Annotated in this window: 48 protein-coding genes, 8 tRNA genes and 2 pseudogenes (2 of these 58 cut by a window edge); 36 read left to right on the top strand and 22 right to left on the bottom strand. The window is 25.1% G+C overall.

The features are described from left to right. Positions 1 to 482 carry the beginning of a leucine--tRNA ligase gene (gene leuS, locus H0H51_RS02500; RefSeq protein WP_185876742.1) on the bottom strand. Its footprint begins 2311 nt before the window's first position, so only the first 482 of its 2793 coding nucleotides appear in the window; its start codon is at positions 480 to 482; its stop codon lies beyond the left edge, outside the window. A gap of 195 nt (positions 483 to 677) precedes the next feature. Here leuS and mgtE point away from each other — a divergent pair, with 195 nt between their 5' ends. Next, the gene (gene mgtE / locus H0H51_RS02495; protein WP_185876741.1) at positions 678 to 2012 is read left to right on the top strand and encodes a magnesium transporter; all 1335 of its coding nucleotides are present in this window, start codon (positions 678 to 680) and stop codon (positions 2010 to 2012) included. On the opposite strand, the gene H0H51_RS02490 is transcribed toward mgtE, so the two are convergent. Both H0H51_RS02490 and H0H51_RS02485 read right to left on the bottom strand, forming a co-directional pair. Further along, a complete protein-coding gene (locus H0H51_RS02490; RefSeq protein ID WP_185876740.1) occupies positions 2007 to 3029 on the bottom strand; it encodes an RluA family pseudouridine synthase in 1023 nt (340 codons plus the stop codon). The genes mgtE and H0H51_RS02490 overlap by 6 nt on opposite strands. Beyond that, positions 3022 to 3864, bottom strand: coding sequence for a PASTA domain-containing protein (locus H0H51_RS02485; protein ID WP_185876739.1), 843 nt, complete (start codon positions 3862 to 3864; stop codon positions 3022 to 3024). Before H0H51_RS02485 ends, H0H51_RS02490 begins: the two co-directional genes overlap by 8 nt. 81 nt (positions 3865 to 3945) lie before the next feature. Between H0H51_RS02485 and H0H51_RS02480 the strand changes: the two genes are divergently transcribed. Then, entirely contained in the window at positions 3946 to 4932 is a 987-nt protein-coding gene (locus tag H0H51_RS02480; protein ID WP_185876738.1) for a D-alanine--D-alanine ligase, read from the top strand. 155 nt (positions 4933 to 5087) lie between these two features. Here H0H51_RS02480 and feoB read toward each other — a convergent pair whose 3' ends face one another. Together feoB and H0H51_RS02470 are read right to left on the bottom strand one after the other, a co-directional pair. Next, positions 5088 to 7142: a ferrous iron transport protein B gene (gene feoB / locus H0H51_RS02475; RefSeq protein ID WP_185876737.1), complete on the bottom strand. Its 2055-nt coding sequence runs from the start codon at positions 7140 to 7142 to the stop codon at positions 5088 to 5090. A gap of 3 nt (positions 7143 to 7145) precedes the next feature. After that, a complete protein-coding gene (locus H0H51_RS02470; protein ID WP_185876736.1) occupies positions 7146 to 7373 on the bottom strand; it encodes a FeoA family protein in 228 nt (75 codons plus the stop codon). 99 nt (positions 7374 to 7472) lie between these two features. On the opposite strand from H0H51_RS02470, the gene rseP reads away from it, so the two are divergent. After that, entirely contained in the window at positions 7473 to 8804 is a 1332-nt protein-coding gene (rseP, locus tag H0H51_RS02465; protein WP_185876735.1) for an RIP metalloprotease RseP, read from the top strand. Here rseP and H0H51_RS02460 read toward each other — a convergent pair. Together H0H51_RS02460 and H0H51_RS02455 are read right to left on the bottom strand one after the other, a co-directional pair. Then, positions 8801 to 9391, bottom strand: coding sequence for a 5-formyltetrahydrofolate cyclo-ligase (locus H0H51_RS02460; protein WP_185876734.1), 591 nt, complete (start codon positions 9389 to 9391; stop codon positions 8801 to 8803). The two genes, rseP and H0H51_RS02460, sit on opposite strands and share 4 nt — an antisense overlap. 9 nt (positions 9392 to 9400) lie before the next feature. Beyond that, positions 9401 to 10201 carry an alpha/beta fold hydrolase gene (locus H0H51_RS02455; protein ID WP_185876733.1) on the bottom strand — a complete coding sequence of 267 codons (801 nt, stop codon included), beginning with the start codon at positions 10199 to 10201 and terminating at the stop codon, positions 9401 to 9403. Between the two features lie 141 nt (positions 10202 to 10342). On the opposite strand from H0H51_RS02455, the gene H0H51_RS02450 reads away from it, so the two are divergent. After that, complete coding sequence (locus H0H51_RS02450) at positions 10343 to 11119, top strand: type III pantothenate kinase (protein ID WP_185877131.1); 777 nt, start codon at positions 10343 to 10345, stop codon at positions 11117 to 11119. On the opposite strand, the gene H0H51_RS02445 is transcribed toward H0H51_RS02450, so the two are convergent. From H0H51_RS02445 to recG, 7 genes are all read right to left on the bottom strand, one after another. Next, on the bottom strand, positions 11116 to 11532 hold the full coding sequence (locus H0H51_RS02445; RefSeq protein ID WP_185876732.1) for an HIT family protein: 417 nt from the start codon (positions 11530 to 11532) through the stop codon (positions 11116 to 11118). The two genes, H0H51_RS02450 and H0H51_RS02445, sit on opposite strands and share 4 nt — an antisense overlap. Then, positions 11525 to 12010 carry a transcription elongation factor GreA gene (greA, locus tag H0H51_RS02440; protein ID WP_185877130.1) on the bottom strand — a complete coding sequence of 162 codons (486 nt, stop codon included), beginning with the start codon at positions 12008 to 12010 and terminating at the stop codon, positions 11525 to 11527. Before greA ends, H0H51_RS02445 begins: the two co-directional genes overlap by 8 nt. Positions 12011 to 12299: 289 nt before the next feature. Next, complete coding sequence (gene murA, locus H0H51_RS02435; protein ID WP_185876731.1) at positions 12300 to 13619, bottom strand: UDP-N-acetylglucosamine 1-carboxyvinyltransferase; 1320 nt, start codon at positions 13617 to 13619, stop codon at positions 12300 to 12302. Positions 13620 to 13644: 25 nt separating this feature from the next. Further along, on the bottom strand, positions 13645 to 14256 hold the full coding sequence (locus H0H51_RS02430) for a DUF4290 domain-containing protein (RefSeq protein WP_185876730.1): 612 nt from the start codon (positions 14254 to 14256) through the stop codon (positions 13645 to 13647). Between the two features lie 75 nt (positions 14257 to 14331). After that, positions 14332 to 14664 carry a hypothetical protein gene (locus H0H51_RS02425; RefSeq protein WP_185876729.1) on the bottom strand — a complete coding sequence of 111 codons (333 nt, stop codon included), beginning with the start codon at positions 14662 to 14664 and terminating at the stop codon, positions 14332 to 14334. Between the two features lie 710 nt (positions 14665 to 15374). Beyond that, positions 15375 to 17531, bottom strand: a complete 2157-nt coding sequence (locus H0H51_RS02420; RefSeq protein ID WP_185876728.1) for an ATP-dependent helicase — start codon at positions 17529 to 17531, stop codon at positions 15375 to 15377. A gap of 4 nt (positions 17532 to 17535) precedes the next feature. After that, positions 17536 to 19614 (bottom strand): ATP-dependent DNA helicase RecG, encoded by a 2079-nt coding sequence (recG, locus tag H0H51_RS02415; protein ID WP_185876727.1) that lies wholly within the window; start codon positions 19612 to 19614, stop codon positions 17536 to 17538. Between the two features lie 66 nt (positions 19615 to 19680). Between recG and H0H51_RS02410 the strand changes: the two genes are divergently transcribed. The 4 genes and pseudogenes from H0H51_RS02410 to ribD all read left to right on the top strand — a co-directional run bounded on the left by H0H51_RS02410 (position 19681) and on the right by ribD (position 21957). Further along, positions 19681 to 19755: transfer RNA gene (locus H0H51_RS02410), tRNA-Val, on the top strand. A 52-nt stretch (positions 19756 to 19807) separates the two neighbouring features. Then, entirely contained in the window at positions 19808 to 20005 is a 198-nt protein-coding gene (gene rpsU, locus H0H51_RS02405) for a 30S ribosomal protein S21 (protein WP_185876726.1), read from the top strand. Positions 20006 to 20164: 159 nt separating this feature from the next. Then, on the top strand, positions 20165 to 20923 hold the full coding sequence (locus H0H51_RS02400) for a shikimate dehydrogenase family protein (protein ID WP_185876725.1): 759 nt from the start codon (positions 20165 to 20167) through the stop codon (positions 20921 to 20923). A 6-nt stretch (positions 20924 to 20929) separates the two neighbouring features. Next, positions 20930 to 21957, top strand: a pseudogene (gene ribD, locus H0H51_RS02395) (bifunctional diaminohydroxyphosphoribosylaminopyrimidine deaminase/5-amino-6-(5-phosphoribosylamino)uracil reductase RibD). 10 nt (positions 21958 to 21967) lie between these two features. On the opposite strand, the gene H0H51_RS02390 reads toward ribD, so the two are convergent. Next, positions 21968 to 23020, bottom strand: coding sequence for an acyl-CoA reductase (locus tag H0H51_RS02390; protein WP_185876724.1), 1053 nt, complete (start codon positions 23018 to 23020; stop codon positions 21968 to 21970). A 17-nt stretch (positions 23021 to 23037) separates the two neighbouring features. Between H0H51_RS02390 and H0H51_RS02385 the strand changes: the two genes are divergently transcribed. Both H0H51_RS02385 and H0H51_RS02380 read left to right on the top strand, forming a co-directional pair. Further along, positions 23038 to 23388 carry a 4Fe-4S dicluster domain-containing protein gene (locus H0H51_RS02385; RefSeq protein WP_185876723.1) on the top strand — a complete coding sequence of 117 codons (351 nt, stop codon included), beginning with the start codon at positions 23038 to 23040 and terminating at the stop codon, positions 23386 to 23388. 75 nt (positions 23389 to 23463) lie between these two features. Beyond that, positions 23464 to 24122, top strand: a pseudogene (locus H0H51_RS02380) (uracil-DNA glycosylase). 15 nt (positions 24123 to 24137) lie between these two features. On the opposite strand, the gene lpdA reads toward H0H51_RS02380, so the two are convergent. The 3 genes from lpdA to rny form a co-directional block, all read right to left on the bottom strand. Beyond that, positions 24138 to 25562, bottom strand: a complete 1425-nt coding sequence (gene lpdA, locus H0H51_RS02375; RefSeq protein WP_185876722.1) for a dihydrolipoyl dehydrogenase — start codon at positions 25560 to 25562, stop codon at positions 24138 to 24140. Between the two features lie 88 nt (positions 25563 to 25650). Continuing rightward, the gene (locus H0H51_RS02370) at positions 25651 to 26625 is read right to left on the bottom strand and encodes a deoxyhypusine synthase family protein (protein ID WP_185876721.1); all 975 of its coding nucleotides are present in this window, start codon (positions 26623 to 26625) and stop codon (positions 25651 to 25653) included. A 13-nt stretch (positions 26626 to 26638) separates the two neighbouring features. Then, positions 26639 to 28210 (bottom strand): ribonuclease Y, encoded by a 1572-nt coding sequence (gene rny / locus H0H51_RS02365; protein WP_185876720.1) that lies wholly within the window; start codon positions 28208 to 28210, stop codon positions 26639 to 26641. 265 nt (positions 28211 to 28475) lie between these two features. Here rny and H0H51_RS02360 point away from each other — a divergent pair, with 265 nt between their 5' ends. The 9 genes from H0H51_RS02360 to rplS all read left to right on the top strand — a co-directional run bounded on the left by H0H51_RS02360 (position 28476) and on the right by rplS (position 38947). Further along, the gene (locus H0H51_RS02360) at positions 28476 to 29648 is read left to right on the top strand and encodes a cysteine desulfurase family protein (RefSeq protein ID WP_185876719.1); all 1173 of its coding nucleotides are present in this window, start codon (positions 28476 to 28478) and stop codon (positions 29646 to 29648) included. 139 nt (positions 29649 to 29787) lie between these two features. Then, positions 29788 to 30369 carry a succinate dehydrogenase cytochrome b subunit gene (locus tag H0H51_RS02355; protein ID WP_238784222.1) on the top strand — a complete coding sequence of 194 codons (582 nt, stop codon included), beginning with the start codon at positions 29788 to 29790 and terminating at the stop codon, positions 30367 to 30369. A gap of 11 nt (positions 30370 to 30380) precedes the next feature. Next, the gene (locus tag H0H51_RS02350; RefSeq protein WP_185876717.1) at positions 30381 to 32414 is read left to right on the top strand and encodes a fumarate reductase/succinate dehydrogenase flavoprotein subunit; all 2034 of its coding nucleotides are present in this window, start codon (positions 30381 to 30383) and stop codon (positions 32412 to 32414) included. Between the two features lie 16 nt (positions 32415 to 32430). Continuing rightward, positions 32431 to 33198 carry a succinate dehydrogenase/fumarate reductase iron-sulfur subunit gene (locus H0H51_RS02345; RefSeq protein WP_185876716.1) on the top strand — a complete coding sequence of 256 codons (768 nt, stop codon included), beginning with the start codon at positions 32431 to 32433 and terminating at the stop codon, positions 33196 to 33198. A gap of 24 nt (positions 33199 to 33222) precedes the next feature. Beyond that, positions 33223 to 34182: an acetyl-CoA carboxylase carboxyltransferase subunit alpha gene (locus tag H0H51_RS02340; RefSeq protein WP_185876715.1), complete on the top strand. Its 960-nt coding sequence runs from the start codon at positions 33223 to 33225 to the stop codon at positions 34180 to 34182. A gap of 174 nt (positions 34183 to 34356) precedes the next feature. Then, a complete protein-coding gene (dnaB, locus tag H0H51_RS02335) occupies positions 34357 to 35901 on the top strand; it encodes a replicative DNA helicase (RefSeq protein ID WP_185876714.1) in 1545 nt (514 codons plus the stop codon). Positions 35902 to 35910: 9 nt separating this feature from the next. Then, positions 35911 to 37143, top strand: a complete 1233-nt coding sequence (locus H0H51_RS02330) for an ABC transporter permease (RefSeq protein WP_185876713.1) — start codon at positions 35911 to 35913, stop codon at positions 37141 to 37143. Positions 37144 to 37201: 58 nt separating this feature from the next. Further along, complete coding sequence (glmM, locus tag H0H51_RS02325) at positions 37202 to 38590, top strand: phosphoglucosamine mutase (RefSeq protein ID WP_185876712.1); 1389 nt, start codon at positions 37202 to 37204, stop codon at positions 38588 to 38590. Between the two features lie 9 nt (positions 38591 to 38599). Then, on the top strand, positions 38600 to 38947 hold the full coding sequence (rplS, locus tag H0H51_RS02320; RefSeq protein WP_185876711.1) for a 50S ribosomal protein L19: 348 nt from the start codon (positions 38600 to 38602) through the stop codon (positions 38945 to 38947). A 105-nt stretch (positions 38948 to 39052) separates the two neighbouring features. Here the strand turns inward: rplS and H0H51_RS02315 are convergent, their stop codons facing one another. Then, positions 39053 to 39343 (bottom strand): hypothetical protein, encoded by a 291-nt coding sequence (locus H0H51_RS02315; protein WP_185876710.1) that lies wholly within the window; start codon positions 39341 to 39343, stop codon positions 39053 to 39055. Positions 39344 to 39562: 219 nt separating this feature from the next. Here H0H51_RS02315 and guaB point away from each other — a divergent pair, with 219 nt between their 5' ends. Then, positions 39563 to 41044 carry an IMP dehydrogenase gene (gene guaB / locus H0H51_RS02310; protein WP_185876709.1) on the top strand — a complete coding sequence of 494 codons (1482 nt, stop codon included), beginning with the start codon at positions 39563 to 39565 and terminating at the stop codon, positions 41042 to 41044. Here guaB and H0H51_RS02305 read toward each other — a convergent pair. From H0H51_RS02305 to mutS, 3 genes are all read right to left on the bottom strand, one after another. Continuing rightward, positions 41026 to 41110: transfer RNA gene (locus tag H0H51_RS02305), tRNA-Leu, on the bottom strand. The genes guaB and H0H51_RS02305 overlap by 19 nt on opposite strands. Positions 41111 to 41126: 16 nt before the next feature. Beyond that, positions 41127 to 41199 (bottom strand) — tRNA-Gly (locus H0H51_RS02300). Between the two features lie 51 nt (positions 41200 to 41250). Further along, entirely contained in the window at positions 41251 to 43689 is a 2439-nt protein-coding gene (gene mutS, locus H0H51_RS02295; protein ID WP_185876708.1) for a DNA mismatch repair protein MutS, read from the bottom strand. Positions 43690 to 43762: 73 nt separating this feature from the next. Here mutS and ileS point away from each other — a divergent pair, with 73 nt between their 5' ends. From ileS to rpoC, 16 genes are all read left to right on the top strand, one after another. Further along, positions 43763 to 47245: an isoleucine--tRNA ligase gene (gene ileS, locus H0H51_RS02290; RefSeq protein WP_185876707.1), complete on the top strand. Its 3483-nt coding sequence runs from the start codon at positions 43763 to 43765 to the stop codon at positions 47243 to 47245. Between the two features lie 482 nt (positions 47246 to 47727). Beyond that, complete coding sequence (locus H0H51_RS02285; RefSeq protein ID WP_185876706.1) at positions 47728 to 48381, top strand: lipoprotein signal peptidase; 654 nt, start codon at positions 47728 to 47730, stop codon at positions 48379 to 48381. Between the two features lie 85 nt (positions 48382 to 48466). Next, positions 48467 to 48540 (top strand) — tRNA-Thr (locus H0H51_RS02280). A 38-nt stretch (positions 48541 to 48578) separates the two neighbouring features. Continuing rightward, positions 48579 to 48662: transfer RNA gene (locus H0H51_RS02275), tRNA-Tyr, on the top strand. Positions 48663 to 48695: 33 nt separating this feature from the next. Beyond that, positions 48696 to 48768: transfer RNA gene (locus H0H51_RS02270), tRNA-Gly, on the top strand. Positions 48769 to 48811: 43 nt separating this feature from the next. Beyond that, positions 48812 to 48884, top strand: a tRNA-Thr gene (locus H0H51_RS02265). Positions 48885 to 48917: 33 nt separating this feature from the next. Continuing rightward, complete coding sequence (tuf, locus tag H0H51_RS02260) at positions 48918 to 50105, top strand: elongation factor Tu (RefSeq protein ID WP_185876705.1); 1188 nt, start codon at positions 48918 to 48920, stop codon at positions 50103 to 50105. Positions 50106 to 50147: 42 nt separating this feature from the next. Then, a tRNA-Trp gene (locus H0H51_RS02255) sits at positions 50148 to 50220 on the top strand. A 28-nt stretch (positions 50221 to 50248) separates the two neighbouring features. Continuing rightward, a complete protein-coding gene (locus H0H51_RS02250; protein WP_185876704.1) occupies positions 50249 to 50434 on the top strand; it encodes a preprotein translocase subunit SecE in 186 nt (61 codons plus the stop codon). 8 nt (positions 50435 to 50442) lie between these two features. After that, positions 50443 to 51003 (top strand): transcription termination/antitermination protein NusG, encoded by a 561-nt coding sequence (nusG, locus tag H0H51_RS02245; RefSeq protein WP_185876703.1) that lies wholly within the window; start codon positions 50443 to 50445, stop codon positions 51001 to 51003. Between the two features lie 2 nt (positions 51004 to 51005). Continuing rightward, entirely contained in the window at positions 51006 to 51452 is a 447-nt protein-coding gene (gene rplK / locus H0H51_RS02240) for a 50S ribosomal protein L11 (RefSeq protein WP_185876702.1), read from the top strand. Between the two features lie 37 nt (positions 51453 to 51489). After that, positions 51490 to 52182: a 50S ribosomal protein L1 gene (gene rplA / locus H0H51_RS02235; protein WP_185876701.1), complete on the top strand. Its 693-nt coding sequence runs from the start codon at positions 51490 to 51492 to the stop codon at positions 52180 to 52182. Between the two features lie 5 nt (positions 52183 to 52187). Next, a complete protein-coding gene (gene rplJ / locus H0H51_RS02230; RefSeq protein ID WP_238784221.1) occupies positions 52188 to 52775 on the top strand; it encodes a 50S ribosomal protein L10 in 588 nt (195 codons plus the stop codon). A 59-nt stretch (positions 52776 to 52834) separates the two neighbouring features. After that, complete coding sequence (rplL, locus tag H0H51_RS02225; RefSeq protein WP_185876700.1) at positions 52835 to 53206, top strand: 50S ribosomal protein L7/L12; 372 nt, start codon at positions 52835 to 52837, stop codon at positions 53204 to 53206. Between the two features lie 69 nt (positions 53207 to 53275). Next, on the top strand, positions 53276 to 57088 hold the full coding sequence (gene rpoB / locus H0H51_RS02220) for a DNA-directed RNA polymerase subunit beta (RefSeq protein ID WP_185876699.1): 3813 nt from the start codon (positions 53276 to 53278) through the stop codon (positions 57086 to 57088). A gap of 15 nt (positions 57089 to 57103) precedes the next feature. Further along, on the top strand, positions 57104 to 57671 hold the 5' portion of the coding sequence (rpoC, locus tag H0H51_RS02215; RefSeq protein WP_185876698.1) for a DNA-directed RNA polymerase subunit beta'. 3689 nt of this gene lie beyond the right edge of the window; 568 of the gene's 4257 nt are visible here — the first part of the coding sequence; it begins with the start codon at positions 57104 to 57106; the stop codon falls past the right edge of the window.

Here is a 57671-nt window from a genome sequence, read left to right as displayed (position 1 = left end):
ACTAGAATTTCTATAGGTTTAGCTTTTTTACAATTTTTATCATACCAAGAATTAAAAATTTGAATAAACATCCATTGAGTCCAATGATAATAATTGGGGGAACTAGTATATAGTTTACGATTCCAATCAAAAGAAATCCCTATTTTATTCATTTGAATTTGATACTTTTGAGAATTTTTTAAAGTAGTATCTGAAGGATGGTTTCCTGTTTGAATTGCATATTGTTCTGCGGGTAATCCAAAAGAATCAAATCCCATTGGATTTAAAACGTTATATCCTTCTACACGTTTATATCTTGCATAAATATCTGAAGCAATATAACCTAAACAATGTCCTACATGAAGCCCTTCTCCAGAAGGATAAGGAAACATATTTAAAATATAAAATTTTTTCTTTTTTTCATTTTCTTTTACATAAAAAATATTATGTTTTTTCCAATATTTTTGCCAACGTTTTTCTATTTCTTTAAAATTATATTCCATTTTTATTTAAATTTTATTTATAGAATGAATAATGAATAGAATAATTGCAATGGTTACGTAACTTCTATATATACGTTTTACAACACAACTTCTAAAAGTAATCCATCGCACGTAATTATATATAATCACTATAATCACATCAAATTGAAATGCTATTATAATAAATAGTTAAAAAAGGTACAAACAAAGAATAAAATGTTTAATGAACACCAAGATTATTTAAATAATGATGAATTTATCAATAGTCAAACTATTAGTAGTTTAATAAAAATTATCCATAACCATCCAAATGATGTTATCAAAATATTTAATTTATTAAAATTATGCAAGGCAATTTCTGTTTTTAATGAATTAAATTTTTCTGTAAAAAAAAAAATTATAGAAAAATTACCTTCAGTTAAAAAAATGAAACTTTTGAATAAATTACCAATAGATGATCGTCTTTCTTTTTTAAAGAAACTTCCTGAGAGAATATTAAAAAATTTAATCAAGTATTTAAATCCAGAAGAAAGATACAAAATACTAATTTCATTAGGATATCCAAAAAATAGTATAGGACGTTTTATTATTCCATATTATATTTCTGTTCCAAAAAATTGGAAAATACAAAAAGTTTTAGATTATATACAAAGAAAAGAAATAAAAAATGAAAATATAATAGAAGTTTTGTACGTAGTTGATCAAAAAGGAAAATTGATAAATGACATAAAAATTGGAGAACTATTTTTAGTAAATCCAAAAATAGAAATATCTAATTTGATAAATAATAAATCTACCATTTTTTTAAATCTTAAAGATACAGAAAAAAAAGCCGTTAAATTTTTTACTATTAATAATAGAATTTCAATACCAGTTGTTGATAATCAAAAATTTTTACTTGGAATAGTAACAGTGAATGATATTTTACTTTTTTTGAATGAAAATTATTACATGAAGAAAAAAGAATCAAATAAATCATATTTAAATGAATCATTATATAGGTTGATTAAAAAAAGGGCAGTTTGGTTAATTTTACTATTTATAGGAGAAATGTTAACCACAACAGTTATGCAAAATTTTTCAAATACACTTGAAAAAGCAGTAGTTCTTGTTTTATTTATACCATTAGTCGTTTCTAGTGGAGGTAATAGTGGTTCGCAAGCTGCTAGTTTAGTTATTCAAGCAATGGCTTTGAGAGAAGTGAAAATAAAAGACTGGTGGATAGTTATGCGAAGAGAGATTATTTGTGGTTTTTTTTTAGGAGGAATTTTAGGATTAACTGGATTTATACGAGTAGTAGCTTGGCATAATCTTAATTTATTTAATTATGGACCTCATTGGATATTAGTTGGAGTAACTATTTTTTTTTCTTTAATTGGAGTAGTTTTATGGGGAACTTTGAGTGGTTCTATGTTACCTTTTATAATTAAAAAATTTAGAGGAAATCCCGCTAGTTCTTCTGCACCTTTTGTTGCAACATTAGTTGACGTTATTGGATTAATCATATATTTTTCTATGTCTTATATTTTTTTACGTGGAACTTTATTATGAATGTGGAAAAGTATTTCTACAAATTTCTAGAACTTTTTTAAATTCCTCAGGAATTGGACAGATAAAATGACATTTTATACTTTCTTTCCTAGGATGAATGAAAGAAAGAGAAATAGCATGTAAAGCTTGTCTTTTTAAGATCTTTAAACAATTGTTTAGATATTTTATATTTTTATTTGAACATTTTTTTTTCATAAAAATTTTATTTCCTCCATAAGTTGAATCATGAAATAATGGATGTCCCAAATGTTTAAAATGGACTCTTATTTGATGTGTTTTTCCTGTTTTTATTTTACAAGAGACATATGTTACATATTTAAATCTTTCCAATACTTTATACTCTGTTACAGAATATTTACCTTTATTTTGGTAAATTTCTTCTAAAATTTTCATTTTTTTTCTATTTTTAGGATCTCGTCCAATAAATCCGGTTATAGTTCCTTTATTTTCTAATAAATCTCCCCATGCTAAAGCAATGTACTTTCTTTTAATAGTTCTGGAATAAAATTGTTGAGATAAATGTTTTTGTGAATATTCATTCTTAGCTAAGACTAATAAACCTGATGTATTTTTATCTAATCTATGGACTAAACCACATCTATATAAGTTAAAATCATTTAGCTTTGAGTTTAAGAAATGATATTTAATTCCATGAATTAATGTTCCTGTTTCGTTTCCGAATCCAGGATGAACTACCATTCCTGCAGGTTTATTTATCACAATAATATCTTCATCTTCATGAATAATATTTATTTTTATTTTTTCTGCATTAATATTTTCATATTTTAAGAAATCTAAAATGGGAGGTTTAAAAATTTTTGCTTGAATAAAATCCAATGGTTTTACTTTATAATTTTTTTTTACAATTTTTTTGTTTACTAAAATTTTTCCTGAATTCGTGTGTTTTTGAATTTCGTTTCTACTAATATTTTTAATATGTTCTTTTAAAAATTTATCAATTCGAATTTCTTTTTGGTTATTACCTGCAATAATTGTAATTGATGTAGATTCATTCATTAGATATTATAGTATTTTTTTCTTCTGTTTTTTTGTTAAAACCTTTTTCTTCATCCATCAGATTATCTAACACTTTTTTTGAAGTTAGCCATAATTCAACAGGTTTATTCTTTTCCCGAATTTCTCCAGGAGAAGGATTTTGTCGATATACTTTTGCATTTTTTTCGGGATCTATAATTGGATGGTCATAATAATAATTAATAACATGAAAAAAATTTGTTTTTAAAGTAAAATTTGCATCATGCAATGACATTCCCATCACATTTGGAACGACTAAATTATTTTTTTCATATCCTTTTCCAATTATCAAAGTTATTCCTTCTTCATTAGAAGGAAAAATAAATCCAGATTGGATTAATTTGTTTTTGTAAAAAACTTTTAAAACAATATTTTTAGATATATCATTGATATATTTGATTTCTTTAATAAGAATATGATTAGAATTCAGTAGTTTTATCGCAAAAGATTTATTTTTATTTATAATATTTGGTAATACTGTACGATTTTTTAATTTTGACTTAAAATTAACTTTTAAGTAAACATGTCTACCTTCTTTTACATGATCGCCGGATTCTGGTGAAAAGGAAATTATCCTATTTTTTTCTAAATTAGGATCATAATATGATGTATCTATATCATATTTCAATCCTAGTTTTTTAAGAATAGATGTAGCCTGAGATAAGGTCATATAACGTAAGTTAGGAACTATTACGTAAGAACCATGTTTTGTATAGATATCGGTCCATTTTAATGCAAAATGAGCGATTTTATATAGAATAAATATGGAAATCAAAAAGTTAATAATAAATATTATAAAATATTTTGAATAATTCATGAAAAAATATTTTTTAAATATAAAAATTATGTTTGTAGGTATGAAATTAAAAAACAGTAAAATAAAAATAAAGGTAAAATCATGAAAAATATTGCAATAATCACAGGTGGATATACAAAAGAATCTGAAATTTCAATGAAAAGTGGAAAAATGGTTTATGAAAATTTGTGTAGAAAAGAGTTTAATCCTTATCAAATTTATATTCTTAAAGAGGAATGGTTTTTCATGAAAGAAAAAAAAAAATATCCTGTTGACAGACGTAATTTTTCTATTAAAATAGAAAAACAACGTATACATTTTGATTGTGTTTTCAATGCTATTCATGGATCTCCAGGAGAAGATGGTATGATGTCTGCTTATTTTGAATTATTAAACATTCCTTATACAGGATGTGATTTTCACCATTCTAATATGACTTTTAATAAAAAATATTGCTTAACTTTATTAAAACATTTTGGAATTAATACAGCTAAATCTTATTTTCTAAATAAAAATGAAACTTTTTGTGAAGAAGAAATTATAAAGAAAATAGGACTTCCTTGTTTTGTTAAACCTAATCGATCTGGATCAAGTTTCGGAATTAGTAAAGTTTATAAAAAGAAAGATTTATCTAATGCATTAGAAAAAGCTTTTGAAGAAGATCAAGAAATTATTTTTGAATCTTTTCTTGAAGGTAGAGAAGTGTCAGTAGGAGTTTTTTCATTTGGAGACGAAATTATTGTATTACCTATAACAGAAATAATTAGTCAAAATGATTTTTTTGATTTTGAATCAAAATATTCTGGAAAATCCCAAGAAATAACTCCAGCAAAATTACTACCAATAATTAAAAATAAAATACAAGAAGTTTCAAAAAAGGTATATAGTTGTCTAAACTTATCAGGGATATCTCGAGCTGAATATATTATAGTTAATGAAGAACCTTATTTTTTAGAAATAAATACTATTCCTGGTCTTTCAGAAGAGAGTATTTTTCCAAAACAATTGAAAACAGCTGGAATATCTTTTTCCGATTTACTCAAAAAGTATATTAATTTCTCTATCAAAAAAATGAATGAAGGATTATAAAGATTATTGTAAATTTGCAATTACATTTTTTTTTACAAAAAAATTTTTTTTTATGAAAAAAAATCAACATTTTTTTGATTAAAAAAACAATTGAATATAAGAACGATATTCCTATTACTAAATATTGAAAAAATAAATACATTTTATTATTTTGATTATTTAAATATTTGATATACGAAAAATGAAGTCATATAAGCTAATATGCTCATGAATAAAAATTGTACTATTGGCCATTTCCAAGATTTTGTTTCTTTTTTTATTGTAACTAAAGTGCTCATACACTGCATAGAAAATGCATAGAAAAAAAGTAAGGAAATTCCTGTTGCTAAATTATAAATAGGTTCTCTATTTTTTTTATAAGAAATTTTCTCTTCTAAAGAGTTATTTTTTTTAGACATAGCATCCATTATATATATGGAATCCATTGTACTTATAAAAACTTCTCTAGCTAAAAGAGAAGATAATAATCCTATTCCAATTTTCCAATCATATCCTAATGGATAAATAATAGGTTCTATTGATTTTCCAATTAATCCTAGATACGAGTGAGGTAATTCTTTTTTTTTAATGTATTTCGTTAAAATGAATGATTTTTGATGTGAAATATTTTCCGATGGACCAAAAGTACCTAAAACCCAAATTAACACATTAACTAATATAATTATTCTTCCTGTATTGAAAATAAAGGATTTAATATTTATCCATAAAGAAACAAATATATTTGTGAATATGGGAACTTTATAGGTGGGGATTTCCATAATAAGATGGCTTTTATAATCTTTTCTCAAAAATTTATGTAAAATCATTGATACACTTAACGAAGAAAAAACTCCTAATAAATACATAATCATAAGAACTGCTCCTCTTAATTGAATAAAGCACCATTTATAATTCGGGATTATTATAGATATAATTAAGGTATAAATAGGTAATCTTGCAGAACAAGTCATAAAAGGAGTAGCTAAAATAGTAATTAAACGATCTCTAGGGTTTTCAATATGTCTAGCTGACATAATAGCTGGAATAGCACAAGATATACTAGATATAAAAGGGACAACACTCTTTCCATTTAATCCAAAAGGTCTCATAATTCGATCCATTAAAAAAGTCACTCTACTTATATAACCACTTTCTTCCATAAGAAGAAGAAAAAATAATAAAATAAAAATTTGTGGAATAAAAGAAATAACAGTACTAATCCCAGGTAATATTCCTTTTAATAAAAAATCATTTAAAGGGCCTGGATAAAAATTCTCTAATTTTTTTTGAATTAAAGAAAAAAAAAATTCTATGAATTTTTTAGGTGGATCTGTCCAAAAGAAAACACATTGAAAAATGAAAAAAAGTAGAAAAAAGAAAATAAAATAACCCCAAAAAGGATGAACAATTAAGTTTTTATCTATTTTTTTTGAAAATTCTAAATAATTTTTTTCTTTATCCGATGTTAATCTATAAACTGTTTTAGAAATAATTTTTTCAATTTCTTCATATCTATTTACAATTTCTTTTATTTGCAATCTTTTTGATGAAATATTATATTTTATTTTTACATTATTGATATCATGACGTTTTTTCAAATATTTTCCATCATAAGCTAAATAATACCAAGCTTTATAAGTATTTACTTTATAAATTTTTTTTATTTCATTAACAGCAAAAGAATAACGAAATCCTAAATTAAAAAAATCTAATTTTTTTTGTCTATTTAAATCTTTGACTTTTTTTTTAATCATTTCTAATCCCACACCCTTTCTTGCATTAGTGAAAACAATTTCCGTTTTAAGAAATTTTTTTAATTTTTTTATATTAATAAATAATCCTTTTTTTTTTGCTTCATCTAACATATTTAATACAAATAAAACAGGAAAACCTAAATCTTGAATTTGTCTAAATAAAAGAAGGCTTTTCTTTATATTAGAAGAATCAGCTACAACTATAATTTTATCCGGATAATCTATATCATCTGTATTGTTAAGTAATTTTCTGACTATTTCTTCATCTTCAGATGAAGGATATATGCTATAAACTCCTGGAAGATCTATAATCTGATACAATGTTCTTTCATGAAAAAAATATCCTACTTTTTTTTCTACCGTAACTCCTAAATAATTTCCTATTTTTTGATTAAGTCCAGTTAATTTATTAAATAAAGAAGTTTTTCCTACATTGGGATTTCCAATAAGTGCTAATTTTATTATTTTTTTTTGCATTATTTATTTAATAGGTTTTATTATGATGTTCTCCGCTTCCTTTTTACGTAAAGCCAAGAAAGTTTCATTATAACTTATACATAGTGGATCACAGAAAATAGAAACAAAAATAATTTCAACTTTCACACCAGGTAATATTCCTAATTCTAACAACTTAACAGGAAAATTTTCGTTATATTTATATCCTTTAATAATTCCTTTTTCTCCTCTTTTAAGATTGGATAAATTCAAATTTTATATATTTATTGTAATAAAAAATAATTGTTGTAATAATAAAAAATAAAGAATAAAAATTTAAATTTATCTTTTTTATTTTTAAGTTATCGTATAATGGGATCCATTATTATTAAGCTCATACAATTGCTTCTTAGCATTTCTATATTAATAGTTATTCATGAACTAGGACATTTTATTTTAGCTCAAATATTTAAAGTAAGAGTTGAAAGATTTTTTTTGTTTTTTGACCCTTGGTTCTCTATTTTTAAAAAAAAAATAGGACATACTACTTATGGAATTGGTTGGTTACCATTAGGTGGATATATAAAAATATCCGGAATAATAAAAGATGAAAAAACTTTTTTAAAATCCTCCGAAAAAAATTGGGATTTTCGTTCAAAATCAGCAATAAAAAGATTATTAATTATTTCTGGAGGAATTATTTTCAATATATTATTATCTGTTTTTATTTTTTCTTGTTTCTTATTTAATAATGGAGAAGAATGCCTTCCTACCAAAAATATTAAATATGGGATAGAAGTTGATTCTTTAGGAAGAAAGATAGGATTTAAAAATGGAGATAAAATTATATTTGTAAATAATAAATATGTTCCGTATTTCAATGACCTTCCTAAAGAAATTCTTTTAGGAAATTCCGTAACTGTAAATAGAATGGGAAAAATTATAAAAATATCGTTGAACAATAAAAAAAAATTTTTCTTTGATAGAAAGAAAATCAGTTTTTTTATTAAACCACGTGTTCCTCCTATTATAAATTATGTAGTAAAAAATTCTCAAGCGGAAAAGTACGGATTAAAAAATAATGATGAAATATTAGCAATTAATTCTAAATTAATTGTTTTTTCTGATCAACTCAGGGATTTTTTTTTATCTAAAAATTATAAGAATAAAGATGTAATAGTTTCCGTAAATAGAAATGGAAAGTTTCTTCAAAAAAAAATTTCTTTAGATTCAGAAGGAGTATTAGGAATACTCTTGAAAGATTTTACGGATTTAAATTACATTTTTCCTTTTCAAAAAAAGAAGTATTCTTTTTTTGAAAGTATTTTCCATGGAATGAAGAAGTCTTTAGATGTTTTAAAAAATCAAATTTTTTTTTTAAAAAATATTTTTCATGTAGAAACGAAAGCTTATAAACAAGTAGGAAGTTTTTTTTCTATGGCTAAAGAATTTCCTTCCGAATGGGATTGGAACGTCTTTTTTACTTTGACTGCTACTTTATCTATTTGGTTAGCTTTCTTAAATTTACTTCCAATTCCATCATTGGATGGAGGTTATATATTATTCATTTTGATAGAAATAATTATAGGAAAAAAAATAAACGAAAAAATTATTGATCAATGCACGATTATTGGATTTATAACAATTAGTTTAATTATGATTACTATTATTATTTGGGATATATTTAAGATATTTATTTATTAATAATATGCTTTCTTATTAAAGAAAAAAATATTAGTTGGTGTGATGCCCAAATCTATTGATAAATCATTTTCATGAAGAAATCCAATTTCTTTTACTGGATAAAAAAAACTCAATCCTATTTTAATAACATTTTTTTTACATAAAAGAATAAATCTATCATAAAAACCTTTTCCATAACCAATTCTATAACCTTTTAGATCAAATATTAGTAATGGAATAAATATTACTTCAATAATAGAAGGTGATACAATCCGTTTTTCTGTATAAATAGGTTCAAGAATTCCATATTTACTTTTTTTTAAAAGAGTTTTTTCATCAAAAAAGCAATTATCTATAGATAGGTCATAAAAGTTAGAATAAGGAATAGTTATATATTTTTTTTTTTGTTGTAAAAAATTTATAAAAATAAATGTATTAACCTCTTTATATTTTTTTATAGGTAAAAAAATATGATAATATTTTTTTTTCCATATAAAAAATAATTTTCTAAAATTTAAAAAAATTTGATAACTATAATCAAAAATCTCTTTCTGAGACAAGGACTGTCTGTAATAAAAATATTTTTTACGAAATTCTTCTTTATTCATTTTTAAAATTTAATTGAAAATTATATGATCTATAAAATTTTCTAGTATTTTTTTTATTTTTTTAGGATTTTCTATATGTCCCATATGACCTGTATGAACTTCGAAAAAACAAGTTTTATTTCCACTTTTTGCTTCTTCTCGAATTTCTTTTGCATTAAGAATTAAGTCGTATAAACCAATTATATACATTTTTGGAAAATTTGTTTTTTTTAGCAAAAATCTTCTATCTTTTCTGATAGAAATTCCTTTCAAGAAAGAAATTACACTACTTCTAGATGTGGAAAAAGCTATTTTTTTTACAAAACTAATTTCTTTTTGTAAGAATGGAATTTTTTTATAAGAGAAAAGTTTATTTACACTTTTTTTTACGAAAAAGGAGTAATTACTAATTGCTAGTTTTATAGATTGTAAACGAATTTTTTTTTTATTATCCGAGTCAGATTTTGCTGTAGAATGAAGCAAGCATAATCCTAAAAAAATTTCTGGATATTTTTCAGCTATAGCTAGAGCAATATATCCTCCCATAGAATGTCCTAAAAATACGGCTTTTTCTATATTTTCTTTTTCCAAAATTATTTTCACAATTTCAGCACCTTTTTCCATAGAAAAAACAGTATCATAATTTAATATAAAATCACTTTTTCCATGCCCTGGAAAATCAATTAAAATAAATTTATATTTATGTTTGTTGGAATCGTCAATAATATTATTCCATATTTTCAAGTTTTCCATAAATCCATGCAGTAGAACTATTGGAATAGAACCTTTTCCCTCTACTTTAAAATTTATATTTTTGAAAGTATTATTCATATACATTTATTATATTATTTAATATTAAAAAAATATCAAATATAATACTATAATATTACTATAGATGAATAATAAATAAAAATGAAAAATATAACTTTCTTGAATTAGAATATTTTTTCATGATAAATGAAAAAACGAATTATGCTATTAACAATAAATATTGGAAATTCTAGTATTCGTTTTGGATTATTTAATAATAATTATGATTTAAAATGCAATTTTTCATGGATTATTAATAGTAATCCACATAGGTCTTTAGATGAATATATTTTATTGTTCAGAAATATATATCAGCAATATGGAATTAATCTCCGATCAATACAAAATATTGTTATCGGATCAGTGGTTCCTTCACTTACAAATATTGTAGAACAATCTTTATATGAAATACATAAAATTAATCCTTTAATAGTAAATAGATACTCTTCTTCTCCTGTAAAACACAATTCTCATCAATTAGGAACAGATTTGTATGCTAATTCTATTTCCGCATATACATTATATAATCATCAAAATACTACATCTTTAGTAGTAGATTTTGGAACTGCACTAAGTTTAACTTGTATTAGTAAAAATGGAGTACTCCAAGGTATTATTATTGCCCCCGGAGTTAATAGTTCTTTAATAGGTTTAATTGGAAATACAGCTCAACTATCACAAATAGAATTGAAAAAACCTCCAAGCATATTAGGACAACATACAGAAACATGTATTCAAAGTGGGATTATTTATGGGTATTTAAGTATGGTAGAAGGATTAATTAATAGAGTGAATAAAGAATTAAAAACGAATTGTTTTGTAATTGCAACTGGAGGATTATCTCATATATATACACCTTTAACAAATAAAATTCACGTTAAAGATAAATTACATACAATCAAAGGGTTAAAAATTTTATTTCATTGGAATAAACATTAATTATTGAATTCTATTAAAATAGAATTTTTTATTTTTTTGGATAACATTTTAAATTTTCTATCAGATAAAATAATTTTTTTTTTGGAAAAGTTTCCATCACTTTCTTGGTCCATGGGAATGAGATGAATATGAACATGAGGAATTTCAAATCCCATAACGAATATTCCTATTCTATTACAGGGTATAACTTTTTCTATTCCTAAAGCAACTTTTCTTGTAAAGGTCATAATAGAAATGAATTCTTTTTCAGTAAGGGAAAAAATTTTTTCTTCATTATTTTTTTTTGGAATCACTAATGTATGTCCTATTTTAATAGGATTAATATCTAAAAAAGCTAAATGATCAGAATTTTCTGCTACTTTATAAGAAGGAAGTTCTTGATCAATTATTTTTTGAAAAATGTTTTTATTCACTAAATGCTATTTCTAAAATTTCATAATCAAGTGTCATTTTATTTGGCAATGTAACATGAGCAATTTGCCCTACCTGTTTTCCGAGTAATCCAGTTGATATAGGAGTATTGATGGATATTTTTCCTGATTTTAAATCAGCCTCTCCTTCTGGAACTAGAGTATATATTTGCTCACCTCCATGAGTCAAATTTTTTACTCTAACTGTAGAAAGAATAGACACTCTAGTTTTATTTATTATTTGGGAACCATCTATAATACGAGAATTGGATAATTTTTTTTTTAATTTTGATATATTCATTTCTAAAAATCCTTGTGCTTCCTTTATTGCGTCATACTCAGAATTTTCTGAAATATCCCCTTTATCCCTTGCTTCTGCAATTTGCATAGATATTTTTGGACGTTCTATATTTTCTAATCTTTCTATTTCTTTTTGTAATTTTTCTAATCCTTTTTTGGTTATATATTCAAATTTTCCCATCATTTTTCATTATTATTTTTTCCGGATTTTTTCATTTATTATTTATTTTGATTAGTAGATAATGATATTAGCTAGTATGAATTCATATATTTTATGAATATAAAATTCTTAATACATATATAATTAATTCTCTTTGTAAAAGACAAAGAATTATTGTATACTCAGAGTTTTATATTTTAAAATTACGAATTTTTGTATTTATCTTTACACAAGAAAAAAAAATTAGAGAAAATGATAAAAATTTAACTTTTAGTTAGACTTTTAATAAATTCTAAATTATAGAAAGTAGTTATTCTATTCTTAGAATATTTGCTCCTAAAGTCCGTAATCTTTGATCTATATTTTCATATCCTCTATCAATTTGTTCTATATTTTTAATAATGCTAGTTCCTTTAGCAGAAAGAGCTGCAATTAAAAGAGATATCCCTGCTCTTATATCCGGAGAATTTAATATAGCACCTCTCAAATGAGATTGATGGTTTAATCCAATAATAGTTGCTCTATGAGGATCACATAATATAATTTGTGCACCCATTTCAATAAGTTTATCTACAAAAAATAATCTACTTTCAAACATTTTTTGATGAATTAAAACACTTCCTTTAGCTTGGGTAGCTACCACTGTTAAAATACTTAATAAATCAGGAGTTAACCCTGGCCATGGAGAATCTGATATTGTTAGTATTGCGTTGTTTAATAATTTTTTAATTTGGTAAGAATCTTGAGGTGGTATAAAAATATCATTTTTTTCTTTTTCTAATTTTATTCCCATTTTTTGGAATGTATTTGGAATTATTCCTAAATTTTTCCAATCAACATTTTTAATTCTTATTTCGGAACAAGTGATAGCAGATAAACCAATCCAACTTCCTATTTCTATTATATCAGGTTGTATTGTATGGATACTATATCCTTTTAATTCTTGCACTCCGATTATATGAATTAAATTGGACCCTATTCCTATTATTTTAGCACCCATATTATTTAATAATCTACATAATTGTTGAATATAAGGTTCGCAAGCAGCGTTGTAAATGGTAGTCTTTCCTTTAGCTAAAGTAGCAGCCATTATAATACTGGCGGTTCCAGTTACGGAGGCTTCTTCCATTAAAATATAGCTTCCTACTAAATTTTTTTTATTTTTTGTATATAAATGAAAATATTTTTTATCATGATTATAATATATATTACTTCCCAATAATTTTAATCCCATTAAATGTGGATCTAATCTTCTTCTTCCTATTCTATCTCCTCCGGGTAGAGGAATGCAAACTTTTCCTAATCTAGCAAGTAGTGGCCCTGCTATCATAACAGAACCTCTAATGGATTTTCCGTACTTACGAAATTCATTTGTATTTAAATATTCAAGATTAATATTTTTAGCACAAAATGTGTAATCTCCAATACTATTCTTTTTTATTTTAACTCCTAAATCGTTAAGAATATGCATTAAACATTTAACATCTCCTATTTCTGGAATATTTCTGATTCTTAATTCGTGTGTGGTTAATAATACGGCACATAAAACTTGCAGTGTTTCATTTTTAGCGCCTTGTGGAATTATTTCCCCTTTTAAAGGGGATCCGCCTTCTATTTTAAAAGTTCCCATTATATTAATCTAATAACTTTTTTTTTTATTTTTTAAATATTTTTTTCTTTTTATATCTTAAAATATAAGAACATTGTAGTAAAGGATCTGTATTTATTAAACGTATTTTTCCTTTTGAAATTTCTTTTAAATCTTTAAATATTGTATTATCTTCTACTATATTTCTATTCCATCTTAGATAATTTTTTTTCATCGTGTTAGCTATTGCATAAAATAATCCTTCTTTTTTTTTCTTATTTTTACAATTTATTGCTACATGTATCATGTTTCTGATTATCTTTCCATAATATCTAAAATCAGTTAAATATTTAGGATATATTGTTTCTCTTTTTTTAGAAGAAAAATTATTCTTTTTTTCTTCTAAAAAAAGATTGGATTTAGAAAAGGGAGGATCAACATCTAATTGATATTTAGACATAATAAATAATTGATTCCATAATTTATGTTGAAAATAAGGAATTGTCTTATTATTAAACCTATTAGTATAAGTAGAATCTATCATTAATTTTATGATTCCCCAGGCGCAACGATTTCTTTTTTTTCTATTTTTTATTTTTATTGCATAATCTATCATTTTGTGAATGTTTCTACCATATTCTGGTATTACTAATTTTAAACGATTAGTATTATATTCCATATTTTATAAGTATTTATAATCAATTATTTCAATTTATAGGGATATTTTTTAGTATTATAATATGATGTCTTAGTCTTAATGTCCAAAAATCTTTTTTTTAAAAATTTTTTTAACTTGAAATAAGTAATTGAAATGAAATATACAATGATTATTTTTGCAAGTTTCAAAAAAAAAGAATAATCTACTTTGAGATCTAAATTTATTTTTAATTAATTGAGTTAATTTATTAATTTCCTGATTTGATTTTTTTATATTAAAAAACCATGTAATAGTCAAATAAGAATTAATATGAAGAATGGTTTCATAAATTGTTAAAAAATAATGAATATTATTCCAATGATTATTTCTTTTTTCATTAAAAATGAATGACAATTTTTTTAATAGTTTTTTATTATCAAATTCATCCATAATTCTAGCTATAGCGTTTTTTAGTAATTTATTAATTCAGTATACAAAACTATAAAAGGAGAAATAATAGAAAGAAATGATAGTATCCAATCATATGTATATTTTATATGATTCATTAATAATATAACTAATCCTAAAATAAAACCAAAAGTAGAATAGATAGTAATTTTATAAACATAAAGAATCTTAAATAAAGATAATTAATAGCAAGTAAAAATCATTAAAATAATTATTTTATAATTTGATCTAGATATAAAAATTCCATATTATGATTTGTTACGCAAATAATATAATTTTTAATATAAAAATACTAATTTATTTCTATAAAAAAATTAAATCTTCTCTATTGAGAGAAATTCTATTTATATAATAAATATGTTGTTATATATGGATAACTTTAATCCTTAAAGTAGGGGTAAATAATTAATTAAGAAAAATAGTAATTAGGAATAATAAAATAGTAGGAGGAGGAATTAAGGATATTATATTATTATGATAATCCACCAATTAATCCAATAATTAATTATTTTAGTGAAACTTTTCTACTAATATTATTTTTTTAACAATATGGAAAGTATTGAAATAATATTTCGGATTATATAATTTTATCTTAATAAAAAAAAATGGAAAATGAAAGAAAATTAATTACTGTAAACTACAAATTTATTTTATTTTTTCAAATTTATTCATAATAAAACATTTTTATTTATTTATGAATAAATAATTATTTTATCTAACGCTAGTTCTAATAGTATTCTTTTTTTTCCTAAATTTTGAAATTTAATCAAAGCTATTTTATTTTCATTTTGAAAATCTAAAATTATACCTATTCCAAATTTTTTGTGGAAAATTTTTGATCCTACTTGGAATTTTCTTTGTTCATTGTTATTTTTTTTTTCCAAAAAATTTATTTTTGATTTTTCTAAAAGATTTTGTGAAAAATTTTTTGTATGATTATGAATTTTTATATAATTTTCATTTAATTCGTTAATAAAACGACTAGGATAATTTTTTCTTTTTTCTCCCCATAAAAATCTGTACTTTGTATAAGTAAGAATAGCTTTTTTTTTAGCCCTGGTAAGAGCTACATAGAAAAGTCGTCTCTCTTCTTCTATTTTAGATTGTTTATTTAAACTAGACTTAGAAGGAAATAAATTTTCCTCTAATCCTGTAATAAAAACAATGGGAAATTCCAACCCTTTTGACAAATGTACTGTCATTAATGAAACTTTATTTTTTTCATTATCATCATTATTTGAATTTTCATTTATTTCCAGATAATATTTTTGTAAAAATCCAGATAAACTAACATCTCCATTATTTTTCAATTTTTTTTGTTCGTTAGTATGATACAAAACATTATCAAGTATAGGTTTAAAATCCTCAATTTTATAATTTTTTGGATACTTTTCTAACAGTAAATTGGCGACGTTTTTTACTATTGTGAATGAATCTTTTATTTTTATTTCTGAATGTAACTTTTCTATTGTATAAATAATTTGTTTAAATTTATCTTTTGTTTTTTTCTTTATCATTAGAAGGTGATAATAAGATTCTAAATTTTTTATTATTCCGTAAGTTTTGATTTTTCTTTTTTTGGATAAATCTAATATAATTCTAATAGTTTTTTGACTACTTTCTTTTTTAAGAATACGTAAAAAAGATTCTTCATCATCTAAATTAGAAATTACTCTTAAATAAGCTAGTAAATCTCTAATTTCTTTTCGTTTTTCAAATGAAATGGATCCATGAATTTTGTATGGTATTTTTTTTTCTTTGAAAATATATTCAATAATATGTGATTGTATGTTTGCTCTATAAAGAATAGCAAAATTTTCATAATGAAGTTTTTTATTTTTTTTAATAGAAAGAATAGATGAAGCAATATATTGTGCTTCTTCTTTTTCGGAAAAAGCACAATATATTTCAATTTTTTCTCCTTTTTCATTATCAGTCCATATTTTTTTTATAATTTGATTTTTATTAAAAGAAATGATGTTATTGGAAGCTTTGACTATATGATAAGTAGAACGATAATTTTGTTCAAGACGAAAAATTTTAACATTTTTATAATCTAAATGAAAATTTAAAATGTTGGAAATATTTGCTCCGCGAAAAGAATAAATGCTTTGAGCGTCATCTCCCACAACAAAAACGTTTTGATGTTTGAACGCTAAGTTTTTTATAATTTTATTTTGAGATAAATTTGTATCTTGATATTCATCAATTAATATATATTTGAATTTGTTTCTATATTTATTTAAGACATTAGGAAATTTGTAAAATAAGTGATTAGTTTTTAACAAAATATCATCAAAATCTAATGCATTTGATTGATGACATTTTTGAATATAGAATTTATATATTTTAGATAAACATTCTATTTCTTTTCTATTTAGTTTTCCATTATTTATGGAACATAAATTATTTTTATATTCGGATATTATTCTTCTTATTTCTTTAGGAGAAAAAGAAATATCTAAATTAATGTCTTCTAATATTTTTTTTATTACATTTTCTGAATCTTTTTGATCGTAAATGGTATAATTTTGGTTGTATCCTAACCAATGAGATTCTTTTCTTAGAATAGAAGAAAATATGGAATGAAAAGTTCCTAATGTGATTTTTTCCAAATTTTTTGAATTTATCATATTGGAAATTCTGAATTTCATTTCTCTAGCTGATTTTCTTGTGAAAGTTAAAGCTAAAATATTATAAGGATTAATTCCCATTTTTTGAATCATATAAGCAATACGGTATGTTATGACACGAGTTTTTCCAGAACCTGCTCCAGCAATGACAAGAATAGGTCCATTGATAGTTTCAATAATTTTTTTTTGGGAATTGTTAAGATCGATCCATACCATAAAATTAGTCTAAAATATTTATTTTATTTATCTTTTGTATAATTTTTTTGAAAAAAAATATTTTTTTTTCAAAAAAATTAGGATTCTTAAGAAAGAAATTTTTAGCAATTGGAAAAACATCTTTTATTAATTTATAATCTTTTATAAGGTTCACAATTCGAAAACAATTTTTTCCACTTTGTTGAGTTCCTATTAAGTTTCCTTCACCACGTAACTTTAAATCCTCTTTGGATATTTCTAGTCCTTTATTAGTCTCACACATTTTTTTAATTCGAAAGATTCCATCTATACTGATGTTTGTATCAGTAATAAGAATACAATAACTTTGATGAATCCCTCTTCCCACTCTTCCTCTTAATTGATGTAATTGAGATAACCCAAAAAAATTTGCATTTTCTATTAAAATGACTGATGCATTTGGAACATTAACCCCCACTTCTATAACTGTGGTTGCTATCATAATTTTAGTTTCTCCACGCAAAAATCGGTTCATTTGAATGTTTTTTTCTTGAAAATTCATTTGTCCGTGTAAAATACCAATTTCATTTTTTAAATTTTTAAATTTTTCTTTTACTTCTTTATATCCTTTTATTAAATTCATATTCTCTTCTTTTAAAGAAGTGTTGATAGTGGGATATATAATGTATACTTGTCTCCCATTTGAAATTTGGTTTTTTATTATTTCAAAAGCTTTATCTCTATTTTTATTCCAAAAATGAATAGTTTTAACAGGTTTTCTACCTAAAGGCAATTTTTTTATAATAGAAATATTTAAATCATGATAAATAACTTTAGCTAAAGTCCTAGGAATAGGTGTAGCTGTCATAATTAATATATGAGGAAATTTTTCTTTTTTTTTCCAAATCTTATCTCTTTGTTCAACTCCAAATCTTTGTTCTTCATCTATTATTGCTAATCCCAAATTTTTAAATTTAACTTTTTCTTGAATTAGAGCATGCGTACCTATTAAAATTGAAATTTTTCCTGCGAATATTTTATGATAAATTTCTTTTCGTATAGAATTAGACGTAGAACTTGTTAATAATGCTATCTTAATTCCAATCTCTGAAAACATTTCCTTAATAAAAGAATAATGTTGAATAGCTAAAACTTCAGTAGGAGCCATTAAACAAGATTGGAATCCATTATCCAATGCAATTAGCATTGATAATATAGCTATTATAGTTTTTCCACATCCTACTTCTCCTTGCAACAATCTATTCATTTGAATAGGTTTTTTTAAGTCATTCCATATTTCTTTAAGAACTTTTTTTTGTTCTTCTGTTAAAGTAAAAGGCAAAAAATATTTATAAAATGTATGGAAATTTTTTCCTATTTTTATAAACGGATGACTGTATGTTATTTTTTTTTTCGACAAAAAAAACAACTTTAATAAAAATAATTCTTCAAATTTTAAAGAATATTGTGCTTGAAATAAATTTTCTAAAGATTCTGGAAAATGAATTTGAACTAAAGCTTTTTTTCTAGACATTAATTTTTTTTCAAGAAATTCTTGAAAAAAAAATTCTTTTATAGAATTTTTTGATTCTTCTATCAGATTTTTTAATAGATTAATCATAAAAGAATTATTAATTCCTTTTTTTTTTAGATTATTTGGAATGGAATAAATTGGAGATATGGATATAGAATAATAATTTTTTTCCGAAAATTGTATATTTGGATGAACGATTTGTTTTTTTTTTTGAAAGCATTGAACTTTTCCTGAAACTATTATAATTTTGTTTTTATCTATTTTTCTTAAAAATTTTGGCTTTTGAAACCACACTAACTCAATAAATCCAGTTTTATCCGTTAAATAAGATATCCATATTTTTCCTTTTTTATAATTTATCTCTTTTGTATTTGTTATTTTTCCGGATATTTGAACAAAGTTATTATTATTCTTTTTTGTTAATAATTCTGATATATTCTTTATAATAGAAAAATGAATATATCCTCTTGGATAAAAGAATAATAAATCCTCGTATGTATGAAGTTTTAATTCATTATTAAATAAATAAGCTTTTTTTAAACTTAATCCCTTTAAATGTTCTATAGGCTTTTTGAAAATGTTGTAGGACATACTTTAATAGAATAGATTAAGATCTTTATACATAATAAAAAATACTTAATTTTGTTAATTTAACAAGGACATTTAGCTCAGTAGGTTTAGAGCACTACTTTGACAGAGTAGAGGTCGTCGGTTCAAATCCGATAATGTCCACAAAATAAATATTAATAATTTCAAAAAAAAATTAACACTTAATTTTTGGCTTATGGTTTTAATTACTATAGTTAGAGAAGGAGAATCAATTGAAAAAGCTTTGAAAAAATGTAAAAAAAAGTTTGATAAAACTCGAATTTTAAAAGAATTTAGGGAAAGACAACAATATATAAAACCTTCTGAAGGTAGAAGAAATGAAATATTAAAAGCAAAATACAGAGAACGTATGAAACTAAAAAAAGAATATTAATTTTCTATACTTAGAATAGTATATAGTGTTAAGCATTAATACTATCTATGAATTAGTCTTGGTGAGTAGTGTGAGTAGTGATTGAATAATAAATATATATTTATATATTTATATTAATTATAAGAATGCTGTTTTTTAATTCTTGAGGATAATTATGTTATGAAAAAAATAGGAAATTATAAATTTTTATTTGGATTAATTGGAAGGAATATAAGTTATTCTTTTTCCAGAAATTTTTTTTTAGAGAAATTTAAAAAAGAATCTATATTTCATGCAGATTATAAAATTTTTGACATACCGAAAATAGAAAATGTTTCATTTCTATTTAAAAATCCCTTATTAAGGGGATGTAATATAACTATTCCTTATAAAACAAGTATTATTCCTTTTCTAACAAAAGTCGTTGCAGAAGCAAAATCTACAAAATCTGTTAATGTTATAAAAATTAACAAAAATGGATGTAAAGTTGGATATAATACAGATGTGTTAGGTTTTGAACTATCTTTTAAAAAAGATATTGTTAAGTTTCCTTTTAAAGATTTAAAAGCATTAATTTTAGGTACTGGAGGAGTTTCTAAAACAGTTTCATTTGTTTTAGACAAATTGAAAATTCCATACAAATATGTTTCTAGAACTAGAAATAATAAATTTCTATCCTATGAAGATATTAATGAAAATTTATTGGAAGAATATAAAATTGTTATTAACTGTACTCCTTTAGGAACATTTCCTAATAATTCTTACCCTTTGTTACCTTATCAACATGTTTCTTCAAAACATTATTTTTATGATTTAGTTTATAATCCAAGTAAAACTTTATTTTTGAAAAAAGCAGAAAAGAAAGGGGCGAGGATTAAAAATGGATTAGAAATGTTTTATCTTCAAGCAGAAGAGTCTTGGAAAATATGGAATTCATAAAATTTAATGAAGAATAAAGAAATTTTTATGAAAAGAGCTATTCAATTGGCTAAAAATGGGTTGGGAATGACATCTCCAAATCCTATGGTTGGATGTGTAATAGAAAAAAATGGAATAATTCTTTCGGAAGGATGGCACTATAAAAAAGGAATGAATCATGCAGAAGTAAACGCTATCAATGGAGTGAAAAATAAAGATCTATTTTTGGATTCAACTCTTTATGTAACATTAGAGCCATGTGTTCATTTAGGAATGACCCCACCTTGTGTTGATTTGATAATTAAAAAGAATATACCAAGAGTAGTTATAGGAACACAGGATACATGTGATAAAGTTAGAGGGCTAGGGATCCTAAAATTAAAAGAGTCTGGTATAGAGGTTATAGAAAACGTTTTAGAAAATGAATGTCGTATTTTAAATAAACGTTTTTTCACTTTTCATGAAAAAAATCGGCCTTACATTATTTTAAAATGGGCTCAAAGTTATGATGGTTTTATAGATTCAAAAAACAATAAAAAATTTTGGATCAGTGGTAAATATTCCAGACAATTTAGTCACAAATGGAGAGCGGAAGAAGACAGCATTTTAGTAGGGAAAAAAACTGTTTTAAATGATAATCCAAAATTAAACGCAAGAAAATGGTTTGGAAATAATCCCATTAGAATTTTTATCGATAGAAAACTAAAAGTACCTTCTTACTATTTTATTTTAGACGGGTCACAAAAAACAATTGTTTTTACAGAAGAAAAAAAAAAAAAGAAAAGAATATAGAATATGTTCAAATTATTTTTAATGAAAAAATAATCAATAATATATTGAATTTTTTATACAAAAAAAAGATATTATCTTTAATAATAGAAGGAGGGAAAAAAACTTTAGAAAGTTTTATCAAAAATAATATATGGGATGAATGTAGGATTTTCATATGCGATGTTGTATTAAAAAATGGATTAAAAGCCCCTAAAATAGGGGGAAAAATTATGAAAAAAATAAGTATAGGAAAAGATTATCTTTTTATAAAAAGGAATTTTTGATCAAAATTTATCAATTCAAAAATCGAATTGTATCAATTCCATCTGAATATTCTTCTAATTTTGGATATTGTGTTTTTCCAAAGCATATTTCTTCTTTTAAAAAATTTTTAGATACTACACATTGTATGTGTTGATTATTGTTTTTAATAATCCTTCTTAATTGATTTAAATTATTGTAAAATTCATAATATACCACAGATATTGGACTATGAAAATTTTTTTCTTCTTTGAAAAGAAGAAAATTATTTTTGTGAAAAGGAATTTTTTGCATAATGTAAATAGATAAATAATACTTATAATTGTTTATATATTTATAATTTTTCATTATATATTTAGAAATATATGATTTTTCTAAGATTAAATTAATATCATAGTTATGAGGGATAAATATTTTTCCTACATTTCTGCAACCTTTTCCAGAATAAGTAAGTATATCCTTATTTAGATTAAATAGTTCTTCTTCACTTTCGTTTCCTTGTAAAACTGCAATGGAAGTTTTTCCTTTTCTAAGTAATAGAGGAAATTTCCTAAAATAATATTCAAAATAACGAGCTGTATTATTATTTCCACTAGCTATAACATAATCGAATTCTTCTTGGAAGATATTTTTTGTAAACTTTATTTTATTTCTTAAACTTGGTTTTTTGTAAATTAATACTTTGCATAAAAAAGGAATCAATAAGTTATCTTCTTCAGATAGTTTAATTATGATTTTATGTCCTGATATTAGAACACATAGTAAGTCATGAAATCCTACCATTGGTATATTTCCAGCCATAATAACAAGAACTTTCATAGATTTTCTATTCATTTTTAATGAATATTTATTAATCCAATATTCTAATTTTTCTTTTTTTAAAGAGTTTCCCCATTGATTAATAGTTATTAATAAATCTTCTTCTCTAAACCAACTATTTGTAAGTGTTATTTTTTTAACGATTTTTTTTAGATTAGAAAAAATTATTTTATAATCTTTAGAAATATATTTATTTTTATTATGTTTGTTATAATATGTTTGAAATGTTCTTAAAAAGGAACCTAATTCATCAAAAATTTTAATCATTATCTCTAATTTATAATATGTCCATAAAAATTACAAAAGAATGTATTAATTGTGGAGCTTGTGAGCCTGAGTGTCCTAATAATGCGATTTATGAAGGAAATAAAAAATGGAAAATGTCAGATGGAACTTCCTTTTTGAAAAGAAAAGAAAAAGAAAGTGGTTCAAATTTGATTGTGGATCATGAACATGAGCCAAAAGAAAAGGATATTTATTTTATTGTTTCAGAAAAATGTACAGAATGTGTAGGGTTTTATGATCAACCACAATGTGTTCTAATATGTCCAGTCGGTTGTTGTATTCCAGATAAAGAACATATAGAAACTAAACAACAATTGATTAATAAAAAAAACTTTTTACATCATTTTTGATTATGTCAATTTTAATAGGTTAAAATTGAATATAAAGTATTTTTTGAATAAAAATCATCATTAATTTAATTAATTATGAATTATGATTGGAAAACTTTTTTAAAGGAAGAATACAAAAAACCTTATTTTATAAAGCTAATGAAATCAGTTCGAATTGAATATGAAAATTTTATTTGTTTTCCAAAAAAAGAAAATATATTCTCTTCTTTAAAGTATTGTTCTTTCCAAAAATTAAAAGTTGTCCTTTTAGGACAAGATCCTTATTATAGAGATCATCAAGCTGATGGCCTTTGTTTTTCTGTTAAAAATGGAACTCCTTTCCCACCTTCATTAAAAAATATATTTATAGAAATAAATAATTGTTTTAATAAATCACTTCTTCACAGAAAAAGTGGATGTTTAATTCCTTGGGCTAAACAAGGAGTTTTGTTATTAAATTCTATACTAACAGTTAGAAAAGGAATTCCAGGATCTCATAAAAATATAGGATGGGAATATTTTACAGATAAGATTATAAAAACTATTTCCAATAAAAAAAAAATATTGTTTTTCTCTTATGGGGAAATTATGCAAAGAAAAAAATGTTTTTAATTAACTCTTTCAACAATCATTATATTTTAACAACTTCTCATCCGTCCCCTTTTTCTGCTCATCTTGGTTTTTTTGGGTCTAAACATTTTTTAAAAACTAATGATTTTTTAAATAAAAAAGGAATATCTCCTATTATTTGGTAAAATAAAATTTATATTTTACATATGTATAGCACGATTTTCGAAGTTTAGTAAAGCTGCTTCTTTAAAAGATTCGCTAAAAGTAGGATGAGGATGGCAAATTCTGTATATATCTTCTGAAGAAGCACGGAATTCCATGGCTACGGATGCTTCCATTATCATATCTGCGGCATGATTTGAAATAATGTGAACTCCTAATATTTCATCTGTTTTTTTATTGGAAATCATTTTTAAAAATCCGTCTGTACATCCACTCGTTATAGCTCTTCCTAAGGATTTCATAGGAAAAATTCCTATATTATATTTTATTCCTTTTTCTTTAATTTGATTTTCTGTGTAGCCTATACTAGCTACTTCAGGATATGTATAAATTATTGACGGAATTAAATTGTAATTTAGTTTATTAGGTTTTTGACCAACTATGTTTTCTACTACATATAATCCTTCATCTTCTGCTTTATGTGCTAACATTTTTCCTCCTATAACATCTCCAATTGCGTATATATTTTTTACTACACTTTGCAAAGAATCATTTACCGGTATAAATCCTTTTTCATTTTTTATTATTCCTATGTTTTCCAATTTTAGATTTTTTGTATATGGAATTCTACCTATTGATACCAAACAGTAGTCTCCGGTAAATTTCATTACTTTTCCATTTTTACATTTCGTAAATACCGATATTTCAGTATTTTTTTCTTCAATATTATTAATAGATAAAGAAGTTTCGATTCTTATTGAAGATTTTTCCAATATTTTTCTAATTCCTATACTTAAGGAATTATCCATATTTGATACAATTTGGTCCATAAATTCTATAATAGTCACTTTACTTCCCAGTCTATTTAAAAAAGTACCTAATTCTAATCCAATAATACCTCCACCAATGATTATTATTTTTTTAGGTATCTCTTTTAAAGAGAGAAGTTCTGTAGAAGAAATAATTCTATTTCTAAAATTTAAATTAGGTAAACATAGAGGTTTTGATCCTGTGGATATTATACAATATTTAAATTGTATGTTTTGTTTTGTTTTTAATGATATTCTTTCTTTTATAGAAATGATATCCTTTGTTTTAAAGGATCCAATTCCTTCATATAAATCAATTTTATTTTTTTTCATTAAATATTTTATTCCATTATTAATATTTTTGATTATATCATTTTTTCTTTCCATTATTTTCTGAAAATTAAAAAATAATTTTTCAAAGAATATTCCATGCTCAGAATAATTATTTTTAGCTAATGAGAAATATTTAGAAGAATCTAAAAGAGATTTAGAAGGAATACATCCAACATTTAAACATGTTCCTCCTAATTTCTTATATTTTTCTATGATTGCAGTTTTAAGCCCTAATTGACTCGCTCTGATGGCGGAAATATACCCACCTGGTCCAGATCCAATAATAACAAGATCGTATTTTTTTTGTATATATTGATTCATAATTATGTTTGTTTTATGAATTTAAATTTTATAGCAGCATATATCACTATATAATAACATAATGATATAATTATCTAATATTTACCATTTACATATTTAGTACATATGCAAAAATAAGTGGAGCAACTATTGTTGCATCTGATTCTATAATGAATTTTGGAGTATTTTTATCTAGTTTTCCCCAACTTATTTTTTCATTTGGAATAGCTCCTGAATAAGATCCATAACTTGTGGTGGAATCTGATATTTGGCAAAAATAAGACCAAAAAGGAGTAGAAAAAAATCCTATATCTTGAGATAACATAGGAACTACGCAAATAGGAAAATCTCCAGATATTCCTCCTCCAATTTGAAAAAATCCTATTTTGTGATTCATCGATTCTTTCTGATACCATTTAGCCAAATACATCATGTATTCAATTCCATTTTTTACAAGAAAAGTTTGAAATATGTTTTTCATGCAATATGAAGCAAAAATATTTCCTATAGCACTATCTTCCCATCCTGGAACTACTATTGGTAAATTTTTTTTTGCAGCAGCTAATACCCAACTTTCTTCTGGATTAATATTATAATATGGTTTTAAAATATTTTCTAATAACAGTTGATAGATATATTCATGAGGAAAATAACGTTTGGACTCTTTTTTTGCTTTATCCCATACTTGAAAAATACATTTTTGTAATTTTCTAAAAGCTTCTTTATCCGGAATACAAGTATCTGTTACCCTATAATAACCTTGTTTTAAAAAATTTTTTTCGTGATCTGGAGTTAAATCTCTATAATTAGAAACTTTTTTATAATAAGAGTGAGCTATTAAGTTTAATATATCTTCTTCTAAATTAGCTCCAGTACAAGAAATAATGTGAATTTGATCTTTTCGGATCATTTCAGCTAATAATTTTCCTAATTCAGCAGTACTCATAGCTCCTGCTAAAGTAATCATCATTTTTCCATTATTTTTAATATGATTTTTATATGCTTTTGCAGATTCTGACAAAGTTAAAGCATTAAAATGAAGAAAATATTTTTCAATAAAAGAGGTAATCAAAGATTCTTTCATAATTTTATTTTTTTTATCTAGCAATTTGAACAGCTCTAGTTTCTCTAATCACTGTTACTTTTATTTGACCAGGATAAGTCATTTCATTTTTTATTTTTTCTGTTATTTCACAAGATAATTGAAAAGCTTTTTTATCATCTATTTTATCGCTTTCTACTAAAACACGTAATTCTCTTCCAGCTTGTATTGCAAATGCTTTATTTACTCCATTAAAGCTCAATGCGATATCTTCTAAATTTTTTAATCTTTTTGAGTATGATTCAAAAGAATTTCTTCTTGCCCCTGGACGAGCTCCACTAATCGAATCCGAAATTTGTACAATAGGAGATATTAGAACCTTCATTTCAATTTCGTCATGGTGTGATCCTATAGCATTACAAACTTCTATATTTTCTCCATATTTTTCTGCCCATTGCATTCCTAAAACAGCGTGAGGTAGTTCTGATTCACTTTCAGGAACTTTTCCTATATCGTGCAAAAATCCTGCACGTTTTGCTAATTTTGCATTTAATCCTAATTCAGAAGCTAATATTCCTGATAAATGTGCTACTTCTCTAGAATGTTGTAATAAATTTTGTCCATAAGAAGAACGATATTTCATTCTTCCTACCATCCTAATTAATTCTGGGTGAATTCCATGGATTCCTAGATCAATTATATTTTTTTTCCCTATCTCAATTATTTCTTCTTCTATTTGTTTTTCTGTTTTTTCTACTATTTCTTCAATCCTTGCAGGATGTATACGACCATCAATTATCAATTTATGAAGAGAAAGTCTAGCGACTTCTCTTCGTATGGGGTTAAAACAAGATAAAAGAATAGCTTCTGGAGTATCATCTACAATAATTTCTACTCCAGTTGCTTTTTCTAAAGCTCTTATATTTCTTCCTTCTCTTCCAATAATACGTCCCTTTACATCATCTGATTCTATATTAAAAACAGATACAGCATTCTCCATCGCTTGTTCTGTTCCTATTCTTTGAATAGCTTGAATAACGATTTTTTTCGCTTCCATTTTTGCAGTTAAATGTGATTCTTCTATTATACTTTGTATATAAGATTGAGCTTTTGTTTTTGCTTCATTTTTAAGAATTTCGATTAATTCATTCTTAGCTTCTTCGGAAGAGTAGTTAGATATCTTCTCAAGCAATTCTATTTTTTTTACATGAAGATTTCTAAATTCTTCTTGTTTCTTTTTAAGAATTTTATATTTATTTTCATAGTCATGGATTTGAATTTCTAAACGATTGTTTCTTTTAAAGTATATTTCTATTTCTTTAGATAATCTATTTTCTTTTTCTCTTGTTTTGTTTTCTGTATCAATAATTTTTCTTTCTCTAAGGTTAATATCTTTTTCATGTATTGATTTAAGTTCTATAAATTTTTCTTTTGCCTGAAGCATCTTCTTTTTTTTTATGGATTCTCCTTCTTTTTCTGCATTTTTTATAATTTTTTTAGCCTGAAAATTTGCTTTCTCTAATAATTGAATATATTTCCTTAAAATGGTTTTTCTACCAAAAAAATAAGATGTGATAATTCCAATTAAGAACCCCATGAGTACCGAAAATCCAACATTTATTTTCATAATATTTACTCAATTTAAATAAAAATAAAATAGACATTTTAATAACATTTTTATTTTTTAAAACAAAAAAATACTTAATAGAAAGTCTGAAATTTTTAAAAAAATTTTAATCTCAAAGAGAATATTCTTATATATGTTTAGGATTATCAAAGTTATTAAATATACAATATTAAAGATGAGACTTTTAAAAAGTAAATTTTTAATAAACAGAATTTGAATGCATTATGTATTTTCGTAATATGATAATTTGAATTTTTTTTTGAAAATGAAAAGAGCATATTTAGATAATGCCGCTACAACTCCTATAAGAAAAGAAGTTATTAAAGTTATGAAAAATACATTAAAATATTCATTTGGAAATCCATCCTCTATACATCACAGTTATGGAAGAGAGGCTCGTTCTATAATAGAAGAATCTAGAATTCGTATAGCAAAAAATATAATGGCTTCTCCTAATGAAATCATTTTTACTTCTGGAGGTACTGAAGCTAATAATCTTGTATTAAGATCTTCTATATTAAATTTAGGAATTCAATGTATTATAACTTCTCAATTAGAACATTATTCTGTTTTAAAGACTGTTTTAGATATTTCCCAAAAACATAAAACATGTGTTAGTTTTATTAAAATTAAAGAAAAAGGAGTAATTGATTTTAATTATATGGAAGATATTTTAAAAAAAAATTTTCCTAAAAGAGTACTTGTAAGTTTAATGTATGCGAACAATGAAATTGGAAATTTATTAGAGGTGGATAAAGTTTTTTTTTTATGTAAAAAATATAATGCTTATTTTCATTCAGATACAATTCAAATGATTGGTAATATTCCTATTAATATGGATAAATTACCTTTTGATTTTGTAACGGCAAGTGCTCATAAATTTTATGGTCCAAAAGGAATAGGATTTGTTTTTATAAGGAATTACCTTATAAAAAAGATGAGAAGTGTAATAATAACAGGAGGATCCCAAGAACATGGAATTCGTTCTGGAACAGAAAATGTTCATGGAATAGCAGGTCTTTCAGAAGCTTTACAGTTTTCTTATTCCAATTTTTCCAACCATATAGAAAAAATAAAAAAATTAAAACTTTATTGCATTTCACAATTAAATAGTGTTATTCCAAATGTTTTTTTTAATGGATTATCATCTGATATTAAAAAAAGCATTCCTTCTATATTAAATTTCTTATTTCCAATAAAAAAAAAAAATTATTTATTATATTTTCATTTTGATTTAATGGGAGTAGCTATTTCTCATGGTAGTTCTTGTAATAATGATGCAAAAAAAGTATCTCATGTAATTGATGCTATAACAAATAAAAATATATTAAGTCGAACAATGCCTATTAGAATTTCTTTTGGAATTTTTAATGAAAAAAAAGATATAGATTTATTGATTAAAGTTGTGAAAAAAATTAAAGGAAAGAAATTATTATAGTTATAGTTTGAAATATCTTAATTATATTTACTAGACTTACTAGTATAATCAAGTTTTTATTATTTTAGTGAACCAATATAATTTTTTTCAATCTTCCATCGGTAAAAAAGTAGTTATGGCAACTACTGGTATATTTCTTATGATTTTTTTGCTCTTACATTTAAGTGTTAATCTTTTTCTTTTTTTAGGGGAAAAACCTTTTAATAATGCTGTTTTTTTCATGAGAAATAACTTCTTTATTCGTATAATGGAATATGTTCTTTTTACAGGATTTTTAATTCATATGGTGTTTGGAATTAAATTACATTTACAAAATAAAAAAAAGATGGAAGGAGTAAATTATGTTATAAATTCTTGTCATAAGACCACTTTATTTAGTAGTAGGACTATGATATATACAGGGATTTTGATCTTATGTTTTTTGATTTTGCATCTTATGAATTTTATGATTCCTATGAAATATTATCATCAACATTTAAATTCGGATTATAATATAGTTATTTCTTTATTTAAAAATCCTTTCTATACGCTCATATATATATTTTCTTTTTTTATTTTAGGAATTCATTTAAGTCATGGATTTCAATCTTCTTTCCAATCCCTAGGATTATCTAATAAGAATAGATTAATTTGGATACAGAGATTTGGTTATTTTTATTTCTGGATTATTTGCTTTGGATTTTCTATTATTGCTATCTGGTTTTTTTTTAGTAATAACTAATGTTTTATTTAATGAGTCATAATTATTTAAAATTAAATTCAAAAATTCCGCAAGGGTCTATCAAAGATAAATGGGAAAATTATAAATCTACTTTAAAATTAGTTTCTCCTAATAATAGATCTAATATAGAGATTATCGTTGTTGGAACAGGATTATCTGGTGGTTCTGCTTGTGCTTCTTTATCTGAACTTGGATATAATGTTAAAGCCTTTTGTTACCAAGATTCTCCTAGAAGAGCGCATTCTGTAGCAGCACAAGGAGGAATTAATGCTTCTAAAAATTATAAAGGAGATAATGATTCCGTTTATCAACTTTTTTATGATACAATTAAAGGCGGAGATTATAGATCTAGAGAAGCTAATGTTTATCGATTATCAGAGATTTCTTCCAATATTATTGATCAATGTGTTGCTCAAGGAGTTCCATTCGCTCGTGATTATGCTGGATATTTAGAAACTAGGTCTTTTGGAGGAACAAAAGTTTCCAGAACTTTTTATGCTAAAGGACAAACAGGACAACAACTTTTATTATCTTGTTATTCTGCTATGTCCAGACAAATAGGTAAAGGTCGGATAAAAATGTATAACCGTCATGAAATGCTTGATTTAGTGGTTATAGAAGGTGTAGCTAGAGGCATTATTGCTAGAAATTTGATTTCGGGAGAGATAGAAAGACATGCGGCACATGCTGTAATAATAGCATCAGGAGGTTATGGAAATGTATTTTTTTTATCTACTAATGCTATGGGATCAAATGCAAGTGCTATATGGAAAGTTCATAATAAAGGAGGATTCTTTGCTAATCCTTGTTTTACTCAAATACATCCTACATGTATTCCTTTACAAGGAGATTATCAATCTAAATTAACATTGATGTCTGAATCATTAAGAAATGATGGAAGAATATGGGTACCTAAAAAATTAGAAGATGCTTTTCTTATACGTAAGGAAACAAAAAAACCTGAAGAGATTAATGATGAAGATAGAGATTTTTATTTAGAAAGACGTTATCCTTCATTTGGAAACCTCGTTCCAAGAGATGTAGCTTCTAGAGCAGCAAAGGAACGTTGCGATAAAGGATTTGGAATAGAAAATAATGAAACGAAAGAAGGTGTATTTTTAGATTTTTCTTCTGCTATATATAAATATGGACAAGAAAAAGCAAATGAAATTGGAATTAAAAAATATAATGATATAGATATTGTTAATCTAGGAGAAAAAATAATGGAATCTAAATATGGAAATTTATTTCATATGTATGAAAAAATAACTAATAAAAATCCTTATAAAACTCCTATGAAAATTTATCCAGCAGTTCATTATACTATGGGAGGATTATGGGTTGATTATAACTTAATGTCTTCTATACCTGGATGTTATGTAATAGGAGAAGCCAATTTTTCTGATCACGGAGCTAATAGACTTGGTGCTTCTGCATTAATGCAAGGATTAGCTGATGGATATTTTATTTTGCCATATACCATTCCTGATTATTTATCTAGATATGTAAAAGATCCAAAAAAAATATCTATAACTCATGAAGAGTTTGAAAAATCAGAAATAAATGTAAAAAATAGAATAAAAAAATTTTTTGTAAATAAAGGGAAAATTCCTGTTGATTTTTTTCATAAAAAATTAGGAAGTATCATGTGGGAATATGTAGGAATGAGTAGAAACCACGTTAAATTATCTAAAGCTATAAAAAAAATACAAGAACTTCGTAATAATTTTTGGGAAAATGTTTTTGTACCTGGAAAAATTGAAGATGGATTAAATTATGAATTGGAAAAGGCTGGACGTGTTGCAGACTTTCTAGAATTAGGAGAGCTAATGGCTATGGATGCTTTACAAAGAAAAGAATCTTGTGGAAGTCATTTTAGAGAAGAATATCAAACTGAAGAAGGAGAGACACTTCGAGACGATGTTAATTATAAGTATGTATCTGTATGGGAAAAAGAAGAAAATAAATCTATTTCTGATGAAATTATGCATAAAGAAAATTTAAATTTTACTTTTGTTAAAGTACAATCACGATCTTATAAATAAATTAATATAAATAATAATGGGAAAGTTATTGAGTTTAAAATTGAAAATATGGAGACAAAGAAACAACAAAGAAAAAGGTTTTTTTAAAACTTATCATGTCAATAATATATCTCCTAATAGTTCTTTTTTAGAAACATTGGATTTTTTAAATAATCAAATTATATGTAATGAGATTAAAAAAGAATCTTCTCCTATAGCTTTTGATCATGATTGTCGTGAAGGTATTTGTGGAATGTGTTCTCTATATATAAATGGAAGACCTCATGGACCCGATAACTTAATTACTACCTGTCAACTGCACATGCGTAATTTTCGAGATGGTGAAACTATATATGTTGAACCTTGGAGAGCAAAACCTTTTCCTATAATTAAAGATCTTATTGTAGATAGATCTTCTTTCGATAGAATTATGATATCAGGAGGTTATATTTCCGTAAATACATCAGGAAATCCGATAGATGGAAATATGATTCCTATATCAAAAGATATAGCGGATAAAGCTTTTGATGCTTCTATATGTATTGGTTGTGGAGCTTGTGTCGTCGCATGTAAGAATAGATCGGCAATGTTATTTGTTTCTGCGAAAGTTTCCCAATTTTCTTTATTGCCTCAAGGAAAAATAGAAAGGAAAAGAAGAGTATTGAATATGGTAAATAAAATGGATGAAGAAGGTTTCGGTTCTTGTACCAATACAAAAGCTTGTGAAGCAGAATGTCCAAAAGGGATATCTACAGAATATATTTCTTTTATGAATAAAGAATATATTCGTTCATTTACTATTTAGTAATACAAAAGATAGTAAATAAATATGGAATATTTAGATTTCGAAAAAGAAATACAAGAAATTAAAAATCAATATCTTAATTGTCTTTCCATAGAAGAGAAAAGTGGAGTAAATATGAGAGAAGTCTGTATTCAATTAAAATCAAAATTGGAAAGAACAATTAAAAAATTACATGGTAATTTAACTCCTTGGCAAAGGGTTCAATTATCTAGACATCCAAATAGACCTTATACTTTAGATTATATACTTTCTATAACAAAAAAAGATTCTTTTGTAGAATTACATGGGGATCGTTTTTTTGGAGATGATAAAGCTATAGTAGGAGGATTTGGAAAAATAGAAGATAATACTTTTATGTTGATAGGAACACAAAAAGGAAGAAATACTAAAGAAAGACAATATAGAAGATTTGGAATGCCTAATCCAGAAGGGTATAGAAAAGCTTTACGTCTAATGAAATTAGCAGAAAAATTTCATAAACCTATTGTTACTTTTATTGATACACCAGGTGCTTTTCCTGGAATTGAAGCGGAAATGAGAGGACAAGGGGAAGCTATTGGAAAAAATATTTATGAAATGATGTGTTTAACAGTTCCTATAATTGTTTTGATTATAGGAGAAGGAGCTAGCGGAGGTGCATTGGGTATTGGAATAGGAGACATAATATCTATGATGGAAAATTCGTGGTTTTCCGTTATTTCTCCAGAAAGTTGTTCTACAATACTTTGGGGAAAATGGGATAAAAAAGAAAAATCAGCAGAAGCATTGAAATTAACTGCGGAAGATATGTATAAATTTAATCTTATAGATGAGATTATTAAAGAACCTTTAGGGGGGGCTCATTTTTCTCCAAAAAAAACTTACAAAATAATAAAAAAACAAATTTTAAAGTATCATAAACAATTATCCCTTTATGATATGAAAACTCTTATTAAAAAGAGAAAGAATAAGTATATATCTATAGGATGTTTTAATGAACAGTAACAAATAATTAATTGTTTGTTTTTTTTATTAAAATAATCAACTACTATTTAGTTATTACATACACAACAATATTAACTATCTTGTCTAAGATAGAAACAGTATAATTTTCACTATCATATAGTTAATATCATATAAATTATGATGTTTTATTTTTAATTTAATAAAAATGATTTTATGAGTAATATGAATTGGATTAATCAAGAAAAAGAAGGAAATAATTCTTTTTATAAAAAAGGAAAAATTCCTCCTCAAGCATTAGATTTAGAAGAAGCTATTATAGGAGCCATCATGATAGACAGAAGAGGAGTTGATGAGATCATTGATATTCTTTTTCCTGAAATTTTTTATAAAATAGCACATCAAGAAATTTTTAAAGTAATACAGAGATTATATTTTGATTCTAAACCTATTGATTTGTATACTATTTCAAACGAACTTTTAAAAAATGGAAAATTAGAACTTGTAGGAGGAGAATCTTTTTTAATAGAATTAACACAAAAAGTTATTTCTTCTGCTCATATAGAATATCATAGTAGAATTGTTCTTCAAAAATTTCTTTTAAGAAAATTAATTGATATATCTTCTAATATTATTCAAAAATCTTATGAAGAAAGTGCAGATGTTTTTGATATTTTGGATCATGCAGAATCAAAATTTTTTGAAATAAACCAAAAGTATTTGATAACCAAAAAATATGAAACAACTCAATCCTTGATAGCAAAAGCTATTAATAAAATAAAAAAAGTGGAACAAGAAGGTTTAAGTGGAATTCCTTCAGGATTTCATAAAATGGATCAAATAACTTCTGGATGGCAAAATTCTGATTTAATTATATTAGCTTCTAGACCTGGAATGGGGAAAACAACATTTATGTTATCCATGGTAAGGAATATTATTTTAGAACAAAAAATTCCGGTTTTAATTTTTTCATTGGAAATGTCTTCTATTCAATTAATAACAAGATTAATTTCATCAGAAACAGGAATTTCTTCGGAAAAAATAAAAAGAGCTAATTTATCTAATTTAGATTGGAAATGCCTCACTGATAAAACTAAAAAATTAAAAGAAGCTCCTTTATTTATAGATGATAGCCCTTCTTTATCAATATTTGGATTGCGTGCAAAATGTCGTCGTTTTATATCTCATTATGGGGTGAAATTAATATTAATAGATTATCTCCAATTAATGGTAATCAATGATTATGGATATAAATTTCAAAATAGAGAACAAGAAATATCAGTTATTTCTAGAAATTTAAAATCTATAGCTAAAGAACTCGATATTCCTGTTATAGCCTTATCACAACTTTCTAGAGCGGTTGAAACTAGAGGAGGGAGTAAACGTCCTTTATTATCCGATTTACGTGAATCAGGAGCGATAGAACAAGATGCAGACATAGTTTTATTTATTTATAGACCTGAATATTATGGATTTAAAATTTGGGATTCTGATGAAGGTAATGATTCTTGTATTGGACAAGCAGAAATTATAATAGCAAAACATAGAAATGGGGGATTAAATAAATTTCGATTAAAATTTATAAGTGATCAAGCTAAATTTTCTAACTTAGAAGAAAAAAAACATACTTCATTATTTAGTTGGGAAGAGGATTATAAAAATAATTTCATTGATAAAAAAAAATTATCACCTTATGAAGATTTTGATAAAAATTATTCAAAATATGGATCTAATAATAATTTTGATGAAAATCTATTATAGAAAATAATATTGAATTTCGAATGGTTCTTTTCTAAAAAAACAATTTGGGATGATTGTAGTAAAAATAAAACTCTTAGAACAATAGTTTTTATAACACAAACAACAATTGCTTCCGGATTAATTATTATAATTTTAGCTTTTTCTATAGGAATCGGATTCAAAAAATCCATAAAAGATAAATTTCTAAATATTAGAGGTCAAATTATAATTGATGATAACAATTCATTTTCTACTATAAATGAAAGGATAAATTTTTTTAAAAAAAATATTAATTATAATTATGTTAAACAGATCCATAATATTATTGAGAAGAATGTGATTATTGGAACAGATTATAATAAAATAGGAAGATTTATATATAAAGGATTATATAATGATTATAATCCTATTTTTTTTAAAAATTTTTTAATCAAAGGAAGTTTGAAAAAAAAAATAAATTCTTGTCATAAAGAAAATGTTATTTTATCCAAAAAAATAGCCCTTTTATTAGGATTAGATATTGGATCTAACATAAAAATAGATTTTCTTATTTTTAAAAAAAGAGGATTACCTTTTGTTATATCAAAACATTTTATAGTTTCTGGTTTATATGAAACAGGTGTTACAGAATTTGATGATTTATATATTATTGGAAATATAGAATCTATTAAAAAAATTTATAAATGGAAAGAAAATTTCCAAGAAAAATTGGAAATTTTTTTATTTTCTTTCTTACGGAAAGAAAATATTAAAAAAGCAATTTTAAAAAAATATCCTAATAATTTTTTGTTTGAAACTTTTTATGACGAAAAAAATCATTCTATTTTAGAATGGTTGAATATGTTTGATATAAATATCATCATTATTAGTTCTATAGTTTTTGTTTCATTAACCATAAACATGGTTGTATTTATCTTAATACTTCTTTTAGAAAGAATCAAAACTATCGGAATTCTAAAAACTTTGGGAGCTAAAAATAAAGTTATATACAAAATATTTATATTTTATATATTGCAAATATTTGTTCCATCACTAATTACAGGAAATCTAATAGGAATTATTTTATTAATAATACAAAATGAATTCCATTTAATTTCACTTAATAAAATGCAATATTTTATAGATTTTGTTCCAGTATATATCAATATAATCCATATTATAATTATAAATTTTTCTATTTTTTTAATTTGTTTAGGAGCAATATCTTTTCCTATTTTCTTTATTAACAGAATTTCCACTATCAAAGTTGTGGAATTGAAGTAAATCTCAAAATTTAATTTTGTATTTTTGTTTATTTAAATAAAGAAAAATCAACCAAGTTTTGACACTTTTAAAATCTTCATCTGGAATAAGAGGTACGTTGGGAGGAAAAGTAGGAAAGGGTTTTTCTCCTATAGATGTTATTAAATTTTCTGCTGGGTATATTTCCTGGATGAAAAGGAAGTATAAAAAAAAGAAAAAATATGTTATTATCTTAGGAAGAGATGGAAGAGTTACTTCTTCTTTATTTCAAGAATTTTTAATAATTACTTTTAGAACTCTAGGAGTAGATGTTATAAATCTTGGTTTATCTACAACTCCTACTGTTGGAATAGCTGTAGTAAATGAAAAAGCGGATGGAGGCGTTATGTTAACAGCCAGTCATAATCCTAAGAGTTGGAATGGATTAAAAATGTTTAATTCTTGTGGAGAATTTCTTTCTGAAGAAGATTTCAAAAAATTATTTGATATAACAGAAAAAGAAAACTTTGAATTTTTCACAGGAAAAAAATTGGGAAATGTTTTTAATATGAAAAATTATATTCAAAAACATATAGACAAGATTTTATCTTTACCTATTGTAGAAATAGATACAATTAAAAAAGCGAAACTGAAAATTGTAATAGACGGAATTAATTCTACAGGAGGTATAGCAGTCCCTCTTCTTTTAAAACATTTAGGAGTTAATGTTATTGAAATGAATTGCGATCCACATGGAGATTTCATTCATAGTCCTGAACCTATTCAAAAAAATTTAAGGGAAATATGTAATAAAGTTCCAAAAATTCAAGCAAATTTAGGAATTTCTGTAGATCCAGATGTTGATCGCGTTGTATTTATCTGTGAAAATGGTAATTTTTTTGGAGAAGAAAATACTATAGTATCCGTAGCAGATTATGTATTGGAGAATAAATTAGGTCCTGTTGTTTCTACTATATCTTCTTCTCATGCATTAAAGGATCTTGCATTAAGAAAAGGAGTTTCTTATTATCCTACTCCTGTGGGAGAAGTAAATGTTATTAAAAAAATGAAAGAAGTTGATGCTGTAGTTGGAGGAGAAGGAAATGGAGGTGTTGTTTATCCTGAACTCCGTTATGGAAGAGATGCTTTAATGGGAATTGTTTTATTTTTAACGAAAATAGCTAAACTTTCTAATATTCCATTATCAAAATTAAAAAAAAAGTATTCCACATATTTTATGTCGAAAAAAAAAATCCGATTTTCCTCTAATAATAAAACTAATGATTTATTAAGGATAATTAAAAAAAAGCATAAAGGAAAAAAAATGAATTTTATTGATGGAATAAAAATTTATTTATCAAATAATGAATGGATTCATATTAGAAAATCTAATACTGAAAATATTATTAGAATACATACAGAAAGTTTCTCTAAAAAAAGATCTGATTTATTAGCAAAAGAAATTATATGTGAAGCAAAAAAATTATAAAATTTAATTATGTTATATAATGTTATCAAATATACGGAAGAAAAATTTATTATTAAAAACAAATTTCCAGAATTCAATTCTGGAGATACAATTACTGTTTTTTTTGAAATTAAAGAAGGAGAAAAAAAGAGAATTCAATCTTTCAAAGGAATAGTTATAAAAAAACAAGGAAAAGGATTAACTAAAACATTTACGATTAGGAAAATAAGTATGGGAGGAATAGGAATAGAACGAATTTTTATTTTCAATCAACCAAATATAAAAAAAATAGAAATTAATAAAAAAGGAAAAGTTCGAAGATCCAAAATCTATTATTTTAGATTTCTTAAAGGAAAAAAAGCAAGAATTAAAAGTTAGTAATTACATAACTAACTTATTTTATTTTAATAATATAAATAATATAAAAGCAAAAAAGAGATTTAAATAAAATACCCCCTCTTTTTTGCTTTTTTTTAATCCTAATTATTTATTATTGCTTTTCTCGTTTTCTTCAGAAGTTACTTTTTCTTTTTCAGATGTAGATCCACTACCACTTCCCTCATTATTATTTTTTGAGGATTCTCCACTAGAATTTTCAGTAGAATTATTTGTAGTATTAGTGTTATCTGTTTGATTTTCATTATTATTAGACGTTTTCTCCTCTTCTGTTTGCGGAGGGGTATTTTCATTTTTGTTCTTATTATTACAACTTGTAGCAAACAAAAATATCGCTAATAGGATTGTGGTAACAGTAATTCTTAATTTTTTCATCATAATCGATAGTATTTTTTCAAATATTACATATTCTGGGCAAATTTATATAAAAATTTTAAATGAAAAAATATATCATTATTTGTATTGTTTTTTTAACATGATAAAATTATTATAACTAAGTTTTTTTTATTTTGAAAAAAGGATACTAAGTTTTTTTATTAAATTGATAAAAATTAACAAAATTACATATTTTTATAAAGTAAAAATTTTGTTTTATATATGTCTTTAAATAAAAAGATTTTAAAAGAAGCTCTAACTTTTGACGATGTTTTACTTGTTCCTTCTTATTCTTCAATTCTTCCATCAGAAGTTTCTCTTAAAACTTATATAACCCCTAATATATCTTTGAATATTCCTATATTAAGCGCAGCTATGGATACAGTTACTGAATCCTCTTTAGCTATTTCTATGGCTAGAGAAGGAGGAATAGGAATTATTCATAAAAATATGAGTATAAAAAATCAATCAGAAGAAGTTTATAAGGTAAAAAGAAGTGAAAGTGGAATGATTGATGATCCTATTACTTTATCTAGAAATTCAACATTAAAACATGCTCAATATCTTATGAGAAAATATAAGATATCGGGATTGCCAGTTATAGAAAAAAATAATTTATTAGTAGGAATTATTACTAGAAGAGATATCAAATATCGAACAAACTTAGATTCTTTAGTTGAAGAAGTAATGACAAAAGAAAATTTAATTGTTTCTAAAAAAAATAACATTACTTTAGAAAAAGCAAAAGATATTTTGTTAAAAGAAAGAATAGAAAAATTACCTATTGTAGATGATCATAATAAACTTGTAGGATTAATTACAATAAGAGATATAGATAATTTAATTGAACATCCTAATGCGTGTAAAGATTCTAAAGGACGTCTTCGTGTTGGAGCTGCTATAGGAATAGATAAGTCTGCTCTAGAGAGAGTAGATTTTCTGGTAAAAATAGGGGTAGATATTATAACTATAGATTCATCTCACGGTCATTCCTCAGAAGTATTAAAAGTTATTAAATCGATTCGCCATTCTTTTCCGAAAATTTCCTTGTTAGCTGGAAATATAGTAACAAAAAAAGGAGCTAAAGATTTAATAGATGCTGGAGCAACTGTACTAAAAGTAGGTATAGGATCCGGATCTATTTGTACAACAAGAGTGATAGCTGGAGTAGGAATGCCTCAAGTTACTGCTATTAATGATGTATATGAATATGCTAAAAAAAGAAATGTCAGAATAATTTCTGATGGGGGGATTAGATATTCAGGAGATGTTGTAAAAGCAATTGCTGCAGGAGCTAGTTCTGTTATGATTGGAAGTTTATTAGCAGGAACAGATGAAGCTCCTGGAGAAGAAGTTATTTTTCAAGGAAGAAAGTTTAAAACTTATGTTGGTATGGGGTCTTTAATTGCTATGAAAAGAGGAAGTAGAGATCGTTATTTTCAATTTAAAGAAAAACTTGTTCCAGAAGGAATTGAAGCTATAGTTCCATATAAGGGGAAAATGAAAGATACAATTTATCAAATTTGCGGTGGATTACGTTCTGGTATGGGATATTGTGGAGTATCATCTATCCCAGAGTTAATAAAAAAAGGTCAATTTGTGAAAATAACAAAATCAGGATTAAAAGAGAATCACCCCCATAGTGTTAATATAACAAAGGAATCTCCGAATTATACCAACAATAATACCCGGGACGGGATTTGAACCCGTACGATCACAATGATCACAGGATTTTAAGTCCTGTGTGTCTACCAGTTCCACCACCCAGGTTTTATTTTTTCAAAAAAGCGAGAAACGGGAATTGAACCCGTGGCCTCAACCTTGGCAAGGTTGCGCTCTACCAATTGAGCTATTCTCGCCATGAACACCTAATTTAAAAACACTTTTGATATGTAGCAAATTATTTTATTTTATATATGATTTTTTTTTATCTTAAACGTTTTTAATATTTCTTTTGCTCTATTAATTATTTTTTTAGGCATTCCTGATATTTTTGCAATATGAATTCCGAAACTATTTTCGCTTCCGCCAGTTATTAATTTTCGAATGAAAACGATGTTTTCATCAATTTTTTTTACAGGAAAATGAAAATTTTTTATTCGCTTGAAAGAATTATTCATTTCATTTAATTCGTGATAATGTGTAGCAAATAATGTTAAAGGTCGTGAGTTATTTTCATGTAAAAATTCAACAATAGATTTAGCTATTGAAATTCCATCATAAGTACTTGTTCCTCGACCTATCTCGTCTAATATAAGAAAACTTCTATCAGAAATATTATTGAGTATATTTGCAGTTTCATTCATTTCTACCATAAAAGTAGATTCTCCTAAAGAAATATTATCAGAAGCTCCTACTCTGCTAAATATTTTTTCTATGACTCCTATATTTGCTTTTTGAGCTGGAACAAAACTTCCAATATGAGCCATTAATATAATAATAGCTGTTTGACGTAAAACGGCAGACTTTCCTGACATATTTGGTCCCGTAATAATTAAAATTTGTTGTTTTGACTTATTTAAGATAATATCGTTAGGAATATAAGAAGTTTTGGAAATAAATTGTTTTTCAATAACTGGATGTCTTCCATTTACAATGCATATTTTTAAAGAATGATCAATTTTCGGTTTTGTATAGTTATTCTCTAATGCTATGTTAGAAAAAGAACATAGAACATCTAGTTTTGCAATATTTTTTGCATTTTTTTGCAATTTTTTTAAATTTTCTAAAATTTTATTTACTAATTTATTAAATATTTCTTTTTCTAAGGAGAACATTCTTAGTTCAGCACTTAAAATTTTTGATTCATAATTTTTTAGTTCTTGGGTTATGTATCTGACAGAATTAGACAATGTTTGTTTTGGAATCCAATAAGATGGAACTTTATTATTTTTTGACTTTCTTACTTCAAAAAAGTAACCAAAAATATTATTATATCCAATTTTCAAGTTATTTATTCCTGTATTGAGTTGTTGTGTTTTGCAAAGTTTTTCTAAATATTCTTTTTGCGAAAAATATAAAATACGAATTTCGTCTAATTCTTTTGAAACTCCTTCCATTATTACATTTCCTTTTCCTTTTTCAATTTGATGAGGAGGGTTATCTTGTATGGTATTAGCAATTATTTTATATATAGTATCGCAATCTTGAAAAGAATTTGATAAACTTAAAAATATTTTTTCATTTTGAGATGAAAGTTTTTTTTTTATTTCCATAATGGAAAATAAAGATTTATGTAATGAGTATACCTCTCGAGGTGTTATTTTACCAACAACCATTTTTGAAATTATTCTTTCTATATCATAAATATTTTTTAATTTTTTTTTTATAAAATTTCGTATAATATTTTTAGAATAAAGTTCTTGAACTATTTCATGGCGTTTTTTTATATGAAAAACATTTATTAGTGGGAAAAGGACCCAGTTTTTTAATAATCTTCCTCCCATAGGAGTTATTGTTTGATCTAAAATATTTATTAAAGGAACGCCTTCTTTATTTATAGAATGAAAAATTTCTAAATTTTTAAAAGTAAAATCATCAATCCACATGTGATCTTCTTTTTTTATTTTCCGTATACTTGAAATATGTTTTATATTTAAGTGTTGAGTATTGTGTAAATATGATAGAATCACTCCGGAAGAAATAATTCCTAATTTTAAATTATCAATTCCAAATCCTTTTAGAGAATTGGTTTGAAAATGTGATATTAATTTTTCATATGCAAATTCATAATTGAACATCCAATCTTCCACAATAAATGTATAATATTTTTTTTTAAAAAATTGATCAAAAAATTTTTTATCCTTTTTTTGAAAAATAACTTCACTTGGATTAAAAAGGTTTAAATATTGTAAAATATTATTTTTTTTATCTTCTGTTATTAAAAATTCACCTGTAGAAATATCCAAAAAACTTAACCCTAATTTTTCTTTTTCTATATAAATTGAAGCTAAAAAATTGTTTGATTGAGGAGTTAGAATATTTTCATTAATAGCTATTCCTGGAGTTATTAATTCCGTAACTCCTCTTTTAACAAGATTTTTATTTCCTATTTTAGATTCTTCTAGTTGATCACAAATTGCTACTCGTAATCCTGATTGTATTAATTTTGGTAAATAGTTATTCAATGAATGACAAGGAAATCCAGCTAAATGAAGAGAAGATCGTTTAGTTAAAACAATATTCAATATTTTAGAACATTTGACAGCATCTTTTCCAAAAATTTCATAAAAATCTCCAACTTGAAATAATAAAATTGTATTTGGATATTTATTTTTTATATTATTATATTGTTTGATTAATGGAGTTACTTCTTTTTTTTTATGACAAGATTTACTGTTTTTATTCATGACAAAAATAAATTATTTTACGTTTTGATAATAAAATAGAGGATTTTTAATTTATTATCACAATAAAAAAATTATGAAAAGAATATTTAGAAAATATAAAATATTAGATCTTAACAAGATAGCTAAAGAAGTATCTGAATATTGGAAAAAAAATAATATTCTTCAAAATATATTTAATATTTCTAATAACGACGGCAATAATAATCAAAAAGAAAATTTTTCATATGTATTATATGAAGGTCCTCCATCTTTAAATGGAGAACCTGGAATACATCATGTATTATCTAGAACTGTAAAAGATATTTTTTGTAGGTTTCATACTTTAAAAGGGAAAAAAGTATTTAGAAAAGCTGGATGGGATACACATGGACTTCCTATTGAATTAAATGTTGAAAAACAATTGGGAATTATTAAAAATGATATAGGAAAAAAAATTAGTGTAAAAAAATATAATCAGTCTTGTAAAGATTTTGTTGAAAAATCTCTAAAAAAATGGCTATTGTTTACAAGAAAAATAGGTTATTGGATAGATTTAGATAATTCATTCATGACTCATGATTCGAAATATACAGAAACTGTATGGTGGTTAATCAAAAAACTTTATTGTAAAAATCTTATTTATAAAGGAATTACAATTCAACCTTATTCTCCTTCTGCAGGAACAGGATTAAGTCACCATGAATTGAATATGCCAGGAACTTATAAAAAAGTAGAACAAATATCTCCATTTTTAAAATTTAAAGCTATAAAAAATAGTCTTCCTGAAGAACTAAAAAATATATCAGGAAATATTTATTTTTTATCATGGACTACTTCACCATGGACAATTCCTTCAAATACTGCATTAGCTATAAGATCTGATGTAGAATATGTTTTAATAAGTACATATAATACTTATACTTTTTGCAAAGAAAATATTATTATTTCTGAGAAATCGATTCAAAAAACATTATTATTAAATGAATTTTATCCTGTTTCTAATCATCTAGAATTAGATGGATTAAATATCAAAAAAGGTAAAAAGATTCCCTATTTAATAGTAAAGAAAATTATAGGGAAAAAATTAGTATACAGTAAATATGAACAATTATTATCTTGGGTAAAACCTTTTCATAATGAAAAAAATGCATTTCAAGTTGTATCGGGAGATTTTGTTAATGTAGATGAAGGTACGGGAATTGTCCATATATCTCCTACATTTGGAATAGATGATTTTTTAATAGCTAAAAAATATAAAATACCTTCAATATTAGTTTTAAATAATAAAAAAGTGGCTGTTCCTCTGGTTGATTTACAAGGTAAATATATTGATATTCTTCCTTGTGGATTTGGAGGGGAATATGTAAAAAATGATTTTAATACAAAAAAAATAAAAAATTCAATTTCAATAGATCAAAAAATTATTTCATTATTAATAAAAGAAAAAAAAATATTTAAAACAGAAAAGCATACTCATTTTTATCCACATTGTTGGAGAACAGGAAAACCAATACTTTATTATCCTTTAAATTCATGGTTTATTAAAACTACGAAAAAAAAGGATCAAATGATTAATTTGAATCAAAAAATAAAATGGTATCCTAAATTCATAGGAAAAAAACGTTTTAGTTCTTGGTTAAAGAATATAAAAGATTGGAATTTATCACGATCTAGATATTGGGGGACACCTATTCCTATTTGGAGAACAGAAAAAGGTGATGAAGAAATAGTTATTGGATCAATTAAAGAATTAATTTTGGAAATTAAAAAGTCTATTCAATATGGATTTATGTCTAATAACGTATTTGAAGATTTTATATTAGATGATATGAGTGTTGATAATTATAAAAAATTAGATTTACATAAACATGTTTTAGATAAAATAATTTTAGTTTCTCCAAAAGGAAAAAAACCTATGAAAAGAGAATCCGATTTAGTAGATGTATGGTTTGATTCTGGAGCTATGCCGTATGCTCAATTTCATTATCCTTTTGAAAATAAAAAATATATAGATAAAAATTTATTATTTCCTTCTAATTTTATTTCTGAAGGAGTAGATCAAACAAGAGGATGGTTTTTTACTCTTCATACTATTAGTGCTATGGTATTTAATTCTATAGCATATAAAAACGTCTTATCAACAGGGTTAATTTTAGATAAGTATGGAAATAAAATGTCTAAAAGTAGAGGAAATACTATAGATCCTTTTGAGTTAATTAACTATTATAGTTCTGATGCAATACGTTGGTACATTATGTTCAATTCTGAACCTTGGGATAATATTAAATTTGATTCAGAAGAGATTCGTACTGTAATTAATAAATTTTTTGGAACGTTGTTCAACATTTATTCTTTTTTTGTTTTATATGCTAATATTGATGGATTTTCTTATAAAGAGGAAGAAGAAGTATCTTCTAACTATACAGAATTAGATTTTTGGATTATTTCTGAATTGAACACTTTAATTAAAAAAGTAGATGATAATTATTCTAACTATAATCCAACTAAAGTCACACGTTTAATTTCATCTTTTGTTTTAGAAAAATTGAGTAACTGGTATATAAGATTATGTAGAAGAAGATTTTGGAAAGAAGAATATACAAAAAATAAAGTATCTGCATATCAAATACTTTATAAATGTTTGATCAGTTTAGCAAAAATGACTTCTCCTATTATTCCATTTTTTTCTGAAAGATTATATTTAGATTTGAATTCTGTTACAAATAAAGAAACTTGTAAAAGTGTTCATTTAACAAGTTTTCCTAGCTATGATTTAAATTTAATTAACGAAGGATTAGAGATAAAAATGTTTTTGATTCAGAAAATTATCAATATGATTTTTTCTCTTAGAAAAAAAAATGGAATTAAAATTCGTCAACCTTTACAAAGAGTTCTTATTTTAATACCCGATGAAAAAACTCGTTTTCAGTTGAAACAATCGTATAAAATTTTTTTAAAAGAAGCTAATATAAAGGAAGTAAAGTTATCTGGATCTTACAAAAATCTTGAATTAGTTAAATATGTTAAACCAAATTATAAATCTTTAGGACCTAAATTTGGAAGTAAAACTAAAATTCTTTCAAAGATAATAGAAGGATTTTCGCAAGAAGAAATTAGAGAAATAGAAATAAATAAACAATGTATAATTTTTTTTAAAAAAGAAAAAATACGTCTTCTGGAAGAGGACGTAAAGATTACTACAGAATATATTAAGAATTGGTCTGTTTTATCTGATAATGAGTTAACAATAGCATTGGATTTACGTATAACAGATTCTCTTCGAGAAGAAGGGTTTATAAGAGAATTTATTAGATATGTACAAAGATTAAGAAAAAAATATAATTGCAATATTATCGAAAAAATATCTTTGCATGTTAATACAATTAAAGACATACAATTAATTATAGAAAAGAATAAGGATTTTATTTGTCGAGAAACCCTTTCTTTTGATATTCTTTTTCAAGAAAAAAACACTTTAAAGAACAAAAAAATGGAATGTTTTTTTGTAAAAAATTTTGAGGAAAAATCAATGCTATATATTTATATTAAGAAATATAAAAATATAGAAAATGAATAATAGAAAAAATGTTTTTTTGTAAAAAATTTTGTAAAATTTAAAATTATTTTAAATTTTTTCTATGTTACATATTTCTTTCTACTAATATCATAAAAACATTAATAAGAATATTTATTTTCGTATTTCGAAAAATTTTTTTTTAGAACATCTTACTTAAAGATTCCTTTTCAAAGATTAAAGGATTTTAAATTAAATTCAAAAATAACAAAGATTATAATATTAAAGAAATATTTATAATTAGTCATTATATTAGTCATTAATATATTTTGATTAACTTAATAACTTAAATCAAATCAAAATTTTCGGAAATATTATTGAAAATATGAATTTAGAATTCTATAGAATTTATTATATTACAAAAAATTAATTTCTGAAACATGTTTTTATTGAGTACCTCTATTATTTATATTGGATATTATAACATTATGAAATGAAGGGAAAAAAAGAAAACTTTTAGAAATAAGAAACGATTTAAGTTTTTTTTGAAAAAAATTTTTTTAATTATTTTTTCTATTTTATTAATAGATCAAATTTCAAAAATTTATATTAAAACTCATTTTGAATTAGGGAGTGGAGTTCCTGTATTTCCTTTTTTTTGGATTTTATTTGTTGAAAATCCTGGAATGGCTTATGGAATTCGTATTGGAACAGGATATCATGGAAAGGTGTTACTAAGTATTTTTCGTTTTTTTTTAGTTTTATTGATATTTTTTTTTCTTTATAAGAATGTAAAAAGAGGATCTTCCAATTATTTAACAATTCCTATTAGTTTTATTTTTTCAGGAGCCATGGGTAATTTTTTTGACAGTGCTTTTTATGGATTTTTATTTGATACAGGAACAATCTATTGTGAGAAGTATCATGATTGGATTTCTTATAGAGGAATTTCTAAAATAAATCAGTTTTTTAGTAATTCTGGAGGAAGAGGATATTCATCGTTTATGAAAGGATGTGTAGTTGATATATTTTACCTTCCTATAATAGATATTCACTTTCCTAATTGGATTCCTTTTTTTGGTAATTTTCACTTTCAATTTTTCAAACCAATTTTTAATGTTTCTGACATATCTATATTTACTGGATTTATTTTATTTTTTCTATTTCAAAATAGAATCGGAAATGTAAAAATATTGTGATTTCTATTATTTTTTTGAGATTTATAAAAATCTCTATAGATTTGTACTACTCTGATTTTCATTGTTACGAATGTAAGTTTGGTTTGCCGGTGTAGCTCAGTTGGTCAGAGCACGTGATTTGTAATCTCGGGGGCGTGGGTTCGAATCCCTCTGCCGGCTTTTTTAGTAATAGTGATTAATGATTTTAAAAAAATATAGGGGAGATACTCAAGCTTGGTTAACGAGGACAGACTGTAAATCTGTTGGTTTTTCCTTCGCAGGTTCGAATCCTGCTCTCCCCATTTAATTTTTAGATATAATAAATAAAAAAATAAGCGGAAGTAGCTCAGTTGGTAGAGCATCAGCCTTCCAAGTTGAATGTCGCGGGTTCGAATCCCGTCTTCCGCTCTATCATTGTATAAATAATATGTATATGTATATGTATATAATAGCCAATGTAGCTCAGTGGGTAGAGCACTTCCTTGGTAAGGAAGAGGTCACGGGTTCAATTCCCGCCGTTGGCTTTTTTGAACCGAATTTTATATAACAATTTTATCATGGCAAAAGAAAAATTTAAACGAAATAAACCACATTTAAATATAGGAACAACTGGTCATGTTGATCATGGAAAAACAACTTTAACTGCTGCTATTACAAAAGTATTATCGAATATAGGATTGGCAGAAGAAAAAAGTTTTGATGCTATAGATAATGCTCCTGAAGAAAAAGCTAGAGGAATCACTATTAATACTTCTCATGTAGAATATGAAACGGTAAAACGACATTACGCTCATGTAGATTGCCCTGGACATGCAGATTATGTAAAAAATATGATTACTGGAGCTGCTCAAATGGATGGAGCTATTTTAGTTGTGGCAGCTACAGATGGACCAATGCCTCAAACTAGAGAGCATATTTTGCTGTCCCGTCAAGTAGGAGTCCCTAAAATTGTAGTATTCATGAATAAGGTAGATCAAGTGGATGATCCTGAATTATTAGAATTGGTAGAAATGGAAATTAGGGAACTACTTACTAAGTATGAATTTGATGGAGAAAATATTCCTATAATTCGTGGATCAGCTTTAGGTGCTTTAAATGGAGAAAAAAAATGGACTACAAAAATTGAGGATCTTATGAAAGTGTTAGATGATTATATTCCCGAACCTATTCGTGAAATGGATAAACCATTTTTGATGCCTGTTGAGGATGTGTTTACTATAACAGGAAGAGGAACTGTGGCAACAGGTCGTATAGAAAGTGGAGTTGTTAATACAGGAGATTTAGTTGATATTATAGGAATGGGAGAAAAAAAAATATCCTCTACTGTTACAGGAGTTGAAATGTTTAGAAAAATATTAGATAGAGGTCAAGCTGGAGATAATGTAGGTCTTTTATTGCGTGGTATAGAAAAAAAAGATATTCGTCGAGGAATGGTAATTGGAAAACCGGGATCAATCAATCCTCATAAAAAATTTAAATCTGAAGTGTATATTCTTACTAAGGAAGAAGGAGGTAGACATACTCCTTTTCATAACAAATATCGTCCTCAATTTTACCTAAGAACTACAGATGTTACAGGAGAAATCCATCTCCCTAAGGGAATAGAAATGGTTATGCCTGGAGATAATGTTTCTATGGAGGTTGAATTACATCAACCTGTCGCATTAAGTGAAAATTTACGTTTTGCTATTCGTGAAGGAGGAAAAACTGTAGGAGCAGGACAAGTTGTTCATATAATGGATTAATTAATAAATAATTAATACCAATATCCGTTATTTATTTCCGATACGGACGTAGCTCAATTGGTAGAGCATCGGTCTCCAAAACCGAAGGTCGTAAGTTCGATTCTTACCGTCCGTGCTACGTTATTTTTTTTGGTATAAATATTATGAAAAATAATAATTTTTTTTTAGAAATTTATAATGAATTTTTTCATTCTATTACATGGTCTAAATGGATTGATTTGCAATTAACAACAATAATGGTATCCTTTTTTTCTATATTTCTATCTATATTTTTATATGGTGTAGATACTTTTTTTATTTTTTTAGTTAAAAAATTGTTTTCTTTATAAAAAATTATATGAGTGATAATTTGAAAAAAAAATGGTATGTCATTAAAGCTATTAGTGGACAAGAAAGTAAAGTAAAATCATATATTGAAGATGAAGTTAGAGATAATGGATTTCAAGAATCTATTGGAAAAGTATTGGTCCCTATTGAAAAAATTATTCAAATGAGGAAAGGTAAAAGAATTCATAGAGAAAAAGTTCATTATCCTGGATATGTTATGGTAGAAGCGAATTTAGAAGGAGAAGCTGTCCACGCAATTAAAAATGTTCCTGGAGTTATTAATTTTTTAAGTGAAGGAAAAGGAGGAGGTGCTATTCCTATTCCTATGAGAAAAGAGGAAGTAAACAAAATGTTGGGTAAAATAAATGAATTATCTGCTGAAAGTTATGAAACTATTAATATTCCTTTTATTGTTGGAGAAACAATTAAAGTTACGGATGGGCCCTTTACTGGTTTCAATGGAACAATTGAGAAAATTAATGAAGAAAAAAGAAAATTGGAATTATCTGTTTTAATTTTTGGAAGAAAAACTCCATTGGAATTGAATTTTACACAAATAGAAAAAATTTAATCATGATTAAAAAAACAAAAAGAGTAATAAAAAAAATTAAAATTCAAAAAATAAATGGAGGTAAGGCGAGTCCAGCTCCACCTGTTGGTCCCATTTTAGGAAGCTCTGGAATTAACATAATGGAATTTTGTAAACAATATAATTCTCGTACTCAAGAAAGAGTAGGAGAAGTGTGTCCTGTTGTAATAACTGTATATGAAGATAAATCTTTTGATTTTGTAATCAAAAAACCTCCAGTTTCTATTCAATTATTGAATATGATAAAAATAAAAAAAGGTTCTAAAGAATCCAATCGTATTAAAATTGGAATGATAAGTTCAAAAGAAATTGAGATAATTGCAAAAAATAAAATGGAAGATTTAAATTGTTTATCAATTAAATCTGCAATTTCTATGGTTTCAGGAACTGCAAGGTCTATGGGGATAGAAATAGAGAAAGAATTAAAATAAAAATATTTCATTCATTTTTTTATTATTGGTATATAGTATGTCAAGAAAATTAACTAGAAACAGAAGTAAGATTATAAAAGAAATTTCTAAAAAGAAATATTCTTTAGAAGAAGGTATTATTCTTTTAAAAAAAATAAATTTTGTTAAATTTGATGCATCTGTTGATATTTCTGTCAATCTTGGTGTTGATGTACGTTCCCCCAATCAAATGATTAGAGGAACAGTTAAATTGCCTTATGGAAAGGGTAAAAATGTTCGAATTTTAGCTTTAGTTGATAAAGATAAAGAATTAAAAGCTAAAAATGCCGGAGCAGATTATATAGGATTAGATTATATTGAAAAAATTAAATCCGGATGGAAAACTAACAAAATTGACGTTATTGTGGTAACTCCTTCTATTATGAACCAATTGGGAGTGATAGGAAAAATACTAGGTCCAAAAGGACTAATGCCAAATCCTAAGATGGATACTGTTTCTTCAAATCCAGAAAAATCTATTAAAGAAATTAAATCTGGAAAAATTTTTTTCAAGTCTGATCGTTATGGAATTGTTCATTCTTCAATTGGAAGAGTTTCTTTTTCGAAGAAATATTTATTAGATAATATAAAGGAATTTATGAAAATAATTATTCGAAACAAACCTTCTACTTCTAAAGGAAATTATATTAAAAATATTCATTTATCTACTACCATGGGGTTTAGCATTTCACTGGATTCAAAAATTTTTTGAACATTATGATGAATAATAAAAAAAAAGAAAATAAGAAAAAAGAAAAAAAAGAAGAAGAAATTTTGGAATTAATTTCTATATTTTCAAATAATGACATAATATATATCGTTGATATATTTAATCTAAGTTCTAATCAAATATCTGTCCTTAGGAAAAATTTTAAACGGTTTAATATTATAATGAGAGTAGTAAAGAATACTTTATTGAAAAAGTCATTAGAAAAAATAAAAAATAAAAATTTTAATTCATTTTTTCCCGTTCTAAATGGAAATACTACTATTTTATTTTCTAAACTTACTAAAAATGGAAACATAATTCCAAAAATTATAAAAAAATTCCATATTCAAGAAAAAATTGAAAAACCCTATTTAAAAGGAGCTTATGTTCAAGAATCTTTCTATTTTGGAAATAAAGATTTGAATCTGTTAATTAAAATTAAATCTAAAGAAGATCTTATTGCTGACATATTATGTATGCTCCAATTTCCAATGAAAAATATTATTTCATGTTTTTCTAATTTAACAAAATATAAAATATTTGGAATATTAGAATCTTTATCTTCTAATAAAAAGAATTCTAATTTCCAAATTTAATGAAATAAAAAAATATGAATTCAGTTTTAAATATTTCAATAAAACAATAATAAAATAATATGATAGAAAAATTAGCAGAACAATTAGTAAACTTAACCGTTAAACAAGTTAACGAATTAGCTTTAATTTTAAAAGAAAAATACGATATAGAACCATCTAACTTAGTAAAATCGGAAAATGTTATTTCTCAAGAAGAAAATATATCTCAAAAAGAAGAAAAAAATATTTTTAATATAATTTTAAAATCATCTGGAAATTCTAAATTATCTGTGGTTAAGTTAGTAAAAGAGATAACAGGAAAAGGACTTAAGGAATCTAAGGGATTAGTAGATAATATTCCTAGTGTACTTAAAGAATCTGTAAATAAGAAGGAAGCAGAAGATTTGAGAAATAAATTTCAAGAAATAGGTGCTGAAATAGAACTGAAATAAATAAAATAATATCATTTTAGAAAAAAAGTATTACAAGCATACATAGTTAAGTACATTAAATTAAAATTGGTGAATACAAAAAAAACGTCAGAAAGAATAACTTTTGCTTCGGTAGCAAAGAAAGTTGAATATCCTGATTTTTTAGATATTCAAATAAAATCATTTAAAGATTTTTTTCAATTAGATACAAAACCTGAGAATAGGAAAAATGAAGGTTTATTTAAAGCTTTTATGGAAAATTTCCCTATTTCTGATGCAAGGAATTCTTTTGTTTTAGAATTCAAAGGTTATTCTATAGATTCCCCTAGATATTCTATAGAAGAATGTATTGAAAGAGGATTAACTTATAGCGTTCCTTTGAAAGCTAAATTAAAATTATATTGTACGGATCCTGAACATGAGGATTTTGAAACAGTATATCAAGATGTATATTTAGGAACATACCCTTATATGACTCCTTCTGGATCTTTTATTTTCAATGGAGCAGAAAGAGTTATTGTTTCTCAATTACATCGTTCTCCAGGTGTTTTTTTTGGACAATCTCATCATGCTAATGGAACTAAACTTTATTCTGCTAGAATTATTCCATTTAAAGGATCTTGGATAGAATTTGCTACAGATATCAACAACGTTATGTATGCGTATATTGATAGAAAAAAAAAATTACCAATGACAACTCTATTACGTGTTATAGGGTATGAAAGAGATAAAGATATATTGGAAATTTTTGATTTAGCAGAAGAAGTGGAAATTCTAGATGATGGAAGTAATATTTTAAATAGAACACTAGCAGCTAGAATTTTGAAAATATGGCATGAAGATTTTGTAGATGAAGATACAGGAGAAGTAGTTTCTATAGAAAAGAACGAAGTTCTTATAGATAGAGATGTTTTTTTACAACAAGAACATGTTGATTTAATTAAAAATCATGAAATAAAAACTGTTTTATTACATAAAGAAGAAGGAAGAAAGAAGGATTATTCAATTATCTATAATACTTTACATAAAGATCCTACAAATTCGGAAAAAGAAGCTGTAGAATATATTTATAGACAACTTAGGAATACAGAACCTCCGGATGAAGAAACTGCTAGGAATGTAATAGATAAACTATTTTTTTCTGATACTAGATACAGTTTAGGTCCTGTAGGAAGATATAGGCTTAACAAACGTCTGGGATTAAAAATAGATCCGAATCATCTAGTCTTAACAAAAGAAGATATTATTGCAATTATAAATCATCTGAACGCTTTATTTAATTCTAAAAAAGAAGTAGATGACATAGATCATTTATCTAATAGACGAGTTAGAACTGTAGGGGAACAACTTTATACTCAATTTAGTATTGGATTGGCAAGAATGTCCAGGACTATAAGAGAAAGGATGAATGTTCGTGATAATGAGGTTTTTATGCCTGTAGATCTTATAAACGCTAAAACATTGTCTTCTGTAATAAATACTTTTTTTGGAACTAATCAGTTATCTCAATTTATGGATCAAACTAATCCTTTATCTGAAATAACTCATAAAAGAAGACTTTCTGCTTTAGGACCTGGTGGGTTATCCAGGGAGAGAGCTGGTTTTGAGGTAAGAGATGTTAATTATTCTCATTATGGTAGATTATGCCCAATTGAAACACCAGAAGGTCCAAATATAGGACTGATATCTTCTCTTTCTGTATTTGCAAAAATAAATAAAATGGGATTTGTAGAAACTCCTTATAGAACGGTTTTTAATAAAAAAGTAAATTTTAAATCCAAGATAAAATATCTAAGTGCAGAAGAAGAAGAAGGGAAAATTATTGCACAATCTAATGCTATTGATAATAATGGAAATTTTTTATCAGATAGAATAATAGCACGTGAAGATGGAGATTTTCCAATAGTGAAATCAGATCAGGTTGATTATATTGATGTAGCACCTAATCAAATTGCTTCTATTTCTGCTTCTTTGATACCTTTTTTAGAACATGATGATGCTAATAGAGCATTAATGGGCTCTAATATGATGCGTCAAGCTGTTCCATTATTAAAACCAGAATCTCCCATTGTTGGAACAGGATTAGAACAACAAGTTTCAAGAGATTCTAGAATTTTAATTAATGCAAAAAAAGATGGTATTGTGGAATATATTGACGCAAAAAAAATTGTTATTAAATATGATCAAACAGATAAAGAAATTTTAGTCAATTTTAATTCTAATATTGTAGTTTATGATTTAATAAAATTTAGAAAAACTAATCAAAATACATGTATAAATTTAAAACCTATTGTTAAAAAAGGTATGAGAATTATGAAAGGGCAAATATTATGTGAAGGTTATGCTACAGAAAATGGAGAATTAGCTTTAGGAAGAAATTTAAAAGCAGCTTTTATTCCGTGTAATGGATATAATTTTGAAGATGCTGTTTTAATTTCCGAGAAGGTAGTCAGTAAGGATTGGTTCACCTCCATACATATAGACGAATATTCTTTAGAAGTTCGTGATACAAAATTAGGAATGGAAGAATTAACCAATGATATTCCTAATGTAAGTGAAGACGCTACTAAAGATTTAGATGAAAATGGAATTATAAGAGTTGGAGCGGAAGTAAAACCTGGTGATATTTTAATCGGAAAAATAACTCCAAAAGGAGAATCAGATCCTACTCCAGAAGAGAAGTTATTAAAAGCTATCTTTGGGGATAAAGCAGGAAATGTGAAAGATGCTTCTTTAAGGGCTGAGCCATCTTTATTTGGCATAGTTATAGATACTAAACTTTTCACAAGAAGTATAAAAGATAGAAAGACAAGGCTTCAAGATAAAATAAAAATAGATTCTTTGGAGAAAGAATATGATAAAAAATTTTTAGATATGAAAAATTTTTTATTAAAAAAATTATTATTTGTATTGAATGGTAAATCATGTTGTAACTCTATTTTTGATGAAAAAAATAAAAAAATAATAGAGAAAGGAAGTAAATTTACTATAGATGTTCTTAATAATATACCGGATTATTTAGGAATTCGTTCTGATAATTGGACTGAAGATTCTTTGACTAATAATTTAGTTTCTGAAATTTTTCATAATTATAAAATAGCAATTGGAAATTTGACTAGTTCTTTAAAACATAAAAAATTTTCTATTACAGTTGGAGATGAACTTCCTTCAGGAATTATAAAAATGGCAAAAGTATATATTGCTAAAAAAAGAAAATTGAAAGTAGGAGATAAAATGGCAGGAAGACATGGAAATAAAGGAGTGGTCGCTCGTATACTTAGAGAAGAAGATATGCCATTTTTAGAAGATGGGAGCCCAGTTGATATTGTATTGAATCCATTAGGAGTTCCATCTAGAATGAACATAGGACAAATATATGAAACCGTTTTGGGATGGGCTGGACAAAAATTAAATGTAAAATTTTCAACACCTATATTTGATGGAGCTACTATAGATCAAATTTGTGAATATACAGATAAAGCAAATATTCCTCGTTTTGGAACTACTTATTTATTTGATGGAGGAACTGGAGAAAGATTTGATCAACCAGCTACTGTTGGAGTTATATATATGTTGAAATTAGGTCATATGGTTGATGACAAAATGCATTCTCGTTCAATAGGGCCATACTCTTTAATTACGCAACAACCTTTAGGTGGTAAAGCCCAATTTGGAGGACAACGTTTTGGAGAGATGGAAGTATGGGCTTTGGAAGCATTTGGAGCATCCAATATTTTACGTGAAATACTAACTGTTAAATCAGATGATGTAGTAGGAAGGGCTAAAACCTATGAATCAATAGTAAAAGGAGAGTTAATGCCTGAACCTAACAATCCAGAATCTTTTAATGTTCTTTGTTATGAATTAAAGGGATTAGGATTAGATATTCGTTTAGAAGAGTGATTTTATTATTATCATATGTCAACAATAATAAATAGAAAAAAAAATAAAAAATTTAATAAAATAACTATTAGGTTAGCTTCTCCAGAAGTTATATTAAAAGAATCTCATGGAGAAGTTTTGAAACCAGAAACTATAAACTATCGTACTCATAAACCAGAAAGAGATGGTCTTTTCTGTGAAAGAATATTTGGACCGGTAAAAGATTATGAGTGTGCATGTGGAAAATATAAAAGAATTCGTTATAAGGGTATCATATGTGACCGATGTGGAGTTGAAGTAACAGAAAAAAAAGTAAGAAGAGAACGTATGGGGCATATTAGTCTTGTAGTTCCTGTTGTTCATATTTGGTGTTTTCGTTCTTCTCCAAATAAAATTGGATCCTTATTAGGGCTATCATCTAAGAAGCTTGAAATGATGATTTATTATGAAAGATATGTTGTTATTCAAGGAGGATCATCTTTTCGTCCAGATGGAACTTCTTTCCAAAAAGGAGATTTTTTAACAGAAGAAGAATATTTAAATGTTTTAAGCAGCCTTCCAAAAGGAAATCAACAATTAGAAGATTCTAATCCCAACAAATTTA

Origin of the sequence: Blattabacterium cuenoti (genome assembly GCF_014251995.1) — a bacterium.
Taxonomy (GTDB): domain Bacteria; phylum Bacteroidota; class Bacteroidia; order Flavobacteriales; family Blattabacteriaceae; genus Blattabacterium; species Blattabacterium cuenoti_AE.
The sequence above is the reverse complement of the archived record's forward strand: the minus strand, read 5'-3'. Positions and strand labels throughout refer to the sequence as shown.

Coding starts and splice junctions, on each gene's coding strand:
- mgtE (WP_185876741.1), top strand. CDS start 678: ATGTTTAATGAACACCAAGATTATTTAAATAATGATGAATTTATCAAT.
- H0H51_RS02490 (WP_185876740.1), bottom strand. CDS start 3,029: ATGAATGAATCTACATCAATTACAATTATTGCAGGTAATAACCAAAAA.
- H0H51_RS02485 (WP_185876739.1), bottom strand. CDS start 3,864: ATGAATTATTCAAAATATTTTATAATATTTATTATTAACTTTTTGATT.
- H0H51_RS02480 (WP_185876738.1), top strand. CDS start 3,946: ATGAAAAATATTGCAATAATCACAGGTGGATATACAAAAGAATCTGAA.
- feoB (WP_185876737.1), bottom strand. CDS start 7,142: ATGCAAAAAAAAATAATAAAATTAGCACTTATTGGAAATCCCAATGTA.
- rseP (WP_185876735.1), top strand. CDS start 7,473: ATGGGATCCATTATTATTAAGCTCATACAATTGCTTCTTAGCATTTCT.
- H0H51_RS02460 (WP_185876734.1), bottom strand. CDS start 9,391: ATGAATAAAGAAGAATTTCGTAAAAAATATTTTTATTACAGACAGTCC.
- H0H51_RS02455 (WP_185876733.1), bottom strand. CDS start 10,201: ATGAATAATACTTTCAAAAATATAAATTTTAAAGTAGAGGGAAAAGGT.
- H0H51_RS02450 (WP_185877131.1), top strand. CDS start 10,343: ATGCTATTAACAATAAATATTGGAAATTCTAGTATTCGTTTTGGATTA.
- greA (WP_185877130.1), bottom strand. CDS start 12,010: ATGGGAAAATTTGAATATATAACCAAAAAAGGATTAGAAAAATTACAA.
- murA (WP_185876731.1), bottom strand. CDS start 13,619: ATGGGAACTTTTAAAATAGAAGGCGGATCCCCTTTAAAAGGGGAAATA.
- H0H51_RS02430 (WP_185876730.1), bottom strand. CDS start 14,256: ATGGAATATAATACTAATCGTTTAAAATTAGTAATACCAGAATATGGT.
- H0H51_RS02425 (WP_185876729.1), bottom strand. CDS start 14,664: ATGGATGAATTTGATAATAAAAAACTATTAAAAAAATTGTCATTCATT.
- H0H51_RS02420 (WP_185876728.1), bottom strand. CDS start 17,531: ATGGTATGGATCGATCTTAACAATTCCCAAAAAAAAATTATTGAAACT.
- recG (WP_185876727.1), bottom strand. CDS start 19,614: ATGTCCTACAACATTTTCAAAAAGCCTATAGAACATTTAAAGGGATTA.
- rpsU (WP_185876726.1), top strand. CDS start 19,808: ATGGTTTTAATTACTATAGTTAGAGAAGGAGAATCAATTGAAAAAGCT.
- H0H51_RS02400 (WP_185876725.1), top strand. CDS start 20,165: ATGAAAAAAATAGGAAATTATAAATTTTTATTTGGATTAATTGGAAGG.
- H0H51_RS02390 (WP_185876724.1), bottom strand. CDS start 23,020: ATGATTAAAATTTTTGATGAATTAGGTTCCTTTTTAAGAACATTTCAA.
- H0H51_RS02385 (WP_185876723.1), top strand. CDS start 23,038: ATGTCCATAAAAATTACAAAAGAATGTATTAATTGTGGAGCTTGTGAG.
- lpdA (WP_185876722.1), bottom strand. CDS start 25,562: ATGAATCAATATATACAAAAAAAATACGATCTTGTTATTATTGGATCT.
- H0H51_RS02370 (WP_185876721.1), bottom strand. CDS start 26,625: ATGAAAGAATCTTTGATTACCTCTTTTATTGAAAAATATTTTCTTCAT.
- rny (WP_185876720.1), bottom strand. CDS start 28,210: ATGAAAATAAATGTTGGATTTTCGGTACTCATGGGGTTCTTAATTGGA.
- H0H51_RS02360 (WP_185876719.1), top strand. CDS start 28,476: ATGAAAAGAGCATATTTAGATAATGCCGCTACAACTCCTATAAGAAAA.
- H0H51_RS02355 (WP_238784222.1), top strand. CDS start 29,788: ATGATTTTTTTGCTCTTACATTTAAGTGTTAATCTTTTTCTTTTTTTA.
- H0H51_RS02350 (WP_185876717.1), top strand. CDS start 30,381: ATGAGTCATAATTATTTAAAATTAAATTCAAAAATTCCGCAAGGGTCT.
- H0H51_RS02345 (WP_185876716.1), top strand. CDS start 32,431: ATGGGAAAGTTATTGAGTTTAAAATTGAAAATATGGAGACAAAGAAAC.
- H0H51_RS02340 (WP_185876715.1), top strand. CDS start 33,223: ATGGAATATTTAGATTTCGAAAAAGAAATACAAGAAATTAAAAATCAA.
- dnaB (WP_185876714.1), top strand. CDS start 34,357: ATGAGTAATATGAATTGGATTAATCAAGAAAAAGAAGGAAATAATTCT.
- rplS (WP_185876711.1), top strand. CDS start 38,600: ATGTTATATAATGTTATCAAATATACGGAAGAAAAATTTATTATTAAA.
- H0H51_RS02315 (WP_185876710.1), bottom strand. CDS start 39,343: ATGATGAAAAAATTAAGAATTACTGTTACCACAATCCTATTAGCGATA.
- guaB (WP_185876709.1), top strand. CDS start 39,563: ATGTCTTTAAATAAAAAGATTTTAAAAGAAGCTCTAACTTTTGACGAT.
- mutS (WP_185876708.1), bottom strand. CDS start 43,689: ATGAATAAAAACAGTAAATCTTGTCATAAAAAAAAAGAAGTAACTCCA.
- ileS (WP_185876707.1), top strand. CDS start 43,763: ATGAAAAGAATATTTAGAAAATATAAAATATTAGATCTTAACAAGATA.
- tuf (WP_185876705.1), top strand. CDS start 48,918: ATGGCAAAAGAAAAATTTAAACGAAATAAACCACATTTAAATATAGGA.
- H0H51_RS02250 (WP_185876704.1), top strand. CDS start 50,249: ATGAAAAATAATAATTTTTTTTTAGAAATTTATAATGAATTTTTTCAT.
- nusG (WP_185876703.1), top strand. CDS start 50,443: ATGAGTGATAATTTGAAAAAAAAATGGTATGTCATTAAAGCTATTAGT.
- rplK (WP_185876702.1), top strand. CDS start 51,006: ATGATTAAAAAAACAAAAAGAGTAATAAAAAAAATTAAAATTCAAAAA.
- rplA (WP_185876701.1), top strand. CDS start 51,490: ATGTCAAGAAAATTAACTAGAAACAGAAGTAAGATTATAAAAGAAATT.
- rplJ (WP_238784221.1), top strand. CDS start 52,188: ATGATGAATAATAAAAAAAAAGAAAATAAGAAAAAAGAAAAAAAAGAA.
- rplL (WP_185876700.1), top strand. CDS start 52,835: ATGATAGAAAAATTAGCAGAACAATTAGTAAACTTAACCGTTAAACAA.